Below are 57,248 nucleotides of genomic sequence, written 5' to 3'. Positions count from 1 at the left end.
TGGAGGGTGGCGGTCGGGCAGGCCTGCACGCAGGCGCCGCAGGAGACGCACTCGGAGTCCATGAAGAGTTCGCCGGCGCCAGCGCTCACCTTGGAGCCGAACCCGCGCCCCTCGATGGTCAGCGCGAAGGTTCCCTGGATCTCGCCGCAGGCGCGTACGCAGCGGGAGCAGGCGATGCACTTGGAGGACTCGAAGTCGAAGTACGGGTTGCTGGTGTCCTTGGGCGCGTCGAGGTGGTTGGCGCCCTCGTAGCCGTAGCGGACCTGGCGCAGCCCGACCGCCCCGGACATGTCCTGCAACTCGCAGTCGCCGTTCGCGGAGCAGGTGAGGCAGTCCAGCGGGTGGTCGGAGATGTACAGCTCCATCACGCCCTGGCGGAGCTTCTCCAGCTTCGGGGTCTGGGTGCGTACCTTCATCCCGGGGGCGACCGGGGTGGTGCAGGAGGCGGGGGTGCCGCGCCGACCGTCGATCTCCACCAGACAGAGCCGACAGGAGCCGAACGCCTCCAGACTGTCGGTGGCGCAGAGCTTCGGGATGTCGACCCCGCTCATGGCCGCCGCGCGCATCACCGACGTGCCCTCGGCCACCGTGACCGGCATGCCGTCCACCTCGATCGACACCGTCGCCGGCCCGGGCTTGGCCGGGGTGCCGAGGTCGTGTTCCTTCAACAGGCTCATGGTCGTTTGGCCTCCTCGTAGCGGGCGGTGAAGTCGTCGGGGAAGTGCAGCAGCGCGCTGCGTACGGGATTCGGCGTCAGCCCACCCATGGCGCACAGGGATCCCTCGGTCATCAGCTCGCAGAGGTCACCCAGCAGGGCCAGGTTCCCGTCCGGGTCCTCACCCGCCACGATCCGGTCGATCACTTCCACGCCGCGTACGGCACCGACCCGGCAGGGGGTGCACTTGCCGCAGGACTCCTCGGCGCAGAACTCCATCGCGAAGCGAGCCATCGACGCCATGTCCACGGTCTCGTCGAAGACCACGATGCCGCCGTGGCCGAGCATCGCGTCCGCCGCGGCGAACGCCTCGTAGTCCATCGGCAGGTCCAGGTTGGACGCGGGTAGGTACTGCCCGAGCGGGCCGCCGACCTGGACCGCGCGGACCGGGCGTCCGGAGCGGGTGCCACCGCCGTACTGGTAGATCAGGTCACTCAGGGTGATGCCGAAGGCGGTCTCGAAGACCCCGCCCCGGGCGATGTTGCCGGCGAGCTGGAATACCTGGGTGCCGCGGGAGCGCTCGACGCCGAGGTCCCGGTACGCGGCGGCTCCGTCGGCCAGGATGGCCGGGACCGAGCCGAGCGTGAGGACGTTGTTCACCACCGTCGGCTTGCCGAAGAGCCCGGTGATCGCCGGGATCGGGGGTTTGGCGCGGACCATGCCGCGCTTGCCCTCCAGGCTTTCCAGCATCGCGGTTTCCTCACCGCAGATGTACGCGCCCGCACCGACCCGTACGAAGAGGTCGAAGCGGAGTTCCGAGCCGAGCACGTGCTCGCCCAGCCAACCCTCGGTACGGGCGACCTCGATCGCCTGCCGCAACGTGCGTACGGCGTCGGGGTATTCGGAGCGGACGTAGATGTAGCCCTCGCTGGCCCCGACCGCGTGTGCGGCGATGGTCATGCCCTCGATCAGGGTGAACGGGTCGCCCTCCATCAGCATCCGGTCGGCGAACGTTCCGCTGTCGCCCTCGTCGGCGTTGCAGCAGATGAACTTGAGCGGCCCGGGGGTGTCGAGCACGGTCTTCCACTTGATGCCGGCGGGGAAGCCAGCGCCCCCGCGTCCGCGCAGCCCGGATTCGGTGACCTCGGCGACCACCTCGGCCGGGGACAGGCTCAGGGCCCGTCGGAGTCCGGCCAGGCCGCCGTGCGCGACGTAGTCCTGCGGGGAGAGGGGGTCGGTGATTCCGACGCGGGCGAAGCAGAGCCGGGTCTGGTCCCGTAGCCACGGCAGGTCCTCGACCACGCCCTGGCAGAGGTCGTGGTCGGCGCCGTCGAGCAGTCCCTCGGCGACGAGTCCGGGGACGTCGTCCGGTCCGACCGGCCCGTAGCCGATTCGGCCGCGTTCGGTTTCGACCTCGACCAGGGTCTCCAGCCAGAGCATGCCCCGTGATCCGTTGCGGACCAGTCGGACCGGTCGGCCGGCGACCGCCGCCTCGTGTTCGATCGTGGCGGCGACCAGGTCGGCGCCGACGGAGAGGGCCGCCGAGTCGCGGGGTACGTAGATCGTGACCGGGGTCGTCATGAGTTCACCGTTTCCGTGACCAGGATGGCGTCCAGCCGAGTCGCGTCGACCCGTCCGAGGACCCGGCCGTTGACCTGGGCGGCCGGGCCGAGGGCGCAGTTGCCCAGGCAGAACACCTGTTCCAGGGTGACCGATCCGTCTGATGTGGTCTGTCCGACCTTGATGCCGAGCACCTGTTCGGCGTGCGCGACGACCTGTTCGGCGCCGACCGACTGGCAGGCTTCGGCGCGACAGAGCTTGATGGTGGTGCGGCCGGCGGGCTCGGAGCGGAAGTCCGAGTAGAAGGTGATCACGCCGTGGACGTCGGCGCGGGAGAGGTTCAGCTCCGCCGCCAGCACCGGCACGACCTCCTGGTCGACCCAGCCGAACTCCTCCTGGATGCGGTGCAGGATCGGCAATAGTGCCCCTCGATCGCCTCGGTGTGCGGCGACCAGCGCACGCACCCGGTCCCTGACCGAGGTATCAGGACTGTCCACTGCCATCCCACCTCCACATCGCCCACCGCTACCGTGTTTACAATACTGTAGCCTGAATATCGTATGCAATACTGGCTCGTTTTGCCCGCCGCGCGAGCCGGCACCGGCCGGCTGGCCTGGGGTCCCTGCCGCACACCGAAACAATGTCCGGATGTGCCGTGGGCATTCGTTCCCCCCGAGGCGGTCGGGGTCGTGCCGACGAGGCGGCGTCCTCCGTCCATCATGCTTCACCGGACGCCCCCATGGCAGGTTGATCTTTGTCGAGATCTGTGCGACGTTGCGCCGATGGGAATTCGGCAGCGGGCACTCGTCACCGGCGGATCACGCGGCGTCGGGGCCGCCGTCGCCACCACACTCGCACGAGCCGGCTACACCGTCGCCGTGCACTGCCGGGCGGAGACCACGTCGACCCGGTCCGTCCTCGAATCGCTCCCCGGCGACGGGCACGCCATCGTCACCGGTGACCTGGCCGACCCGGCCGAGGCGCAGTCGGTGGTCGCCGCCGCGGTCGAGGCGCTCGGCGGAGTGGACCTGCTGGTCAACAACGCCGGCCGGTACGTCGAACTCCCCGTCACCACCACCTCGTACGCCGACTGGCAGGCGAACTGGCGGGAGATCCTCGACGTCAACCTGCACGGCGCCGCGAACGTCACCTGGTGCCTGGTGCACCACCTGCTCGGCCGCCCCGAAGGTCCGGCGGGCGGACGGATCGTCAACATCGGCTCCCGGGGCGCGTTCCGGGGCGAGCCACACGCGCCCGCGTACGGCGCCAGCAAGGCCGCGCTGCACTCGTTGACCCAGTCCCTCGCCGTCGACCTCGCCCCGCACGGCATCGCCGTCGCGGCGGTCGCGCCGGGTTTCGTCCGTACCGAAATGGTCACGCCCATGCTCGACGGCCCGGACGGCGACGCCATCCGGGCGCAGAGCCCGTTCAACCGGGTCGCCGAGCCGGCCGAGGTCGCCGCCGCGGTCGCCTGGCTCGCCGCACCGGAGGCGGTCTGGGCCAGCGGCGCGATCCTCGACCTCAACGGCGCCTCACACCTTCGCTGACCGGCGCCTCGGGCAGGGCCGGGACCGGGTCGTCAGGTCATGGCCTGGACGGACGCCTCCGAACCGGCGGCCTCGACGTTCCACTGCTTGCCGAGAGCGGTAAGGCCGTCCAGGGCGATCCGCCCGTACTCGATCGGCACCTGCGGGTCGGCGACGAGTTGGCCGTCGCGCACGTCGAGGCCGAGCATCGTACGGAGGAAGAGCATCGGCGCCGCCGCCGACCACGCCTGAGGGCTGCACGCCGTCGGGTACGGCACCGGCAGGCGGCCGTACGAGCGGTCGTAGCCGGAGAACGCCTCGGGTAGCCGGTAGTCGGAGTACTTGGCCGCCTCGATCATGGCCATGATGACGCGGTTCGCCTCCTGTCGGAAACCGTAACGGGCCAGGCCGGCGGCGATCAGCGAGTTGTCGTGGGGCCAGACCGTGCCCGAGTGGTAGCCGATCGGGTTGAACCCATGGTCCTGACTGGAGGTGGTACGGATGCCCCAGCCCGAGAACATCGCTTCCGACATCAACTGGTTCGCCAGGGTGATCGCCCGCTCGGGCGTGACGATCCCGCTCCAGAGCAGCTGACCCATGTTCGACGTCATGGCGTCGATCTTGCGTTTGTCGCCGTCGAGTCCGACCGCGTAGTACCCGCCGCGTTCGTCGATCCAGAAGTCCCGGTTGAACCGCTCGTACAGCTCGGCCGCCTGGGCGCGTTGCCGCTGGGCCAGCTCCGGGTTGCGTAGTGGCCCGTCGGCCAACTCCGCCACGCGACTCCTCGCGTCGTAGGTGTAGCCCTGGATCTCGCAGGTGGCGATCGGCAGTACCGGGGTCGACCCGTCGGCGAATTTGATTCCGTCCCAGGAGTCACGCCAGCACTGGTTGCCGAGTCCCTGGCTGGAGCGGGTGGCGTACTCGATGTAGCCGTCACCGTCCGGATCGCCGTAGTGGTCCATCCAGTACAGCGCGGAGTCGACGTTCTCCCGGAAGCCGAGGACGAACTCGTCGTCGCGGGTCCACCGCCAGTACTCGGAGAGCAGGATGAGCCAGAGCTGGGTGGCATCGGCGGTGCCGTAGTACGGGTTGTGCGGCTTCTGCTTCAACTGGGTCAGTTCACCGCTGCGGATCTCGTGCAGGATCTTCCCCGGCTCTTCGTCCCGGAAGTCGTCGAACTGACGACCCTGGGCGGCTGCGAGCGCGAGCAGCGTGCCCCTGGCCAGGGTCGGCCCGGAGACCATCGTCTGATAGGCGCTGATCAGGGAGTCGCGGCCGAAGATGGTGAGGAACCAGGGCAGTCCGGCGGCGGGGAGGATGATCGGTACCCCACCCGCGGACTTCTCGATCCGGAGTGCGCCCAGATCCGACTTCGACTTCTCCATCACGTCGCGGAGCAGTTCCGACTCAAGCCGCCAGTCGGGGCACTGCCTGCTCCAGATACTGATCGCGTCGTCTCTCTCATCGTCGAAGGCCTCACCGAAATGCCGATGTTTCGGTGCCACCTGCAGCGGGCCGAATTCGAGCGGGATCGTGAATTCGCACCGCCAGGCGTGATCCGGTTCGAGGTGCACCCGCCAGATCAGTTCGTCACCCTCGGTCCGGTCGGCCGGTGGTACCGCCTGCACCCTGGTGCTGGCACGGAACTCGCCGTTCGTGTATGAGAAGTCCAGATACGTGCCGTCGGATCCGTGCAGGCGGGTGATCGTCTCCGAACGGTCCGAGATGCACTCCTTGATCTCGAACAGGTCGGCGAAGTCGGTGCCCGCGGACAGGCTCAGGTCGAACGAGATCGGTGCGTTCGTGAAGTTCTCCAGTTCGACGCGCTCGTGCAGACCGTCACTGATGAAGCGTTGCCGCCGTACGCCGACGCTGTTCGACGGTATGCCGTCGATCTCGGCGTTGGTGAGGAAGAAGGCCGCCGAGTAGTCCTCCACCGTTCCGGAACCCAGGAGTAGTAGCGGTTTGTCCGCGATACGGAGTTCCCACCGGCTGAGGAACCGGGTGTCGTCGTGGACCAGCCCGCCGATGGAACCCTGCGGAATGTCGCCCGTCGCGTCCGAGATCATGAACGATCTGCCCTCGACCACCGCGACCGCGTCCGGGCCCAGCTCCGGCGGCAGATCGCGGACCACCGCGCTCGGTACCTTGGTCCCCGAATCCGCCCCGGGCATCGGGTCGGCCGGCGTCGGCCTGCGCGCTCGGTCTGTCACGTACGCCTCCAGGGAAGAGGAACGGTGACGTCCATCGGCGTGGTCCAGCCTAGTTCCCGTCGTAGCGGCCAGCCGGACAATCCGATAGCCGGGCAGCGCGGACAGGGCTGTCGAGGGGGATCACCGCACCGGGCGGGGCTCGGGAAACCGGACGATCAGGCCCTCGTCGCCGCTCGCGGTAACCAGCTCTCGTCGGTCGCGGCAATCAGCCCTTGCCGCTCGCGGTAATCAGCTCTCGCCGCTCGCGGTAACCAGCTCTCGCTGGTCGCGGTAATCAGCTCTCGTCGGTCGCGGCGAGCAGAGCGCGGGCGTCGGTCACGAAGCGGGCACCGGCGCCGGAGAGTTCCCGACGGTCCCCGATCTGGTGCAGCACCAGCGCCTCGGCGACCAGCGGGTGGTGCGGGTGTCGGGAGAGGTACCAGCGGCCGGCCTCGACCTTGGCGCAGAGGCTGCCGTCGGCGGCGAACCGCAGGGCCCGACACGCGTTGAGTACGGCCTCACCCTGCCTGCCCTGGGCCAGTGCCCAGTCGAGCTGCCGACAGATGGCCCAGCGCAGCCGTTGTGCCGCAACCGGGGCGAAGACCCGGTCCGGCGGTGGGCCGGTCACCGCGAGGCCGTACCGGCGGCAGATCTCGACCTGGAGCACCAGTTCGGGGTTGCCCGGATGGCCGGTGCCGGGGATGACGTGTGCGCTGCCGTCGGTGGCGCCGGTCACCCGTACCTCGAACGGGCAGGTGCCCAGCGATCGGGCGGTGGCGGTGGTGACGACGGTCAGGTCCAGTCCCCGCCCCGGGCAGCGGTCGATCGTCCGGCCGAGCGCCGTCCCGACCCGGAACTGGTGTGTCGCGCTGCCGGCGCGGGCCACCACGGCCAGTACCTCGACGTCGCTGAGTGGGGGAGAGAATCCTCCCAGCACCGCCGAGCCGTGCAGATAGAGACCGATCAGGTCGGCACCGGACAGGGTGTGCATGACCGTGGCGAGCTGCCGCGCGTACCCGACCACCCGGTGGGGTGCGCGTGCAGCGACGGTCATGAGTACAGATGGTAGTGGGCCATCGATTCCCGGCCGACCCACCAACGGCCAGACCGATCTGCCGATAGCCTGGTCTGCGCCGCCAGCCCCATGCCGCCGCGTTAGGAAGGGCCCCTTCCTATACCGAAAGCGATAACAAGGGGCCCTTCCTTACATCCGGTCGCAGGGCGAGGTGCCACATGCTCGACACACGCCTCTTCCACCATCTGGTGAGTTTGCTGGGGCAGTGGCCCACGCGACGGCCGTTGCAGGTGGTGGGCTCGGAGCGGCGCATCCTTCCGGCGTGGGACGGTCAGGTCCGGCCGGCACTCGCGGTCGCCGCCCCGGGCGGTGCGGTGTTGTCGGTGCCGCCCGACCGGGTGGGTGCCGTACGTGAGCTGACCGGCCGCCCCTTCGACGACCTGCTCGGCGCGCTGCCGGCGGCGGTCGGCTACAGCGGTTGGCGGACATACCCGGCGGTGTTCCGGTATTCGTTGGCGCCGACACCGTTGCCGGACGCGGGGCAGTGGGTCTCCGCGGACGACCCGACGCTGCCCGCGTGGCTGCGCCCCTTCGGTGACGTACTGGTGGCCCGGGACAGCGACGGTGAGTACCTCGCCGGGGTGGGGATCAAGCGGCACGACCGGTACGGCCACGAGTTGTCGGTCGGCACGTCGCCGGCCGCCCGGGGGCGCGGCCTGGCCCGGCGTCTGGTGGCGCAGGCTGCCCGCCGGGTGTTGGACGAGGGTGCGGTCCCGACCTACCTGCACGCGCCGGAGAACGCCGCCTCGGCCCGGGTCGCCGAGGCCGCCGGGTTCCCGTCGCGCGGTTGGACGTCGTACGGGGTCTTCAAGGCGGAGTAGCGCCGACGCGGATCCGCTGACCGGTCCCCTGGTGGGTCGCCGGTTTTCTTTGGTTGGGCTGGGGTGGGTTGACAACGTATCGACCAAGATGGTCGTATCGACGGCAGTTAACACTCCTTACAGTTTGATGTCGGCCGATCCCGACCAGGAGGACCTGATGTCCCAGCCATTCCGACGCGGGAGGTGGGCATTCGCGGTCACCGCCGCGACCACCCTGCTGTTGACGATCGCCCCGGCCGCCTCCGCGCGTGAGACCGGCACGGCTGACGGCTCGGCCCGGTCCGGCGACGTGGTGGCCGCGGCACCCGCCACCTTCACCCACCCGGGGGTGCTGGTCAGCCGCTCGCAGCTCGACTTCATCCGGTCCCGGGTCAACGCCAACGCCCAGCCGTGGAAGGCCGCCTACGACCAGATGATGGCGAGCCGGTACGCCTCGCTGACCCGTACCGCCCGGCCGCGTGCCGTGGTCGAGTGCGGGTCGTACTCGAACCCGAACAACGGCTGCACCGACGAGCGTGAGGACGCGCTGGCCGCGTACACGCTCGCGCTCGCCTGGTACATCACCCAGGACAGCCGGTACGCCACCAAGGCCATCCAGATCATGGACGCCTGGTCGGCGACCATCCAGGACCACACCAACAGCAACGCCCCGCTCCAGACCGCCTGGGCCGGATCGTCCTGGCCGCGCGCCGCCGAGATCATCCGCTACACCTACAGCGGTTGGTCGGCGGCGAACGTCGCCCGCTTCGGCACCATGCTCCGCAACGTCTACCTGCCCGAGATCATCAACGGGAACACGTACAGCAACGGCAACTGGGAACTGAGCATGATGGAGGCGTCCATCGGCATCTCGGTCTTCCTGGAGGACCGGTCGGTCTACGACCGCGCACTGGCCAAGTTCCGCGCCCGGGTGCCCGCCTTCATCTACCTGACCAGCGACGGTGCCTTCCCGCGCGGGCCCGCCGGCAGCACCATCGACACCCGGGCCGAGGTCGCGAGCTACTGGCAGGGGCAGAACACCTTCGTGGACGGTCTGTCCCAGGAGACCTGCCGCGACTTCACCCACACCGGGTACGGCATCTCGGCCATCGCGCACGTCGCCGAGACCACGCGCCACCAGGGCCAGGACCTCTACCCCGAACTCCAGGACCGGCTGCGGCACGCACTCGGCTTCCACGCCAAGTACCAGCTCGGCGAGGCGATTCCGAGTTGGCTCTGTGGCGGCAGCCTGACCAGGGGCCTCGGCCCGGTCACCGAGGTCGGTTTCAACGCGCTGAACAACCGGATGGGCATCGCGATGACCAACACCCAACGGCTCACCGAGCAGCAGCGCCCGGCCGGCACCAACAACCTCTTTGTCGCCTGGGAGACCCTGACCCACGCGGGCAACCCCAACTAGACCGTACGGCGCCACGGAAAGTCGCCGGCACACCCGCGCCCACGGGTGTGCCGGCGCATCCGTACCGGTGTGGCGTCCCCGGTTCAGGGTTGGCCGTCGGGCAGCGTCCAGGCCAGCAGACCGGCACCGACCAGCAGCAGGCTGACCAGACTGGCGACGGCGCGTAACGTGTTCCAGCCGGTCCAGTGGGAGGCGTACTCCGCCCAGCGTCGCGCCGCCTCCGCCGGGAGCGGATGCCGAACCGGCTGGCGGTCGGGTCCGGGACGGAGTCGTCCCGGACCCGACCGGGCCGCGGTGGGCGGCGGCTCAGAGGCCGATCCTGCCCACGCCCACACCGGCCGAGACGGTCGCCGGCACCGTTGCCGGATCGTCCACGGTGTACGGGTAGTAGGTCCGGGGCTCGACCACCGTGCCGGCGGTCTGTGGCGCACCGGAGTTGACGTAGCGGTTGTTCCGTTCGACCACGCGTCCCGGTCCGCTCTTGTCGTAACCGACGTAGATCGGGTGAGCCACGTTCTCGAAGTAGTTGCCCTCCACCATCAGGCCGGCGTTCTCGGTTGACGCGATGCCGTAGAGGGCGTTGTTCCGGTAGTAGTTGTTGAACACGTGCACCGGGTCGGCGAAGCGCACCCGGGGGTGTCGCTGGTCGGTGCCGTCGAAGAAGTTGTGGTGGTACGTGACCCGCAGCTTGCCGATGTCGGCCGGGTAGTTGTCCGAGTGCCCGACCAGGCTCGACTTGCTGTGGTGGTGGAAGTGGTTCCACGACACGGTGACGTAGTCCGACTCGCGTTTGATGTCGAGCAGACCGTCGTACCCGTCGGAGAGGTCGTTGTGGTCGATCCAGACGTGGTGGGCCTTGTTGGTGACGCTGATCGAGTCGTCCTCGGCGTCGGTGAACCTGATGTTGCGGATGATGACGTTGTTGCCCGGCCGGGTGGTGGAGCCGAGTTGAAGGCCGCCGCCGGTGATCTCGGCGGTGTTGCCCACGCCGAGGATGCTCTTGTTGGCGACCACGGTGACCATGTCGGAGATCTGGATCCGGCCCGAGACCCGGATGACGTACGGCCCGGCGCGCCCGACGTAGTCCTCCAGGGCGGCGCCGGTGGTGACGGTGACGGTGGGTCCGCCCGCGCCGCCGGTGGTGCCGTTGAAGCCGAGAGCGTTCACCGAGGCGAATCCGATCGGGGCGTCGGCAAGCGCGTTCGTGGCTCCGGCGGCGCGGTGCGAGGAGCCCTCGGCGGTGGTGTACGGGCGGGCCTGGGCCGGGCCGCCCGCGCCGATCAGCGTGCCGACCAGCACCGTGACGAGGCCGGCGACCAGGGTGACTCGACGGGGGCGGGAAGAGGGGCGGGTGATGGTGGTGGATGAGTTCATTCCAGCGCTGCTTTCTCGGTCCGGGGCTGCTGTCGGGCGGCGGACCGGAGGCCGGGGCGGGTGTCGCCCGGACCGGGACGGGTCCGGGCACCAAAGGAAAGCGCTTTCCCTGCGTTTCACCATACGGGCGCGAAGTGAAGCTCGTCAATGAGATGGTGGTCGCCGGCCGGCTCCCGGTGCCCCGAGTGCCAGGGGTGGGGTCATCTCGGAGTGGGGCCGGGTTCGCCCCGGACCTGGTGGTGAATCGAGGGGTACGTGGCGCGGACCGTGGACCCCGACGGGCCCACGGTCCGCATCCTTCCCCAGGCCGAAGTTCCGGGCGTACGGGCAAGGCGTGGCGGGCGGTCCGTCGACGGTGTGACCGTCCCGCCGCTCGGCGCCACCCGTGCCCTGGCGGGTCCCGCCCCCTCGGTGGTTGCGAGACGGACGGTGTGACCAGCGATAACGCTACGAATCCGGCCGGATGCTTTCAAGCCCGCGGGAGAGTCGTCCAAAATGTCCGTTCGGAGGACTTGACGAGCAGATGCGTACCCGGGGTTCTACCGGGTCCGCTCCGGCGGCGGTGCGGTGGTCAGACGCAGCGCGTGGAGCAGTCGCGCGGTCGGGCGGAGCGCGACGGCCACCGAGGCGACGACCAGCACCGCGCCGAGCGTCAGCCCGGCCACCACGTCATGTGGATAGTGGACGCCGGCCACCACCCGCAGCAGCGCGGTCACCCCGGCGAGCGGCAGGGTGAACAGCGCCAGTTTGGGTGCGACCATGGCCAGTCCGACCGCGAGCGCCCCGGCGATGGTCGCGTGGTTGCTCGGGAACGACCAGTCCCCGATCTCGGGACAGGTGGTGATCGACTCCACGCCGGGCACCGCCCGGCAGGGCCGCTCCTGGTCCACCACCAGCTTCAGCCCCTCGCTCAGCGCGTACGCGCCGGCAGTGGCGGCGAGGATCAGCACCGCGCCGGCCAGCAGTAGCGGGTCGCGGGTGCGACCGAGCCAGCCGATTCCGCCGAGCAGTCCGAGCAGGATCAGCATCGCGCCGTCGGTGGCGAGTTCGACCACCTGGTGAGTCCAGCCGGGGGCGCCGGCCAGCACCTCGGCGATCGAGCGGTAGCCGCCGGTGGAGAGGCCGTCGGTGATCCGGATCGGACCGGGGTGGCCCAACCCACCTGGCGAGAGCCAACCGACCAGCCCGGCTCCCGCCACGGTCAGGGTCGCCGCCGCCCCCAACCGAAGTGCGCCAGTGCCGGCACGACGGGCGGGTGTGGCGCCCGCCGTGCCGTTCGAGTCCACTGACCGTGCCGTCGACCGTGCCCGCTCCGTCATGGTGAACACTGTATGAACAGGGAGTGGCCAAAGTCTTCCGCTGATGGTGGGTGTCGCGATCTGACCAAGGTCAGTGGGTGCTGGCCAAGGTCAGTGGGGCCGGTACGCCTCAGCCCGCCAGACCGAGGGTCTCGGCGGCGGCCCACCCGTTGGCGTGGCTGGCGCCGTACGTGGTGACGAAGGCGCGTACGCCCACCGGCCGCCAGGTCGACGGCCACCCCATCTCGACCACCGTCACCGGATGCCGGGCGGCGAGCGTCTCGACCAGTTCGGCCGCGCCCGCCAGCCGGTGCACGTGCCGACCGACCAGCACGATCGGCCGTCCACCGGCCAGTTCGACCAGGGCGGCCGGTTCGGTCTCGGTGGCCACCACCGGCAGGCTCTCGGTGCCATCGAGGTGCGGTCCGAGTCCCCACGGCACACGCCCCTCGGCGATCGTGGAGGCGGAGACGAGTTGCAGCACGAGCGGACTCGCCAGGTCGGAGAGGACGCCCTCGACCCGTACCGCGCGTTTCGCCGCGGCGTACCCCAGGTTGGAGGCGGTGATCTCGGCGGTCGTGCCGGCCCGGGTCCAGGCGGCGAGCGCGTCGGCGCGGCCGGCCGCCTCCTCGACCCGTGCGACCGCGAGTCGGCCGTCACCGACCGCGGCGACGATCGCCTCGGCCACCTCCTCGACCAGGGTGGCGTCCACCTGCGCGCCGATGCAGAGCAGGTCGGCCCCGGCGTCCAGGGCGCGTACGGCGGCCGGCCCGATCCCGCCCGCGGCCTGCGCGGCGCCCTTCATCTCCAACGCGTCGGTGATCACCGCACCGGCGAAGCCGTACTCCCGGCGGAGTAGGTCGACCAGGACGGCCTTGCTGAAGGTCGCCGGCCCCTCGCCGGTCAGCGCCGGGACCCGGATGTGCGCGGTCATGATCGCTTTGGTGTCGGCCGCGACCACCGCGGCGAACGGCGGCAGGTCGCGGACCCGGAGCAGGTCCAGGGGTACGTCGACGGTGGGCAGTTCGTAGTGCGAGTCGGAGATGGTGGCGCCGTGGCCGGGGAAGTGTTTCGCGCAGGCCGCCACGCCGGCCGACTGGAGGCCGGCGACGGCGGCGGCGGAGTGCGCGGCGACGCGGACCGGGTCGGCGCCGAACGAGCGGGTGCCGATGATCGGGTTCTCGTCGGCGCTGTTCACGTCCACGGTGGGGGCCAGGTTGACGTTGATCCCGAGGGCGGCCAGTTCGGCGCCGATCGCCTGGTAGACCCGACGGGTCAGGCCGACGTCGTTGACCGCGCCGAGGGCCGCGTTGCCCGGGTAGGGGCTGCCGGTGGCGTGGGCCAGGCGAGTGACGTCGCCGCCCTCCTCGTCGATCGCGATCAGGACGTCAGGGCGGATCGCGCGCAGCGCGGCGGTGCTCGCCGCGACCTGGGCAGGGTCGGTGACGTTGCGGCCGAACAGGGTGTGGCCGGCGAGCCCGTCGGCGGTCAGGCGCAGTGCCCAGTCCGGAGGCGCGCTGCCCGGGAAGGCGGCGAGCAACGTACGCAGTGCCAACCGGCGGAGTCCAGGATCAGTCCCCACGTTGTCTCCTCTTCGCGGCCCCCCTGGTCCGAGTGTCGCACCAGGCAGGGCCATCTCGTGACCAAGCGGTGCCCTGTCGGGTTACCGACGGGGTACCGACGGGCCGTTACGCTACGGCTACTCGGTAAAGGCTAGACCATCTAATAACAAACTTTACTAATAACTAGGGGACCTGATGGCCACCACCCGACTACCCGGTACGCCCCGGCTGTTGCGCGCCCTCAACGACCGCGCCGCACTCGAACTGCTGCTCGCGCAGGGGCCGCTCACCCGGGCGCAGCTCGGGGAGTTGACCGGGCTCTCCAAGGTGACCGCCTCACAACTGGTGGAACGGCTGGAGGAACGCGGGCTGGTCGTCCGAGTCGGCGAGCAGGCCGGCGGTCGCGGACCGAACGCCCAGCTCTACGCGGTGGAACCGGGCAGCGCGCACGTGGTCGGCGTTGACGTCGGCCCGGACCGGGTGGTCGCCGCCTGCGCGGACATCACCGGCAAGGTGATCGGCCGGGTCGAACAGTCCACCCGGGACACCGACGACCCGGTCGGTGTCGTCCACAACGCGGTGGTCCGTACGGTCAGCAACGCTGGAGCGTCACTGGACAGCGTCCGACGGGTGGTGCTCGGCACCCCCGGCCTGGTCGACCCGGCCACCGGCGACATCACCTTCGCGTTCAACCTGCCGCGCTGGCACCGGGGACTGCTCGCCGCCCTCCGCGAGGACCTGCACACCCCGGTCGTCTTCGAGAACGACGTCAACCTCGCCGCGCTCGCCGAGGCGCAGTCCGGTGCGGCCCGTGGCGTGGACGACTTCGTCCTCGTCTGGGTCGGCGTCGGCGTCGGGCTGGCGATCGTGCTGGGCGGTCGGCTGCACCACGGCAGCACCGGCGCGGCGGGCGAGATCGGATACCTGCCGGTCCCGGGCGCGACCATCCCGCGTGACGTCTCGCGTCGGGCCAAGCCCGCGTTCCAGCAGCTCGCCGCCGCCGACGCGGTCCGGGTGATCGCCCGCGAGCACGGCTTCCGGGCGCCGACGGCCGGCGACGCGGTACGGGCCGCGATCGCCGCCGGGACAGAGGGCGGACCGGTCCTGGACGAGCTGGCCCGCCGGCTGGCGCTCGGGGTGGCCAGCACCTGTGTCGTACTCGACCCACCGCTGGTGGTGCTGGCCGGCGAGGTGGGGCAGGCCGGCGGCAGTGCGCTCGCCGAACGGGTGCAGCACGAAGTCGCTGCGATCACCCTGGTCACGCCGCGGGTGGTGGTGACCGAACTGACCGAGGAGCCGGTGCTGCGTGGCGCCCTGCGTACCGCCCTCGACGCGGTCCGGGACGAGGTGTTCGGCTCAACCGTCGGCTGAGGTGTAAGGAAGGGGCCCTTGTTAACGCTATGCGTTAACAAGGGCCCCTTCCTTAGATGCGGGTGTGGCTAGACGAGGTCGCGTTTGCGGAAGGAGGTGAACGAGGCGGCGACGAAGGTGGCCACCACGAGTGAGAGCACCAGCAGCCCGGTCGGCCAGTTGACCGCGTAGAACACCGGCGGGCAGTACATCTCCTGGCAGGTCGCCGCGGTGGTGGTGAGCTGGACCTGGCCGAGCAGCCAGGCGCCGATGTAGGTGGAGAGCATCCACAGGTCCGGCCGCGGCGCGTCGACGATCTCCATCACGATCCGGCCGCCGCCCTCCCAGAGCACCCCGTACGCGGCGAGCACGCCGAGCGCCGCGGCGGTGTGCCGACCCAGTACGGCGATGGTGAAGCCGATCGCGGTCACCATCAAAGTCAGCACCCAGCCTCGGACGATGGTCGGCAGGAGGAAGCTCCAGAAGTCCACGTCCAACGTGCCGGTGATCCCGCGTACCTCGGCGACCAGCCAGAACGCGCCGACGAAGAGCGGCGACGCCAGGGCCGACACCCCGAGCACGGCACCGAGCAGTGTGCCGAGCTTGGTGCCGAGCACGGTGAGCCGCTGTGGCCGCCAGAGCAGCAGGTTCGTCATGCCGCCGGAGGTCAGGTCGGCGCCGATGTAGGAGGCGCCGACCAGGAAGCCGAAGAGCGCCAGGAACGTGATCAGGAAGTAGATCAGTCCCCGGATCTGCCGCTCGAAGACGAAGACCCCGTTCAGGAAGTCCTCGATCTGGGGCCGGTCGAGCGGGATGGTGTCGCAGTCGCGCGGGTACCTGGCCCGTTCGTCCTCCGAGGCCCCCGGATGGTTGGCCAGCCGGCACGCCGCCAGCCGGCGTTCGTCCTCGTCCAGTTCGCGCTGCACCTGCGCCTGGGCGTGGGAAAGTTCCGACGCGGTGGGCTGGTGCGAGCCGGCGACGGTGGTGGCGACGGTGATCGTGAACGCCGCGATCAGCAGTGCCAGCATGAGTTGGACGAAGCGGCGCGAGGCCAGCCGTTCGAACTCGGCCTGGACCAGGTTCACGCCTTCGTCTCCTCATCGCTGGTTGCCGCCGGTCCGGTTCCGGTGAGCGCCGGTGCCGTCGCGCCGGTGGCAACCGGGTGGACGGTCGCGAGGCCGAGTTCGATCTCCGCTTCCGGACCGTCGTGGTCCAGGTCGGCCCGGCGGGGGCGTACGGAGTCGTCGAGCTGGTGCGGGATGCCGGGGCGCGGGGTGGTGCCGGTCAGTTCGAGGAAGACGCTCTCCAGGTCCGGGGTGAGCGGGGTCAGCTCGCGTACCCAGAGGTCCTGTTCGCCGAGGGCCCGGGTGAGCGCGGCCGGGTCGGTCACACCGCCGACCACCAGGTGTTCGGGGTGGATCACCAGGGGGTGTCCGGCCGCCTCGATCACTTCGGCGGCGCGGGTCTGGTCGTCCACCCGTACCCGGTATTCGCCCTGGTCGAAGCCGGCGAGCACCTCGGTCACCGGTCCGGCGGTGACCCGACGTCCCCGCGAAATGATCGTGACGTGGTCGCAGATCAGTTCGATCTCGGCGAGGATGTGGCTGGAGAGGAGCACGGTTACCCCGGCCAGGGTGAGATCGCGCATCAGATCACGCATCTCCCGGATGCCGGCCGGGTCCAGGCCGTTCGCCGGCTCGTCGAGGATCAGCAGCTCGGGGTTCTTGAGCAGGGCCGAGGCGACGGCGAGCCGCTGCTTCATGCCGAGTGAGTAGCCCTTGACCCGCTCGTTGCCCCGGTCCCGGAGACCGACCCGTTCGAGTACCTCGTCCACACGGGTCGGTGGTATGTCGCCCGCGGTGGCGAGCAGACGGAGGGTACGCCGGCCGGTGAAGTTGCCGAAGAACTGTGGGCTTTCGACGATCGCACCGAATCGGGGTGCCACCACCGGCAGTCGCTCGGGCGACGGTTCGCCGAACACCCGCATCTGCCCGGCGTCGGGGCGTACCAGGCCGAGGAGGGTACGCAGGGTGGTGGTCTTGCCGGACCCGTTCGGCCCGAGGAAGCCGTGCACCTGACCGGTCTCGACCAGCATGTCGAAGCCGTCCAAGGCGACCCATGGCTGGTCGCGCCGGTGCCGGAAGGTCTTGCGCAACCCCTGTATCTCGATGACCGCGCTCACGCGGGCGCCTCGCCGCGTCGGTTCATGTGGCTCTCCGAGTCCTCGGCGTGATCAATGACACGGCGCCTCACCTTACGGGCAGGGAGGCGTCCGTGGGGGCCTGCCACGCCTGCGTGGTTGGATGGTCGGGTGCCTACTGAGCTGGTCCACGACATCGCCGGTGCGGCTGCCCCCGGCACGCCCGGAAACCCGGCCGACGACGACCTGGTGGTCGACCTCGCCGGGGTGAACGTGGTGCGTACCGGCACCCACCTGTTGCGCGATCTGAGCTGGCGGGTGGAGCTGGACGAGCGCTGGGTGGTGCTCGGCCCGAACGGCGCCGGCAAGACGACGTTGCTGAACCTGGCTGGTGGGCGAACGCATCCGACCAGTGGGTCGGTACGGGTGCTCGGCGAGCGGATCGGCCGGACCGACATGGCGGAGCTCCGGACCCGGATCGGCCTGACCACGGCCGGTCTCGCCGAGCGCATCCCCTCCGACGAGCCGGTACGCGACGTGGTGCTGACCGCCGCCTGGTCGGTGGTGGGCCGCTGGCGGGAGAGCTACGACGCGATGGACGAGGCACGGGCGCGTGCACTGCTGGAGCAGTTCGGGGTGGCCGGTCTGGCCGACCGGCGTTACGGCACCCTCTCCGAGGGGGAGCGTAAGCGGGTGCAGATCGCCCGTGCCCTGATGACCGATCCGGAGTTGCTGCTGCTGGACGAGCCGGCGGCCGGGCTGGACCTGGGCGGGCGTGAGGACCTGGTCACCCGGCTGGCGGACCTGGCCCGTGACCCGGACGCACCGGCGCTGGTGTTGATCACCCACCATGTCGAGGAGATCCCGCCGGGCTTCACCCACGCGTTGTTGCTGCGCGAGGGCGGGGTCGTCGCGCAGGGCCTGCTCGGCGAGACGATCACCGGCGAGAACCTGACCCGTACGTTCGGGGTGGCGCTCACCGTCGAGCGGGTCGGCGAACGGTTCGCCGCACGCGCCGCCTGATCTCTCCTCCTCGCCCTCGACAAAGCCGGTCAACAAGCCGGTCAACGTCCGGTCGGCAATCCGGACAAGTGTCGATTTGTTGACTCAACTGTTAACTGAATTTACTGTTCCTTCATCGACGTGCGTCGAGGTATCGACCGAACCGTCAGGGGAGCAGGATGAACAGACTCCGTCGGCTGGTGACACTGGTGTCCGCCACCGCGCTGGCCGCAGCGTCCGCCGTACTGCTGGCGCCGAGCGCGTACGCGGCGACCGCCAGCTTCGCCAAGACCCAGGACTGGGGCAGCGGGTACGAGGCCCTCTTCACTGTCCGCAACGACACGAGCAGCACGATCACGAGCTGGCGGGTCGAGTTCGACCTGCCCGGCGGCTCCACCATCGGCAGCTCCTGGGATGCGGTCCGGACCAGCTCCGGTAACCACCACAGCTTCGCCAACCAGTCCTGGAACGGCACCCTCGGCGCCGGCGCGAGCACCACCTTCGGCTTCACCGTCTCCGGCACCGGCACCCCGACCAACTGCACCGTCAACGGCGGTTCGTGCTCCGGCGGTGGCGGCGGCGACACCCAGGCACCCACCACACCGGGCAACCTGCGCAGCACCTCGGTCACGTCGAACAGCGTCTCGCTGGCCTGGAACGCCTCGACCGACAACGTCGGCGTGACCGGCTACAACATCTACCGGGGCGGGACGCTCGCGACCACGGTCACCGGCACCAGCGGCACCGTCGGCGGGTTGACCGCCGCGACCGCGTACACCTTCACGGTCCGGGCGCGGGACGCGGCCGGCAACCTCTCGGCGGTCAGCAACCAGGTCAGCGCGACCACCGCACCCGGCGGCGGTGGCGGCAGCACCCCGGCGGCCATCAACGGCCAGCTCCGGGTCTGCGGCACCAAGCTCTGCAACCGGTACAACCAGCCGATCCAGTTGCGCGGCATGAGCACACACGGCATCCAGTGGTACGCCCAGTGCGTCAACAACAACTCGCTCGACGCGCTCGCCACCGACTGGCGGGCCGACGTGCTGCGGATCTCGATGTACATCCAGGAGGACGGGTACGAGACCGACCCGCGCGGCTTCACCGACCGGGTGCACGACTACATCGAGCGCGCCACTGCCCGGGGCATGTACGCCATCGTGGACTGGCACATGCTCACCCCCGGGGATCCGAACTACAACCTGAGCCGCGCCCGTACCTTCTTCACCGAGATCGCCAGCCGACACAGGGACAAGACCAACATCCTGTACGAGGTGGCGAACGAGCCGAACGGCGTCGGTTGGTCCAGCATCAAGTCGTACGCGGAGCAGATCATCCCGGTGATCCGTGCCCAGGACCCGGACGGTGTGGTGCTGGTCGGCACCCGCGCGTGGTCCTCGCTCGGCCTCTCCGACGGTGCCAGCGAGACCGAGGTGATCAACAACCCGGTCAACGCCACCAACATCATGTACACCTTCCACTTCTACGCCGCCTCGCACGGCTCGTCGTACCTGAACGCGTTGTCGCGGGCCGCCGACCGGATCCCGATGTTCGTCACCGAGTTCGGCACCCAGACCGCCTCCGGTGACGGGGCGAACAACTTCACCCAGGCGCAGGCGTACATCGATCTGATGGCGACGAAGAAGATCAGTTGGGTGAACTGGAACTTCTCCGACGACTTCCGCTCCGGAGCCGTCTTCAACACCGGCACGTGCAACGGCACCTCGTACGCCGGCACCGGGGTCCTCAAGCCCGCCGGTGTCTGGGTACGCGACCGGATCCGTACCGCCGACGACTTCCCCACCGGCTGAGCGGGGACCTTCCCGGCCTCCGCGCGATCCTGGTGCAGCACGGGATCGCGCGGAGGCTAGTCGGAGGGCGGCGCGTTGTCCCGGGGCTGTGACTCGATCCGTACGTACACGAAGAATCATGTACGTACACTGTACGTACATCGAATTCCATGTACAGCCTTGTCGAGTCACGCGCCCCGAAGGGGCTGGGTCAACAGGGGGCGGGGTCAGCGGAGCAGGGGGAGGAGTTCCGTCGCGGCGAGGGTGATCTGGGTGACGGCGAGTGGTGGATCGTTCGGGGGAACGAAGACGACCGAGTCGGCGCCCGCGTCGATCAGCCGCTTCGCCGACGCCGCGCTCTGTGTTGCCGTACCGGCAACGGTGAAGCGGTCGAGGTAGCTCTCGGGAAGCGCCCCGGCGAGGTCCTCCACCTTCGGGTGGGCGGCGACCAGGGCGGCGATCTCCTCGGCCAGGTCGTCGTCGCCGGGTGGCAGTTTCGGGCCGCCGACGAGCCGCCCGGCGATCGCCTGACGAGCCCACTCCCGCTTCTCGTCGAAGTCGAGCCAGGCGTAGAGGGTGAGCCGGTGCGGGTCGGTACGCCCGGCGTCGGCCCGGCCCGCGTCGATTCGCTCCCGCGACCAACGTACGGAAGGTGCGCTCGTGCACTCGGTCAGGATCGTGCCGTCGGAGACCTGCCCGGAGAGCCGCAGCGATCTCGGGCCGCGTACGCCGGTCGAGATCCGGGGCGCCTCGGCCGGCGGGAACGCCAGCTTCACCCCGTCCAGCTTCGCGTACTGGCCGTCGACGGTGACCGTCTCGCTGGCGAGCAGGGCGCGTACCGCGCTGACCGTCTCACCGAGCACCGCCAGCGGCGACGGATGGTCGGCGCCGACCTGGCGGACCCAGTCGGGCATGCCGTGCCCGAAGCCCGGCAGGATCCGCCCGGGGAAGACCCGTTCCAGGTTGGTCAACTCCATCGCGGCCAGGGCGGGGTTGCGGAACGCGGCGGGCAGGATGCCGATGCCGATCTTCAACGTCTCGGTGACCGAGGCGGCGATCGCGGCAGCGGAGACCGCGCCCGTGAAGAAGCAGTCCTCGACCACCCAGAGTTCGTCGTAGCCGAGCCGTTCCACCAGCCGGGCGTAGGCCGGAAGCTGTTCCGGTGGGCTGTCGCAGCGGTACATGACCCCGAATGCCGTGTCTCCCATCCTCGGCAGCCTGCCAGAAAACCGAACAGGCCGCCGCCTCTAGAATCATGGCTCGGGTCGAACCACCAGGAGGAGCCCATGAGCCGACCCCGGGTCGTTGTCGTGGGCAGCGCCAACATGGATCTGGTCGCCATGACGCCGGTGCTGCCGGCCGCCGGTCAGACCGTGCTTGGCACCGATTTTGTGATGGTTCCCGGCGGCAAGGGAGCCAACCAGGCCATCGCCGCCACCCGGGCCGGCGCCTCTGGCGTCTTCCTCGGCGCGATCGGCTCCGACTCGTTCGGCGTGACACTCAAGGCCCGGATCGCCGCCTCCGGCGTCGACACCAGTCAACTGCGCGTCGTGTACGGCGCCTCCGGTGTCGCCGTCGTCACGGTCGACGCGGCCGGCGAGAACACGGTGGTGGTCGCGCCGGGCGCTAACGCCGCGTTCACCGTCCTGACCGAGGCGGAGCTTTCCGCCGTACGCCGGGCGGACGTGCTGGTCGCCCAGTTGGAGATCCCGCTCGACACGGTCCTCGAAGCGGCCCGCGCGGCACGGGCCGCCGGCACCCGGGTGGTGCTGAACGCCGCCCCGGCCCGGGAACTCCCGACCGAACTGCTCGACCTGGTCGACCTGCTCGTGGTCAACGAGGGCGAGGCGCGGGCGGTCAGCGGCACCGGCCGGAACGAACCAGAGGCGCTGCTGCGTGCCGTACCCCGGGCGGTTCTGACCCTCGGCGCCGACGGCGCCTGGTACGGCGACCGCGACGGCACCGCCGTGCACGTCCCGGCCTTCCCGATCGACGCGGTCGACTCGACCGGTGCCGGTGACGCCTTCACCGGCGCGCTCGCGGTCGCCTGGGGCGAGGGGCGTGCACTGGTCGACGCGGTGCGCTGGGCCTGCGCGGCCGGTGCCGCCTGCGCCCGCCACGTCGGTGCCTCCGCCTCGCTGCCCCGCCGGGAGGAGATCGACTCCCTGTACGCCACCGCCGACGCCACGGGGAACTGACCCCACCGCTTGCCGACGGTGGCCACGATAGGGGACATGGTGCGGTTCATTCTCAATCTGCTCTGGCTCATCTTCGGCAGCGGCATCGTGCTCGCCATCGGGTACGGCATCGCGGCGTTGATCTGTTTCGTCCTCGTCGTCACGATCCCGTTCGGGGTCGCGTCGCTGCGGTTGGCCTACTACTCGCTCTGGCCGTTCGGTCGCACGCTCGCCCCGAAGCCCGGCGCCGGCATCGGATCGGGGCTCGCGAACGTGCTCTGGGTCGTGCTCGCCGGTTGGTGGCTGGCACTGATGCACGTGGTGGCCGGTGTCGCGCTCTGCGTGACGATCATCGGCATCCCGTTCGGGATCGCCAACTTCAAGCTGGTGCCCGCCGCGTTCTGGCCGCTCGGGCGCGAGGTGGTCGAGATCGACGACCTGCGCCGTCCGGCACCGTCGGCCGGCTGACTACTCCTCGACCACCCGACCCTCACCCCGGCGGCGCAGCATCTGCAAACCCGGGATGCCGGCGATGGCGAGCTTGAGGTCGCGGGTCACGTTGAGCTTCGATCGTCTTCTCAGCCGCGTCGACCGCCTGGTCCGTTCGGTCCAGTGTGGACTCCATGCGTTCGAGCGCGGTTTCCACGCGGTCGAGCACGACGGCGATCCGGCGTACCAGGGTTCGGTGGCGTCGAGCAGGTCGAAGGCGCGGCTCGGCAGGGCGGCCCGGGTGGTCGCGGTGCCGGCGGCCTGACCCACGGCGGTACGGGTGAGGTCGAGCAGGACCGAGGGGCGGGGGAGGGGGAGCGGCATGGCCGCAATTGTGCGTCGCGGCAGGCGCCTCCGCCCGGCGGCTGATCATCGGCAGCGGCCCGTCCGCTCCGTTGCCGGCTCGCTCCGGCCGGCAACGGTTTGCTGATTTCCGGACCCCGCAGCGGTGGAAATCAGAGAATGAGCTGACGGCGTCGGGCGGAATGTCGGTATTTTCCTCGGCCCGACCGGGAGGCGACGGCCTGGTGACGGGAGCGGCACGATGAGCGGGGCGATCCGACCATGACCACCGTGGGTGAGTTGCTGCTGAGCCGGCTCCACGACCTCGGCATACGGCACATTTTCGGCCTGCCGGGCGACTACAACATGGAGTTCCTCGACCAGATCGAGGCGTTCCCCGGCATCGAGTGGGTGGGTAGCTGTAACGAGCTGAACGCGTCGTACAGCGCCGACGGCTACGCCCGGCTGGCCGGGATCGCGGCGATCGTCACCACCTTCGGCCCCGGCGAACTCTCCGCGGTCAACGGCCTGGCCGGGGCGATGGCGGAGTCGGTGCCGATCGTGTCGATCGTCGGCGGACCACCGGTCCGGATCATGGAGAAGCACACCGCGATGCACCACTCGATCGGCGACGGTGACTTCGACCGGTGGATCCGGGTCGCCCGCGAGGTGACCGTCGCCCAGACCAGCCTGACCGTCGACAACGCCAGCACCGAGATCGACCGGGTGCTCCGCGAAGGCTGGCTCGCCCAGCGACCGGTCTACATCCGCCTGCCCGGGGACGTCGCCCAGCAGGAGGTGGCGGCTCCCCGGTCACCGCTCACCCGACCCGAGCCGGTGGTCGACCAGGAACAGCTCGACGCGTTCGTCGGCATCGCCCGGCGGTTACTCGCCAAGGCGAGCCGTCCGGCGCTGCTGGTGGGCAACCTGGCGATCCGGTTCGACCTGCACGACCTCGTGAACTCGCTGCTGGTGGACCGGAACTGGCCGGTCGCGACACAGAGCGTGGGCCGCGGCTTCATCGACGAGTCGAGCCCGCACTACGTCGGCATCTACAACGGCGGGGACAGCCTCCAACCGACCTGCGAGGCGATCCACGGAGCGGACGCCCTCGTCTGCGTCGGCACCACGTTCTTCGACTGGGACGGCCTGTTCACCGCCGACCTGGACCTGTCGCTGATCATCGGACTCAACACCACCGCCGCCACCGTCGGGGACACCGTGTTCCCGTCCGTACCCCCGGAGGCTGCGCTGCGCGCCCTGTACGAGATCGCACCGGTACGCGAGGTCCCGTGGGACGTGACCATCGTGCCGCCGCCCGCGCCCCTGGACCCGGCCAGCACCGCACCGCTCCAGCAGGCGCGACTCTGGCCGGTGGTGGGGTCGATGCTCCGCCCCGGTGACGTACTCGTGCCAGAGACCGGCACCCCGTCGTTCGGCGTGGTGGAGTTCCACCTCAAACCGCAGACGGACGTGCTGATGGCACCGCTCTGGGGCTCGATCGGGTACGCGACACCGGCCGCGTTCGGCGCGGGGATCGCGGACCCGGACCGCCGGGTCGTCCTCATCACCGGCGACGGATCACTCCAGTTGACCGTCCAGGAGATCAGCCGGATGCTCGCCACCGGCCAACGCCCGATCATCATGGTCCTGAACAACGGTGGCTACACCGTGGAACGGGCGGTCGACGGCCGGCACCAGCCGTACAACGACATCGACAACTGGCGGTACGCCGACCTGCCGTCGGTGTTCGCCCGCGACGCGTCGATCGACTCGTACGTGGTCGCCACCGAGGGAGAGCTGGCCCGGGTCTTCGCCGGCCTCTCGGGCAAACCGGAACGGCTGACGATCATCGAGGTGAAGCTCGGCCTGGTGGACATGCCGCTCGGCATGCCCAGGTGGGGCAGCGAGACGACCGCCCTCGACTACCAGATCCGGGCGGCAGCGGAACCTCCCCGGTTGCCCTGGGGCGGACTGCCGGGGCAGACCGCCACCTGACCTGGGGCGTGCCGGGCGCCCCGCTGTCGCCCTGTCCGGCGCCAGGCTGGTCCCGGTCGGCCGGTTCAACGGCCGTCGCCGCCGTGTTGCTCGACGGCGCGCTGCACGGCACGGTAGATCTGGCCGAACCGCATGGCGTCGGCGATCTGGAGCAGCATCAGCTCCTGCCCCGCACGCTGCACCCACAGTTCGTACACCCCGGAGCCCCGGTCGTAGGAACGGTCCAGCCAACTCAGTGGCAGTTCCAGGAACGGAATCAGGGCCAGCGCGCCGACGGCGCAGACTCCGAGGATGGTCGCGGCGAGCCGCCAGTCCCCGCGATCCTGCGCCGCGTACGCGAGGGAGAGCACGCAGACCATCGCGACCAGGGGCGGGATCGAGAGCAGGAAGATCAGTACGCCGCGTCCGACCAACCGGGAACGGGAGCGCGCCGAGCCGCGCCCCCGCACGTGCCAGACGTACGTCAACTCGGCGACCGGCACCCGCTGACCTCCCGCGTGCACCGAATCGGAGGTGACCCGCACCGTGTCGTCCTGGTAATAGACCGTCACCATTCCAGCAAAGCCTGCCTGTCAACAGGGCGGGTGCCCGTCGAGGCAGTTGCGCTGCTCGATCGATCAGATGGTCGGAGTCGTCAGCGGGGGCGGGGCATTCTCTGACGTTGTTCCACGGCCCGTTGCAGCGCCCGGTAGATCTGACCGAACCGGAGCGCGTCGGTGGTCTGGAGCAGGCGGACGGGTTCGCCGTGCCAACGTACCCAGATTTCCAGCCGGTGCGAGCCCCGGGTGTACGAGCGGTCCAGGAATTCGAGCAGCAGATCGGCGACCGGGCCGACCGCGAAGCCGACCAGGCACGAGGCGCCGATGATGGCGAGCGTCACGGTGATCGAGGAGTGGAAGCGGATGGCGAGGGCGATGCCGATCAGGGCGGCGACCACCGGTCCGATCAGTCCGATCCCGAGCGCGCCCCGGTTGGCCAGTACGCGCCACGAGCGGGTGCCCCGTTGGTGCCAGATCTCGGCCAACTCCATCAACGGGTAGGCCCGGTCGGCGACCCGGATCGCCTCGGAGGTGACCCGTACGGATCGGTCGTCGTAATAGGTGATCATTCTTCACGTCCTGGTCACGGTGGCACCAGACAACATACCCAACGAGCAGCGCCGTAGGGTGGGTACGCGAACTTCGATGTGGAGGTGGAGTGTGGGCGACTTCGTCCGGCTGGAGATCGGCGACGGTATCGGCACCATTCGGCTGGAACGGCCGCCGATGAACGCGTTGAACACCCAGGTGCAGGAGGAGTTGCGGGCCGCCGCCTCTGCCGCCACGACGGACTCCGACGTCCGTGCGGTCATAGTCTACGGCGGCGAGAAGGTCTTTGCCGCCGGCGCGGACATCAAAGAGATGGCCGACATGTCGTACGTCGACATGGCGGCGCGAGCGGTCGAACTCTCCGCCGCCCTCGGTGGCCTCGCCCGGATTCCCAAGCCGGTGGTCGCCGCGATCACCGGGTACGCCCTCGGCGGCGGTTGTGAACTGGCGCTCGCCTGTGACTGGCGGGTCGCCGCCGAGGACGCGAAGCTCGGTCAGCCGGAGATCAAGCTCGGCATCATCCCGGGTGCGGGTGGCACCCAGCGGCTGGCCCGGCTGGTCGGACCGGCACGGGCCAAGGATCTGATCATGTCGGGTCGGATGGTCGACGCGCAGGAGGCGCTGCGGATCGGGCTCGTCGACCGGGTGGTCCCGGCTGACCAGGTGTACGCCGAGGCGGTCGCCATGGTGCGGCCGTACCTCTCCGGTCCGGCGCAGGCGTTGCGGGCGGCGAAGCTGGCGGTCGACGGTGGCCTGGAGATGGACCTGAACTCCGGCCTGGCCTGGGAGAGTCAGCTCTTCGCGGCGCTCTTCGCCACCGACGACCGTCGGGAGGGGATGGCCGCTTTCGTGGCGAAGCGTAAACCGGACTTCACCGGGCGCTGACACCGAGGTTGGGTGGAACGGTGCTGTCGGCACCTCTCGGAAATAGGCGAGTCTCTTTCATCTTTTCCGTGTGGGCCGATAACCTGGGCACCCACCACGAGGCAGAGGGAGTGGCGATGACGGAGCGGATCGAAGGTCACGGCGGCGACTTGGCGGTGGCGGCGCTGCGGGCGTACGGCATCACCGAGATGTTCACCCTCTCCGGTGGCCATGTCTTTCCGCTCTACGACGCCGCCCACCGCAGCGAGGCCGACTCCGCCGGTCGGCCCTCGATGCGCATCGTCGACGTACGACACGAACAGTCGGCGGTCTTCGCCGCCGAGGCGGTGGCGAAACTGCGGCGGCGCCCCGGGCTCGCCGTACTCACCGCCGGGCCGGGCGTCACCAACGGCATCTCCGGACTGACCAGCGCCCACTTCAACGGCTCCCCGATCCTGGTGATCGGCGGCAGGGCACCCGCGTTCCGTTGGGGATCGGGCAGCCTCCAGGAGATCGACCACCTGCCCCTGGTCGCCCCGGTGACCAAGTACGCCGCCACGGTGACCAGCACCGACGAGATCCCCTCGGCGATCGAGACCGCGCTGACCGCCGCGCTCAGCCCGCACCGCGGACCGGCCTTCCTCGACCTGCCGCTGGAGGTGGTCTTCTCCTCCGGAGAGGCGACCACACCGGACGCCGCCCCGATCGCCCCGCTCGAACCCGACCCGGACGAGGTGACCCGGGCCGCCCGGCTGCTCGCCGGAGCCCAGCGGCCGGTGATCATCGCGGGTTCCGACGTCTACGCCGGTGACGCCACCGCCGCGCTGCGCGAGGCCGCGGAGGCGCTCCAGGTGCCGGTCTTCACCAACGGCATGGGGCGAGGCTCGCTCCCGCCCGAGCACCCGCTCGCCTTCGCCAAGGCCCGGCGTACGGCACTCAACAGCGCGGACGTGGTCGCGGTGGTCGGCACTCCGCTCGACTTCCGGCTGGGTTTCGGCGACTTCGGCGACGCCCAGGTGGTGCACATCGTGGACGCTCCCACCCAGCGGCCCACCCACATCCAGCCCGCCGCCAACCCCGTCGGCGACCTGCGTCTGATCCTCTCCCAACTCGCCGACCACCAGGGCGACCGGGAAGACCATGCCGGCTGGGTCGCCGACCTGCGTTCGGTCGAGAACGCGTCACGCAAGCGCGACGCGGACGAGATGGCGGCCGAGTCCGACCCGATCCGCCCGGCCAGGATCTACGGCGAGCTGCGCAGGGTCCTCGACCCGGACGCGGTGACCATCGGCGACGGTGGCGACTTCGTCTCGTACGCCGGTCGTTACCTGGAGCCGTCGATCCCCGGTACCTGGCTCGACCCGGGCCCGTACGGTTGCCTCGGCACCGGCATGGGTTACGCGATGGGGGCGAGGGTCACCTACCCGGACCGTCAGGTCTGCGTGCTGATGGGCGACGGGGCGGCCGGTTTCTCGCTGATGGACGTCGAGTCGCTCGCCCGGCAGAAGCTGCCGGTGGTGATCGTGGTCGGCAACAACGGCATCTGGGGTCTGGAGAAGCACCCGATGAACGCCATGTACGGCTACGACGTCGCCGCCGACCTCCAGCCCGAACTCCGCTACGACGACGTGGTGACCGCGCTCGGTGGTGCGGGCGAAACCGTGGCCAAGGCAGGTGACCTGCGTCCGGCGCTCAAGCGGGCCTTCGACTCGGGGGTGCCGTACCTGGTCAACGTGCTGACCGACCCGGCGGACGCGTACCCGCGTTCATCCAACCTGGCCTGATCCCGTCGACGCCGGGCTGCCCGATTCGGTCGGGTGGTCCGGCGTCGTGCTCTCCACTGTGGCGGTCTCCGCCGGAGCCGGGGTGGCCGCCGCAGTCGTGGTGGCCGGAGGGCGGGCGGTCAGCAGCAGCGGCAACAGAACGACACCCAGCACGTACGGGACGAACATGTAGCGCGCCCCCTGCATGTTGTTGATCGCCAGCACCGAGAGCTGGTTGCCGGCGGAGAGTCCGGCCAGGGCGAGCACGGTCCGGTCCCGGCGGCGCCAGGCCACCAGACCGACGACCAGGTACGCGAGGTACGCCCAGCTCGCTCCCCGCCACCAGAGCCACTCCGGGGTGACCGTACGGGCGTTGAGCTGGACCGCGAGGTCGCCAATGCGCTGGCTCAGTGGCGCGGAGTACGCCGCGCGCCGGGCCGGGCTGGCACGGAACAGCGGGTCGCGTTGGACGTAGGTGCGCACCGACCACGGGTTCGGGTTGCGGGCGACGTTTCCGGTCGACGCCGGCTGCCAGGCGATCGAGCTGCGGCAGAACCGGGCCCCGAGCACCGTTCCGGGCGACCGCTGTGCGAGCCGTACCCAGATCGACACCAACTCCGACTTGTGCGCGGCGGTGGCCGTGCGGTTGAAGTCGGGGTGCCAGACGGTCGGGTCGACCGAGTAGCAGTCGGCCGACGAGCGCCAGTGTGACAGCGGGGCGACCTGCGCCATCACCGCCGTGTCGGTGACGGAGAAAGCGGCCGGGTCGTCGGCGTAGCCGACCGCGATGTCACCGAAGAGGGTTTCCCACGCGACCAGCGAGCCGGTGTTGCGTACGCCGAGCACCGGCAGCAGCAGCCAGTTGGTCAGTAGCGCGATGGTGACGGCGGTGACCGCGGCGACGATCATCCGCAGGGCCATCCCCCGGAGCACCAGCACGCAGATCACGATGAGGACCGCGGTCACGATGAACCCGTTCTGCCGGAACAGGCAGAGCAGGGTCAATTCCGCCATCAGGGCCACGAACAGGCTCCGTGGCAGCCTCGGCCGATCCGGCCCGGGGGTCCGGCGCCGCAACACGACCAGGCGCGCGACCGTACCGAGCAGGAAGACGTGACAGATGACGAACGGGACGTCCTTCCAGACCGCCAGCGTGAACGAGCCGACCGGCGGAAGGGCGACCAGGATGGCGGCGGCGGCCGTCCAGAGCCAGGCGGGGCCGCCGAGCCGGCGCAGCCCGGTCACCGCGTAGGCCAGACCGGCGGCGAGTGCCACCGTCTGGAGCAGAGTGAGCGCGCCGACTCCGTTGGTGAGCTGGAGCGACAGCCACACCAGGGCGGTGTACGTCACCGGGTGGTGGGTGTTCCAGTTCCCGGTCGTCGACTGCCACATGTAGTTGAGCGAGTCGGGGCTGAACAGGCCGGGGTAGAAGGCGACCCACCAGAAGAGCAGCACGAGTTGGGTGACGGCGTACGTGACCAGCGCCAGCACCGGGAGCCGGGCCGGGCGGGTGAACCTCCGCCAGCCGCTGACGGACGGTTCGGCGGGGGAGCCGGGGCCGGTCTCGACCGGTGCGTCGTCGTCCATCTCCGCCGTCTCTCGAGGGTTCCGCGCGGGCATGCGGGCCCGGTCCGGCGGGGCGCCGGGCGTGGGCCAGCCGTCATGGTACGGGCGGCGGCCCGCGCGCCGGAATCGGAGCGGTCGATCCGGAACCGTCGTGCGGTTACACCTCGGGTCGCTTCTCTTCCACCGGCGGATCGTCGGTCTCCCGGCGGCGGATCTCGCCCTCCCGGCGGCGCAGATCCTCCTCCCAGCGTTCGAAGAGTTCCCGGTCCTTCTTCGCCTGTTCGGCGGCGAGCGAGTTGAGGAATTCGGGGTTGTCGTCCGGTGCGACCGGCCGGCCTCGGTCCGCTCCGCGTATCGGGCCCGCTCCGGGTGCACCGGTGGTGGTGGCGCCGGCCGGGCGGCCGACGAAGAACCAGGCGATCGAACCGAGCAGTGGGAAGAAGAGGATGAGCAGCACCCAGGCGAATCGGGGCAGGGCGCGGATGTCGCTCGCGTCCGCGGAGAGACAGCTGATCAATGCGCATGCGGCGAGGATGATCTGCGCGACAAAGACGAACATCATCAGGCGGGCCATGTGGCAATGATGACCCACCGGAGTCGGCTCAACCTAACGTTCCGAGCACCAACAGCACGCCGAGTCCGGCGTATCCCACGGCGACCAGTGCCAGCACCGGCATGGTCCGTCCACCGGCGACCCGCGAACCGGCCCGGCTCGCGCGACGGATGACGGTGGCGCCGACGGCGAGCAGCCCGACCGCCACCGCGCCGCCGAGGACCAGCGGCATCAGGGCGTCGTACGACAGCGCCAACCGTACGGCGAGGATCGCGACGGTGGCGATCGCGAGTCCCGTACGCCGTCGGGCCAGCCGGGTCCGTTCGGGTTGCAGGCCCGGGTCGGGGGTGCTGCCGGTGTCCCTGCCCGGGCCGGGGTTCACCCGTTGCCGCCGAGCCGGAGCAGTGTCGCCGCGATCAGCACCAGCGCACCGACGGCGACCACCAGGGCGAGCAGGGCGGGGAAGCGGGACGGGGGCAGTTCGGTGCCGAGCCGGATGGCGCGTTCGGTGCGTACCCACCGGTCGACGGCGTGCAGTGCGACCGCGCCGCCGAGTAGGAGCAGGGTGACCGCGATCGCCTCGCGCAGGTGGGTCAGGGGCAGCGGGGGCAGGAACTGGGCGATGGCCAGTCCACCGGCGATCAGCGCCAGCCCGGTCCGGAGCCAGGCGAGGAAGGTGCGCTCGTTGGCGAGGGAGAACCGGTAGTCCGGACGGGTGCCGACCTCCTGCAACCGGTCCGGGTTCCACCATTGCCTGATTCTTTCGCGCACGACCCGAATTATCCGGTCGACGTCGCCCGTAGCCTGGGTGGGTGACTGATCTGGATGTTTCGACACTGCGGAGCGCGTACGACGCCCAGCTTCGGGACCGTGCGCCGGACCCGGTGCCGGACGGGGTGACGGTGGAGCGGGACGGTCCGCTGGTGCGGATCATCGGGCTCGACCACGGCGGGTTCGTCGGTTACCGGAGCCTCGGCGGCGTGACCGGCGCGGCGTTGGACGAGTTGATCGCCCGGCAGCGGGACATCTTCGCCGCCCGGGGTGAGCAGGTGGAGTGGAAGCTGCACGGTCATGACGAGCCGGCCGACCTGTCGGACCGGTTGCGGGCGGCCGGGTTCGTCCCGGAGGAGGAGGAGACCGTCCTGGTCGGGCCGGTCGCGGCCCTGGCGGCGACGCTGCCGGTGCCACCGCCGGGCGTACGGCTGCGTGAGGTGACCGCCCGCGCGGACCTGGACCGGATCGCGGAGCTGGAGTCGATCGTCTGGGACTCGCCCCGGGGCTGGCTGGCCGACGGGCTGGAGCGGGAGCTGGCGGCGGATCCGGGGGTGTCGCACGCCGGTGCCGGTGCGGCGGGCTCGGAGGTCTGGCCGCAGGCGCTGACCGTGCTGGTGGCCGAGGAGGTCGAGTCCGGCCAGGTGGTGAGCGCCGGTTGGGTGCGGTACGTCGCCGGCACCGGCTTCGCCACCCTCTGGGGCGGTTCGACGCTGCCGCAGTGGCGGGGGCGGGGCATCTACCGTTCGTTGGTCACCCACCGGGCCCGGCTCGCCGACGCCCGGGGTTTCACCCTGTTGCAGGTCGACGCGTCGCCTGCGAGTCGGCCGATCCTGGAGCGACTCGGGTTTGTCGCGGTCACCACGACCACTCCCTACGTCTACACTCCTTAACCGTGTCTGAGCCGCTCACCGATGAGGAGAGGATGACCCTCAAGAGCGCGGCGTTCGGCGCGGTCTTCCTGGTCTCGAACGCCGAACCCGGTGTCCTTTCCATGGTCAGGGAGAGCTTCGCCGCCTCCAACGCGATCGCCGGTAGCACCGGCCTGGTGCGGGAGGTGCTGACCACCGGTGGCCTGCCCCGGTTGTCGGGCGACTCGCCGGGTGAGTTGCGGCCGGCGGAGGTGGAGGCGGTGGCGTTGCCGGCGCTGCGGCGGGCGGTGCAGATCCTGTCGGCCAAGGCGCCGGGGGAGTTGGAGCACTATCGGCACACGGTGCTCCGCGCCGGGGACGAGGTGGCTCGCGCCTCGGACGGGGTGAGCGAGGCTGAGGCGGCGATGCTCGACAAGATCCGGGACGCGTTGAGCACCTCCTGACGTGGCGGCGGTCGATCCGTTCCGACTCCGGCCGCCCGGTGAGTTGCGTCACTCTGAGTGCCCGGGAAAGCGAAGCTACTGATAGGTAACATAGCCGGGTGGGCAACCCCACAGCGTGCCGCGGTTGACCGATCGTTAAGGGACGCGGGACGCTGCGCCACGGAACCGGGCGATGCCGGCAACACCAACAGGAGGGTCGTCGAAGCGCGATGAACATCGTCGTACTCGTCAAGCAGGTGCCCGACTCGGGCGCGGACCGTAACCTGCGCAGTGACGACAACACCACCGACCGGGGGTCGGCAAACAACGTCATCAACGAGATGGACGAGTACGCCATCGAAGAGGCGTTGCGGATCAAGGAAGCGCACGGTGGCGAGGTCACCGTACTGACCATGGGTCCGGACCGGGCCACCGAGTCGATCCGCAAGGCACTGTCGATGGGGCCGGACAAGGCCGTACACGTGCTCGACGACGCGCTGCACGGCTCCTGCGCCGTCACCACCTCCCGGGTCCTCGCGACCGCCCTCGGCACGCTCGACGCGGACCTGGTGATCTGCGGCGCGGAGTCGACCGACGGCCGGGTCCAGGTGCTGCCGCACATGCTCGCCGAGCGGCTCGGCATCGCCGCGCTGACCGGCGCCCGCACGCTCACCGTCGAGCCCGGGGCCGACGGCACCGTGCTCACCGCCGAGCGGCAGACCGAGGAGGGGTACGAGGTGCTCAGCGCCACCACCCCGGCGATCGTCTCGGTCTGGGACACCATCAACGAGCCCCGTTACCCCTCCTTCAAGGGGATCATGGCGGCCAAGAAGAAGCCCGTGCAGACCCTCTCGCTGGCCGACCTCGGGGTGCCCGCGGCCGAGGTGGGCAGCGCCGGTGCGACCAGCGTGGTGGTCGAGCACAGCAAGCGCCCGCCGCGCTCCGGTGGCGCGAAGGTCACCGACGAGGGCTCCGGCGGCGTCGCGCTGGTCGAGTACCTCGCCACCGAGAAGTTCGTCTGAGCAGGTTCGAGAGAGAAGAGACGGTCATGGCTGAAGTGCTTGTCGTGGTCGAGGCCACCCAGACGTTCGGTGTCAAGAAGGTCACCCTCGAACTGCTCACCGTTGCCCGGGAACTGGGCACCCCCGCAGCCGTCGTGCTCGGTGGCCCCGGTGCCGCCGACGCGCTGCGCGAGAAGCTGGGCGAGTACGGCGCGGCCAAGATCTACGCCGCCGAGAGCGACGAGGTCGACGGTCACCTGGTGGCGCCGAAGGCCACCGTCCTGGCCGATCTGGTCCGCCGGGTGCAGCCGGCCGCCGTCCTGCTCCCCTCCACCCAGGAGGGGAAGGAGATCGCCGGACGGCTGGCGGTCAAGCTGGACAACGGCATCCTCACCGACGTGGTCGAACTGGCCGCCGACGGCACCGCGACCCAGGTCGCCTTCGCCGGCTCCACCATCGTGAAGTCGAAGGTGACCCGCGGTCTGCCGCTGGTCACCCTGCGGCCGAACTCGGTCACCCCCAGCCCGGCCCCGGCCACCCCCGAGGTGGAGCGGGTCGAGGTCCAGCTCGGCGCGGCCGACAAGCTGACCAGGGTGGTGCGGCGGGTGGCCGAACAGAAGGGCTCCCGCCCGGAGCTGACCGAGGCGTCGGTCGTCGTCTCCGGCGGTCGCGGCGTCGGCAACGCCGACAACTTCAAGCTGGTCGAGGAGCTGGCCGACCTGCTCGGCGGCGCGGTCGGCGCGTCCCGCGCGGCGGTCGACTCCGGCTTCTACCCGCACCAGTTCCAGGTCGGACAGACCGGCAAGACGGTCTCGCCGCAGCTCTACGTGGCGCTCGGCATCTCCGGGGCCATCCAGCACCGGGCCGGTATGCAGACCTCGAAGACCATCGTCGCGGTGAACAAGGACGGCGAGGCGCCGATCTTCGAGCTGGCCGACTTCGGGGTGGTCGGAGACCTGCTCAAGGTGGTCCCGCAGGCCGCCGAGGAGATCCGCAAGCGCAAGTAGTCACGCCGTTGCACCGCTACCGGTAAGGAGCGGTACGTGAAACGCCAGGGTGGCCGTCCGGATGCGGGCGGCCACTTTTGGCGTACTGCCCAGCCGGCGGGACCGATGGGATATCCGACGCCCCGCCCTAACTAGTTGCGAACCGGGCGAGCGGTGATTCTTTCCCACCGCGACCGGGATTACCAGGCCGCCAGTCGGTGCACCCCTTACGGCTGCGGATAGGCTTGTCGCGATGACTTACCTGGATCACGCTGCGACCACCCCGATGCTTGAGGCGGCACTGGAGGCGTACGTCGCCACCGCCCGCGAGGTCGGCAACGCCTCGTCGCTGCACGCCGCCGGTCGGTCGGCCCGGCGTCACGTCGAGGAGGCCCGGGAACGGGTCGCGGGTGTGCTCGGTGCCCGCCCCTCCGAGGTGATCTTCACCGGCGGCGGTACGGAAAGCGACAACCTCGCCCTCAAGGGCATCTACTGGGCCCGTCGCGACGCGGATCCGGCTCGCAACCGGGTGGTGGTCAGCGCGGTCGAGCACCACGCCGTACTCGACCCGGTGTACTGGCTGGAGCAGCACGAGTCGGCCGTGGCCGGGCTGCTGCCGGTCGCCGCCACCGGTCGGGTCGACCCGGGCACGCTCGCCGCCGAACTCGACGCGTACGGCGAGCAGACCGCCCTGGTCAGCGTGATGTGGGCGAACAACGAGGTCGGTACGGTGCAGCCGATCGCCGAACTGGCGAAGCTCGCCACCGAACGGGGCATCCCGCTGCACACCGACGCGGTCCAGGCGGTCGGCCAGGTGCCGGTCGACTTCGCCGCCAGCGGCGTCTCCGCGCTCACCCTCACCGGACACAAGATTGGCGGCCCGGCCGGCGTCGGCGCGCTCCTGCTCGGCCGGGACGTACCCTGCGCGCCGCTGCTGCACGGCGGTGGCCAGGAACGGGACGTCCGCTCCGGCACCCTCGACGTGGCCGGCATCGTCGCCTTCGCGGTGGCGGTCGAGGTCGCTGTCGGCGGCCAGCGCGAGTACGCCGCCCGCGTCGCCGCGCTCCGCGACGACCTGGCCGAGCGCCTGGTCGAGGTGGTGCCGGGCGTGGTGTGCAACGGCGACCTGGTGGACCGGCTCCCCGGCAACGCCCACTTCTCCTTCCCCGGCTGCGAGGGCGACGCGCTGCTGATGCTGCTCGACGCCCAGGGCATCGCCTGCTCGACCGGCTCGGCCTGTTCCGCCGGAGTGGCCCAGCCCTCACACGTGCTGCTCGCCATGGGGGCGGATCACGACCGGGCCCGTTCGTCGCTGCGCCTGTCGCTCGGGCACACCTCCACCCGGCGAGACGTCGACGCGCTGATCGAGGCGCTGCCCGCCGCGGTCGAGCGGGCGCGTCGGGCTGGCGCGACCAGGTCCGCCCGGCGCTGACCGTGCCGGCGGCAGAGCTACCCTCGACAGGGTTGAAGGGGGTTTCCCGGTGAGGGTACTGGCAGCAATGTCCGGCGGGGTCGACTCGGCGGTCGCCGCCGCACGGGCGGTGGAGGCGGGACACGATGTGACCGGGGTGCACCTGGCACTGTCGCGCAACCCGCAGACGTACCGGACCGGGGCGCGCGGCTGTTGCACCCTGGAGGACTCGCGGGACGCCCGACGGGCCGCCGACGTGATCGGCATCCCGTTCTACGTCTGGGACATGGCCGACCGCTTCCACGAGGACGTGGTGGACGACTTCGTGGCCGAGTACGCCGCCGGTCGTACCCCGAATCCCTGCCTCCGCTGCAACGAGAAGATCAAGTTTGCCGCGGTGCTGGACCGCGCGATCGCCCTCGGGTTCGACGCCGTGGTCACCGGCCACCACGCCCGGCGCGGTGACGACGGACTGCTGCGGCGCAGCGTCGACCTGGCCAAGGACCAGTCGTACGTGCTCGCCGTGCTCACCCGTGAGCAGCTCGACCGGTCGGTCTTCCCACTCGGCGACTCGACCAAGGCGCAGGTCCGGGTCGAGGCGGCCGAACGCGGGCTCTCGGTCGCCGACAAGCCCGACTCGCACGACATCTGCTTCATCGCCGACGGTGACACCCGCAAGTTCCTCGCCGACCGGCTCGGCGAGGCCCCCGGCGACATCGTCGACTCCCGCACCGGCGAGGTGGTCGGCGCCCACGCCGGTGCGTACGCCTACACGGTCGGCCAGCGCAAGGGGCTCTCCCTGGGCGTGCCCGCGCCCGACGGCAAGCCCCGGTACGTGCTCTCCATCACCCCGACCACCAACACCGTGACGGTCGGACCGGTCGAGGCGCTGGAGGCCAGCACGGTCGCCGCCCGACGTCCGGTGTGGACCGGCGGTGCCCTGCCGACCGACGCCACCGAGTGCCAGGTCCAGCTCCGCGCCCACGGCGAGGTGGTGCCCGCCACCATCCAGGTCAGCGGCGACACCCTGCACGCCGAACTGCACCGCCCGGTACGCGGCGTCGCGGCGGGTCAGGCGATCGTGGCGTACCGGCCGGACCCGGCCGGGGACGTGGTGCTCGGCTCCGCCACCATCACCGGCTGACCGGTCTGCTCGGCGTTGCCGGTCTGCTCGGCGTTGCCGGTCTGTTCGGCGTTGCCGGTCTGCTCGGCGTTGCCGGCGCGACGGCCGGCGTCGCCGCCGGTGCACTAGCCTTCGGCCTGTGAGCGATCAGTCATGGCCCTGGCCCGCCGGCGCGGCCACCGGTATCGGTTCGTTGCCCGGCACGGACATCGCGGAGGCGCAGCGGATCGTCCTCGGCGAGCTGCCCGCACTGCCGCACCTGCCGGAACTGCCCGCCCGGGGACCCGGAGCCGACCTGATCGGGCGCACCGCCGGCTTCCTGGTCGACCTGCCGGTCGAGCTGTACACCGGTCGGTGGCGGGTGGCCGCCCGGCCGGGAAAGGACCTGCGCCGGGCGAACGACCTGATGGAACGCGACCTGGACCAGCTCACCGAACAGGCCGACGGGTTCACCGGGCCGGTCAAGGTCCAGGCGGCCGGGCCGCTGACCATGGCGGCCGGGGTCGACAAGGCCATCGGCGGCCGGCTGCTCCGCGACCCCGGAGCGGTCCGCGACCTCACCGACTCGCTCGCCGAAGGGCTGCGCGGCCACGTCGCCGACGTACGTCGCCGGCTGCCCGGAGCGAACGTACTGCTGCAACTCGACGAGCCGTCGCTGCCGGCGGTGCTCGCTGGGCACATACCCACGGAGAGCGGCTTCGGGGCGTACCGGCGGGTCGAGACGGCCACCGCGCGGGATCTGCTCCGGGCCGTGGTGGACGTGGTCGGCGCACCGGTGCTGGTGCACTGCTGCGCGCCGGACGTACCGCTGGAGTTGTTCCGTACCGCCGGTGCGACCGGGGTCGCGTTCGACCTCGACCTGATCACGCAGCTCGACCCGCTCGGCGAGGCGATCGAGGCCGGTCTCGGCATGTTGGTCGGCGCGATCCCGGCCACGCCGTCCGCGACGGGTCGCGGACCCTCGGGGGAGACCGCCGCCGACCGGGTACGTCAGCTCTGGGACCGCCTCGGCTTCCCCCGGCCCCGGCTGGCCCGGCAGGTAGTGGTCACCCCCGCCTGTGGCCTGGCCGGGGCGACCCCCGAGTACGCCCGCGCCGCCCTCACCGCCGCCCGTGAAGCCGGCCAGCGGCTCTACGAGGTCTGACCGACGCTGGTTTCCGCCCCCCGGGTCCGCGGTTGTCCGGTGGAACCGGGGTGGACCTGCCACCCGTCGGCGTTGCCCCCACCGGTCATGATCGTCGGATGGGTGTGACGGAAGCAGCAGCACCGCCGCTCGCCGCAACGGGTTCGTTGTTCGGGTTGGCGTACGGCGACGCGCTGGGAAAACCGACCGAGTTCATGACGGTCCCGGAAATCGAGGCGCGCTACGGGCCTGCTGGTCCGCGTGACCTCGTCGGCGACCCGGCACAGGTCACCGACGACACGCAGATGGCGCTCGCCGTCGGCTGGGCGTTGTACGACGCCACCGCCGCCACCCCGAAGGTCCTGGAGCCGCTGCTGCGTGCCCGGTTCCTGGACTGGGCGCACAGCCCGGAGAACAACCGGGCCCCCGGCATGACCTGCCTGCGGGCCTGCGGCGAGCTGGCCAGGGGCGGGCCGTGGCAGGCGGCGACCGTGGTCGGCTCGAAGGGCTGCGGTGCCAACATGCGGGTCACCCCGGTCGGACTGGTGCCCGGGTACGACCTGGAGACACTTGCCGGAGTCGCCCAGCTTCAGGCCGGGCTCACCCACGGGCACCCGACCGCGCTCGCGGCGAGTGAATTGACCGCGTACGCGGTTCGGGTCCTGCGCGACGGCGCCGACCTGGGCGACCTGCCCGAGGCGCTGCGGCGCCGGGCGATCAGCCAACGCGGCGTCTACCGGCACGACTGGCTGGGTGACCTGTGGCGGCGCTCGGGCGTCGGTGATCCGGAGAGTTTCATCGCCCGGGGCTGGGACGAGTGCCTGGCCGTGCTCGACCGGCTCGACGCCGCGCTGTCCGGGCCGGACGACGGTGGCGACCCGTGTCGGGCCACCGGTGAGGGCTGGATCGCCGAGGAGGCACTCGCCACCGCGCTGCTCTGCGTGCTGCGGCACCCGGACGACCCGGTGTCCGCCCTGGCCCGGGCCGCCACCACCGCCGGTGACTCGGACTCGATCGCCGCCCTGGCCGGTGCCTTCCTGGGGGCCGCCGGTGGGGTGGAGATCTTCCCTACGGAGTGGGTCGACCGGATCGAGTACGCCGACCAACTTGCCGCGCTCGGCGCCGCCTGGGACTGACCAGACGAATACGGGGCCGTCGGCCGGACCTTCGGCGCCCCGGCCGCCCGCTGTCGGTCCGGACCGATACGGTGCGGGGGTAACGCGAGCACGGAGGTCAACTGGTGTCAGAGGAAGCGATCCCGCAGCAGGTCAGCGCCGCTCAGGAGGCGGCGGCCGGCGCTGAGCCGAGCGCGGCCGACCGGGAGCGGCACGCCGCGCTGGCCACCGAGATCGGTGAACACCAGTACCGCTACTACGTGCTCGACACGCCGAGCATCCCGGATGCCGACTTCGACCGGATGCTGCGTGAGCTGGAGGGGCTGGAGGAGCGGTTTCCGTCGCTGCGTACCCCCGAGTCGCCCACCCAGCGGGTCGGCGGCACCTTCTCCACCCAGTTCACCCCGGTCACCCATGCCGAGCGGATGATGTCGCTCGACAACGCCTTCGACCCGGACGAGTTGGCTGCCTGGGCCGAGCGGGTGGAACGGGACGCCGGGGGCGCGGTCAGTTACCTCTGCGAGTTGAAGGTCGACGGGTTGGCGATCAACCTGACGTACGAGAACGGTCGGCTGGTCCGGGCCGCGACCAGGGGCGACGGCCGCACCGGCGAGGACGTTACCCCGAACGTACGGACCATTCGGGGCGTCCCGGAGCGGCTGGCCGACGGGGCGGACATCCCGGAACTGCTGGAGGTCCGGGGTGAGATCTACTTCCCGGTCGCGGCCTTCGCCGACGTTAACGCGGCCCAGGTCGAGCAGGGGCGACCGCCCTTCGCCAACCCGCGCAACGCGGCTGCGGGCAGCCTGCGCCAGAAGGATCCGAAGATCACCGCCTCGCGCCCGCTGCGGATGGTGGTGCACGGCATCGGCGCCCGGCGTGGGTTCGAACCGGTGGCCCAGTCGGAGTCGTACGCGGCGCTGCGCGCCTGGGGACTGCCGACCAGCGACCGGTGGCGGGTGGTGCCGGACCTGGCCGGGGTGCGCGCGTACATCGACTACTACAACGAGCACCGGCACGACGTCGAGCACGAGATCGACGGCGTGGTGGTGAAGGTCGACCCGGTCGCCCTCCAGGGCCGGCTCGGCTCCACCAGTCGGGCGCCACGCTGGGCGATCGCCTTCAAATACCCGCCCGAGGAGGTCACCACCAAGCTGCTCGACATCGAGGTCAACGTCGGGCGTACCGGTCGGGTGACCCCGTTCGCGGTGCTGGAGCCGGTGCGGGTGGCCGGTTCCACGGTCGCGCTCGCGACCCTGCACAACGCCCGTGAGGTGGTTCGCAAGGGGGTGCTGATCGGCGACACGGTGGTGGTACGCAAGGCCGGTGACGTCATTCCGGAGGTGCTCGGACCGGTGGTCGACCTGCGTCCGGCCGACGCCCGCCCGTTCGAGATGCCGACCCACTGCCCGTCCTGCGGCACCCCCTTGGCGCCGGCCAAGGAGGGCGACGTCGACATCCGTTGTCCCAACGCCCGGTCCTGCCCGTCCCAGTTGCGGGAGCGGGTCTTCCACCTGGCCGGCCGGGGCGCGTTCGACATCGAGGTGCTGGGGGAGAAGGCCGCCGCCGCCCTGCTCGACGCGGGTGTGATCGTGGACGAGGGTGACCTTTTCTCGCTGGACGCGGAGCGGCTCGCCCGGGTGCCGCTCTTCGTGAACAAGGACGGCACCCTCGGCGGCAACGCGACCAAGCTGCTGGAGAACCTGACCGAGGCGCGGCAGCGCCCGCTCTGGCGGGTGCTGGTGGCGCTCTCGATCCGGCACGTCGGTCCGACCGCCGCGCAGGCGCTGGCCCGCCACTTCGGGTCGGTATCCCGGATCGAGGTGGCGACCGAGGAGGAACTCTCCTCGGTGGACGGCGTCGGCCCGACCATCGCCACCAGCCTGCGCGAGTGGTTCACCGTGGACTGGCATCGGGAGGTCGTCCGCAAGTGGACCGAGGCCGGCGTACGGATGGCGGAGGAGCAGGCCGAACAGGGACCCCGGCCACTGGAGGGGATCACGGTGGTGGTCACCGGCACGCTTTCCACCTATTCTCGGGACCGGGCCGCCGAGGCGGTGCAGGCGCGTGGTGGCAAGGTCAGTGGATCCGTTTCGAAGAAGACGCACTTCGTGGTGGTGGGCGACAACCCGGGCAGCAAGGCGGAGAAGGCGATGTCGCTGAAAGTGCCGATCCTCGACGAGGCCGGATTCGAGACACTGCTGACGGAAGGGCCCGAGGCGGCGGCGGAAGCGGCGGCCCGTACGGCGGATAATAACGAAGAGTGAGCACCTGATTAGCTCTGAGTTATAGTCATCCCCTGGCGAGATGCCGCGTATTTCAAGTTAGTCACGACTACAACCGATTCGCGTCTGTCGCCCCCCACATCCGTGCACCGAGGGCGTTTGATGTGTGCACAGCGCGGCAGATGGCCGCGCCCCGGGACCACGGGTCGGGAGGTTGTATGGAGGCCGCAGCGTTGCGGAACTCCGTTCCTCCTGGACGGGCAACCGCGTTCTTCGGATTTGTCTGGGCGGTCGTCGCGTTGGCCGTCGGGCTCTCCGTCGTACCGCTGACCAGGTTGCCCGACCAGATTCCCCAATTGCCGCCGGCATTCTGGGTCATGGCCGCGCTCGCCGCCGTCAGCGACGCGCGCCCCTTCACACCGCCCGGACGCCGCCAGAGTTCGGCGGTGTTCCCCTCCATCTGCTTCACCTTCGCCATCCTGCTCGGCTGGGGGCTCGCCCCCGCGATCGCCGTACAGGCGGTCGCGGTGCTGATCTCCGGCTTCCGGATGCGCCACGCCGTCTGGCGGACGGTCTTCAACATCGCCCAGTACGCCTGCGCCCTCGCCGCCGCCCACGCCGTCGCCCGACTCGGCCCCGAAGCCGCCTTCGGCTCCCGACCACATCCGAACTGGACCGACGTCGCCATCGTCGCCGGTGCGGCAGCCGCGTGGTTCGCGGTCAAGTACGGCTCCGTCACACTCGCCGTACGGTTGCGCTTCGCCAGCCCGTGGTGGCCGGCGTTCCAACACGGACTCGGTTTCGAACTCCTCTCCACCGGCTCGTTGCTGCTGCTCAGCCCCGTGGTGGTGACCGCAGCCCGGGTCAGCCCGGCGCTGATTCCGCTGGTCCTGGTGCCGCTCTACGCCGTCTACCGGATGGCCCGGATCTCCACCGAACAGGAACAGCTCGCCCGCCTCGACCCGCTCACCGGTCTGGCCAACCGCAAGGCCCTGCTCGCCGAGGTCGCCGACCAGGTTGCCATCCACGCGGAACTGGCGGCCAAGGGGACACACGGCCGGCACCTGGCCCTGCTCCTGCTCGACCTCGACCGGTTCAAGAATGTCAACGACGCTCTCGGCCACGCGGTCGGAGACCGCCTGCTGGTGCGGGTCGGCGAGCGGCTCACCGCCACCGTCCGCCCCGAAGACCTGGTGGCCCGGCTCGGCGGCGACGAGTTCGCCGTCCTCGCGATCGGGCTGCGCGACGCCGCCGAGGCCCGCGCCCTCGCCGAACGGGTGGTCGAAGCGCTCGCCGAACCGGTCGCCCTCGACGGGCTGCCGCTCGACGTCAGTGGCTCCGTCGGCATCGCGTTCTACCCCGACCACGGAGCGGACTTCGCCACCCTGATGCGCCACGCCGAGGTGGCGATGTACGACGCCAAGCACCGGGGAGACACGGTCGCCCTCTACGCCCCCGAGTCTGACCACAACTCGCCCGAGCGGCTGAACCTCCTCGCCGACCTGCGCCGGGTCCTCGACCGGGGTGGTGCCGGTGGCGCCGATGTCGGCGAGATCACCATGTACTACCAGCCCCAGATCGCGATCGCCACCGGCGAGGTCGTCGGGGTGGAGGCGCTGCTGCGCTGGCGACACCCGAAACGGGGAATGGTCGACCCGGAGGAGCTGATCCGGGTGGCCGAGCAGAGCGCGGTGATGCGCCTGCTCACCCGACGGGTGATCGACGACGTGGTGGAACAGCTCGCGAAGTGGACGGCAGCCGGCATCGGCCTCCGGGCAGCGGTCAACGTCAGCGTCCGTGACCTGCACACCGGCGAGATCGCCGACCAACTCGCCGACCGGCTCACCCGGTACGGCGTACCGCCGTCCCGGATTCAGTTGGAGATCACCGAGGGTGCGTTGATGGCCGACCCGCACCGGGTGCTTGCCACCATCGCCCGGCTCGACAAGATCGGTGTCGCGATCGCCCTGGACGACTTCGGCACCGGCTACTCCTCCATGCAACACCTGCGCCGGCTGCCGCTGGCCGAGGTGAAGGTCGACCGCTCCTTCGTACTCGGGATGGCGGTCGACGCCGACGACGCCGCCATCGTCCGGTCGGTGATCGAACTGGCCGGCGCGCTCGGCCTGCGGGTGGTCGCCGAGGGGGTCGAGGACGAGCGGACCTGGCGACTGCTGCACGCGGCCGGCTGCGACGTCGCCCAGGGCTGGTTCTACGCCCGGCCGATGCCGGCCGAGGAACTCTCCGCCTGGCTGGCCCGTTACCGCCCCCTGGTCCCCGGCCCGGTGCAGGACACCACCGGCCGGCACCGTTCCCGGGCCCCGCTGGCGGCCGAGGGCGGGCAACTGCCGGCGCCGGCGGCGTGCGACGCCGCACCGACGGCACCGGACGGGCCGTACCCGGCCGAGGAGAACCTGCCGTACGCCGTCGAGCCGTTCGAGGACGACGGCTCGTTCCTGCCGGAGCCGGGCAGTGGTGAGCCCTCGGAGGCCGGCTCCGCGGTCGAACTCAGCGGAGCGGGGGGAGTCGGAGACGCCGCGTCTTCGGCTGACAAATAGACTCGCTCGGGTCACGGCGCGCGTGTCACGCTGCGCCGGTAACACGCCTAGGCACGAAGGGGGCACCGATGGCCGCCATCTCCCGCGAGGAGGTCGCGCACCTGGCGCGGCTGTCGCGGCTCGCCGTCACCGAGGAGGAGCTGGAGACCTTCGCCGGCCAGCTCGACGTGATCCTCCAGTCGGTGGCCCGGGTCGGTGAGGTGACCGCCGCCGACATCCCGCCCACCTCGCACTCCGTGCCGCTGACCAACGTGCTCCGCGAGGACGTCGTGGTGCCCTGCCTGACCCCGGCCGAGGCACTCTCCGGTGCACCGGACGTTGAGGAACAACGCTTCCGCGTACCGCGGATCCTGGACGAGGAGGCCTGACCGGCATGAGTGACGTGACCAGGATGACCGCGACGGAGGTCGCGGCCCTTGTCGCCGGTGGCGAGGCGTCCGCGGTCGAGGTGACCCAGGCGCACCTCGACCGGATCGCGGCGGTCGACGACCGGGTGCACGCGTTCCTGCACGTCGACACCGAGGGGGCGCTCGCCGCCGCCCGCGACGTCGACGCCCGCCGGGCCGCCGGTGAGCCGCTCGGCCCGCTCGCCGGGGTGCCGGTCGCGGTCAAGGACGTGCTCACCACCAAGGGTGTGCCGACCACCGCCGGCTCGAAGATCCTCGAAAACTGGCGCCCGCCGTACGACTCGACCATCGTGTCGCGGTTGCGCGCCGCCGGCACGGTGCCGATCGGCAAGACCAACATGGACGAGTTCGCGATGGGCTCCTCCACCGAATACTCCGCGTACGGTCCGACCAGCAACCCGTGGGACCTGACCCGGATCCCCGGCGGCTCCGGTGGTGGCAGTGCCGCCGCGATCGCCGCGTACGAGGCACCGCTCGCCATCGGCTCCGACACCGGCGGCTCGATCCGCCAGCCCGGCGCGGTCACCGGCACCGTCGGGGCGAAGCCGACCTACGGCGGCACCTCCCGCTACGGGCTGATCGCCTTCTCCTCGTCGCTGGACACCCCCGGACCCTGCGCCCGTACGGTCGAGGACGCGGCGCTGCTGCACGCGGTCATCGGCGGACACGACCCGCGCGACTCCACCTCCATCCCGCAGCCGGTGCCGGACGTCGTCGCCGCTGCCCGGCTCGGTGCCACCGGCGACCTGACCGGGGTGCGGCTCGGCATCGTCACCGAGTTCTCCGGCGAGGGCGCCGAGCCCGGTGTGCTGGCCGCGTTCCGCGACTCGGTCGAGACCCTGACCAAGCTCGGTGCCGAGGTCGTCGAGGTCTCCTGCCCGAACTTCCAGTACGCGCTTCCGGCGTACTACCTGATCGCGCCGAGCGAGTGCTCCTCCAACCTGGCCCGCTTCGACGGGGTCCGGTTCGGGCTGCGGGTCGGCGACGACGGTGTGAAGTCGCTCGAAGAGGTCATGTCGCTCACCCGCGACCAGGGCTTCGGCCCCGAGGTGAAGCGTCGGATCATGCTCGGCACCTACGCCCTCTCGTCCGGCTACTACGACGCCTACTACGGGCAGGCGCAGAAGGTCCGGACCCTGATCACCCGCGACTTCACCGCCGCGTTCGAGCAGGTCGACGTGCTGATCTCGCCGACCACCCCGTTCGTGGCGTTCCCCTTCGGGTCGCGCACCGGGGACCCGTACCAGATGTACCTCGCCGACCTCTTCACGATCCCGACCAACCTCTACGGCGGGCCGGCGATCTCGGTGCCCTGCGGGCTCTCCGAGGGGCTGCCGGTGGGTCTGCAGATCATGGCGCCGACCATGGCCGACGACCGGATGTACCGGGTCGCCGCCGCGCTGGAGTCGGCGGTCGGCACCTTCACCCCGCCGGCACTCTGAGTACGCTTGACCATGTTTTGCCCGGATACCGCTCGAGAGCTGGAGTATTGATGAGCGCGATCGTCCTGCCGTCGTACGACGATGTTGTCGAGCGGTACGAGCCGGTGATCGGCCTGGAGACCCACGTCGAGCTGGGCACGAACACCAAGATGTTCTGCGGTTGCCCGACCGACTTCGGTGGCGAGCCGAACACCCGGACCTGCCCGGTCTGCCTCGGCCTGCCGGGATCGCTCCCGGTCGCCAACAAGGCCGCGATCGAGGCGACCATCCGGATCGGCCTCGCGCTCAACTGCACCATCGCCGACTGGTGCCGGTTCGCCCGGAAGAACTACTTCTACCCGGACATGCCGAAGAACTTCCAGATCAGCCAGTACGACGAGCCGCTCTGCACCGACGGCTACCTCGACGTCGAGGTCCAGGGCAAGACGGTCCGGATCGGCATCGAGCGGGTGCACATGGAGGAGGACACCGGTAAGTCGCTGCACGTCGGCGGTGCCACCGGTCGCATCCACGGCGCCACCGAGTCACTGGTCGACTACAACCGGGCCGGCATCCCGCTGGTCGAGATCGTGACCAAGCCTATCCCCGGCATCGGCGCGCTCGCCCCGGAAACCGCCCGCGCGTACGTCACCGAACTGCGCGACGTACTCCGCTCCCTCGGCGTGTCGGACGTACGGATGGAGGAGGGGTCGCTGCGCTGCGACGTCAACACCTCGCTCAACCGTCCCGGCGAGGAGTGGGGCACCCGTACCGAGACCAAGAACGTCAACTCGTTGCGTTCGGTCGAGCGGGCGGTCCGCTCCGAGATGCTGCGCCAGGCGGCCCTGCTCGACGCCGGCACGAAGATCATCCAGGAGACCCGGCACTTCCAGGAGGACACCGGCGACACCCGGCCCGGACGCTCCAAGGAAACCGCCACCGACTACCGCTACTTCCCCGAGCCGGACCTGGTGCCGATCGCGCCGGACCCGGCCTGGGTCGCCGAGCTGAAGGCCGCCCTGCCCGAGCTGCCCCGGATCCACCGGCAGCGGCTCCAGGAACAGTGGGGCCTCTCCGACCTCGACATGCAGTCCGTACTCAACGCGGGCGCGGTCGAGCTGATCGAGCAGACCGTTGCCGCGGGCACCACCCCGGCCGGCGCCCGGAAGTGGTGGCTCGGCGAACTCTCCCGCCGCGCCAACGAGTCCGGTGTCGACCTGGCCCAGGCCGGCGCCACCCCCGCCCAGGTCGCCGAACTCCAGCGCCTCGTCGACGAGGGCAAGCTCAACGACAAGCTCGCCCGTACCGTGCTGGAAGGCGTGGTCGCCGGTGAAGGCGACCCGGCCGAGATCATGGCCGCCCGCGGACTCGGCGTCGTCTCCGACACCGGTGCGCTCACCGCAGCCGTGGACGAGGCGATCGCCGCCAACCCCGACATCGCCGCCAAGGTCCGCGAGGGCAAGCTCGCCGCCGCCGGTGCCCTGGTCGGCGCCGTCATGAAGACCACCCGGGGCCAGGCCGACGCGAAGACCGTCCGCGAACTCATCCTGGAGCGACTGAGCTAGTGCTGGTTGGCGCCGGCTTCGCCGGCGCGGCTCGCTCCGCTTCGCGCCGCCCCATGCGGCGTCTTCGCCTGCGGGCGACGAAGGCTTCGCCTCGTCGTCCTCGGCTCCAGACGCCGCGGCGGCGCTCGGTCGACTCGCGGTGCTGGTTGGCGCCGAGGAGTGGTAATTCACGAGAAGGGGTGGCTGCCCCGCTGACGGCAGCCACCCCTTTCCCGTACCCCCGCGCCCCACACCTCCGCGCCGCCCGCCCCACACCCTCGCCGATCTAGGGCAAGTAGTCGTTTGTTGATCTCTGGCGAGAGCGACTTGCCCTGATCGACGGTGGAGGTTAGCGGGTGGGAGTGGGGGGTGGGAGTGGGGTCGGGGGGATGACCGGGGGGCGGGTGCCGGGGAGGGAGGGGCCCGGGATGGTGGCGCCGGGGGTCGGGGTGGCGCTGGTGGTGGGGGTCGGCTGCGGCGGCTGCACCAGGTGGCGTTCCAGACTGACCTGAGCCTGACCCGTACCGCCGACCTGGATGTCGTCGTACGCCTGGAGCATCCGCTGCTGGTCGAAGTAGAGCACCGAGAGGGCCAGGGGGAGCGGCTTTTCGCCCTCCAGCCCGCGTAGTCCGGCACCTCCGGTCGAGCCCTGCACCAGCATCAGGGTCGGGGGCTGACCGGCCAGTGGGGGGAGCGGGTCGATCTCGCGGTGGTGTACGTGACCGGCGAGCACGAGCGGGCAGGCGCCGTTGAGTGCCTGCCCGGACGCGGGGTCGTGGACGAGTGCGATGTCGACCGGCGGCTTGGCCGCTCGTACGGTGTTGGCCAGCTTCTCGCCGGCGCCGGTGACCTGCGCCATCACCTGCGGGGTACCCCCGGAGCCGTTGGGTGAGGTCTCCTTGTCGGGGGTGAACCGGGGGTCGCCGATCCCGGCGATGGTCAGCCCGGCCACGGTTGCGACGGTGTTGTCCAAGACGATCGCGTTCGGTTGCCGGGCCACGGCAGCGGCGGTGGCGGCGGAGTCGTGGTTGCCACGGATGAAGACGTACGGCACCTTGAGCACGCCGATCGAGCCGAGGAAGGACGCCTCCGGCTCGCTGCCCCAGTCGGTGATGTCCCCGGTGTCGATCACCACGTCGATGTCGAACTGCTCGACCACGGTACGGATCACCTGCCACCCGGTCGGGTTCAGGTGGATGTCGGAGACGTGCAGTACCCGGGTGGTGCCCTGCGCGGGTTCGAAGACGGGTAGGGCGGAGACGGTGGTGTAGAGCTTGCTGACGTTGCCGACCAGCCGTTGCACCTGGTCGGCGTACTTGCCGTAGTCGGAGGCGATGCGCCGGGCGTCGCCGACCACCGCCGGCGCGTTGACCAGCAGCCCTTCGTAGCGGGGTTCCTCGACCGCCTCCGGTCGCAGGCTCAACGCGGCGATGCCGAGACTGCCGCCGGAGATCAGCAGCGCCAGCCCACCCGCCCAGGCGACCCGCCGGGTGTTGCGGAACACCAGGATGGCGAGGATCAGCGCGCCGAGTACGGCCACGGCGACCGTACGCAGCCCGACCCGGACCACTCCGCTGGTCACGTCGGAGACGGCGGTCTGGCTGGCGCGGGCGATGCCGGCCGGGTCGTCGATGAGTTGTTCGGTCCGGCGCAGGTCCAGGGAGCCGAGCTGGATGGAGAGGTGCGCTGGTCCGGCGTGGCTGTCGATCTGCAGCGAGCCCAGTGGCGGGATGTCGACGCTGGTGCCACCACTGACCGTCGGGGTGATCGCCATTTCGGCGCGGAAGGGCCCGATGTCGACGTGCATCCGGCCGGCGATCAGCACACCGCCGACCACGCCCGCGAGGGCGACCAGGACGATGCTCAGGGCGAGCCCGGTGCGGCGGACCACGACGGAGGTCAGCGCGCGTCGGCAGCCGTGGAGGACCGGTCGTGGTGCCCGGCCGATGAGACGCAGCACCGACGCTGCCCCGGTGCGGGCGGTTCGCCACCCCGGGCCCGGCGCACGTCGGGCCGCCGGAACCTGTCCGGTGCCGGCTGCCTGCTCCTCGTCGTTTCCGTGCCTGTCCATGTGCAAATCATGACCTGCCCGGCAAGAGATCTCGGGAAACCTGGTCAGGCTGACCGGTTCGCACCTGGTTTGGGGGCGCTACGACGGTCCGGGGCGGCGTGGCGTCGTCAGCTTCGTCCGGCGCCGCCGCCGGAGAAGACCAGGCGGAGGAGACGGTCGTCGTCGGTGGCGGGTCTGCCGCGCCCGTCGTGATTGGAGGTGGAGATCCAGAGTGAGCCGTCGGGCGCGGCGACGGCGGTGCGGAGCCGGCCGTACTCGCCGTTGAGGATGGCCCGTGGTTGGCCGAGGACGCCACCGGCGGCGGTCAGTTCGAGCAGCCAGATCCGCTGACCGCGTAGACAGGCCGCCGCGAGCAGGTTCTCCACCACGGCGACCCCGGAGCAGGAGGCGTCCCCGGTGCCCCAGACCGCCAGCGGTTTGCTGAACTTCGGGTCGGTCTCGGCGTCGCCCTGTCCCTCGACGACGGGCCAGCCGTAGTTCTTGCCGGGCTCGATGAGGTTGATCTCGTCCCAGGTGTTCTGGCCGAACTCGCTGGCGTAGAGCCGCTTGTTCGCGTCCCAGGCGATGCCCTGCACGTTGCGGTGTCCCAGGGACCAGACCAGGGAGTCGGGGAACGGGTTGCCGGCGGCGGGTTTGCCCTCCGGTGTCATCCGGAGGATCTTGCCGCCGAGGCTTTTCGGGTCCTGGGAGAGGCCACGAACGGATGCGTCGCCGGTGGTGGCGTAGAGGAAACCGTCCGGGCCGAAGGCGAGTCGGCCGCCGTTGTGGATGCCGGAGAGCGGGATGCCGGTCACGATCGGTGTGGGTTCGGCGCCGAGGACCAGCTTGGCGATCCGGTTGTCCTCGCGGGTCGAGTAGTAGACGAAGACGGTCTTGTCCTTGTCGTAACCGGGTGAGACGGCGATCCCGAGCAGTCCGCCCTCACCCGCCGCGTCCACCTCGTCGAGGGTCGCCAGAGTGGTGACCTTCAGTCCGTCCGGGCCGGATTCCGGCCCGACCTTGAGGATCTTCGCGGTGTCCCGTTCGGTCACCAGTGCGCCGCCGTCGGGCAGGAACGAGATTCCCCACGGCACCCGCAGGCCGGTGGCGAGCACGGTCGTCGCCACCTGTTGGTCAATGCCGCCGGCCCGTGGGGTGGCGGTCAGCGAGGGGGTGGGGAAGCGCGGCGGCTCGCCGGCCGGGTCCGGCTCCGGCTCGCCGAAGGCACATCCGCTGGTCGCGAGGATGGCCGCCGCACAGAGCGCGACCGCCGCGCGGGTCCGGGCGCGGCGCGGGTACGAGGGGCGAACGCTCACCCGGCCCAGCCTAGCCGGATCGCCGGCACAACCTTTGCCACGCTCGATCACCGGGGCACTCTCCTTCGGGGATCCGGCTTCCTGCCTGGGGATCCGGGCGGTCCGTTCGAGTCGTGAACGTGGGCGCCGGTTCCCCCTGTCGGGCGTTGTCCCGGCGGCGGCTTGGCGAGTCGGTTCATGCAGCGGGTGAGTCATACCGGGCAGTTGCGGATATACCCGTGCGACACTGCCGGCCATGGCGACCGAAGCGGCGACACGACCCGCCCGGCCGGTGGTGGCCGAGGACCGGCGGCTCCCAGTACGGGTCGCGGTGGCGTTCGGCCTGCTCGGTCTGGTCTACCGGTTGGTGCTGCTGCTGGTCGAGGTGCCGCCGACGAACAGCGACGAGGCGACGAGTGGCCTGGTGGCGATGCACCTGGCGCAGGGCCGTCACTTCCCGCTCTTCTTCTACGGCCAGTACTACATGGGGGCGTTGGAGTCGTACCTGGCGACACCGTTGTTCGTCCTCCTCGGTCCCTCCACGCTCGTCCTACGGTTGCCGAACCTGCTGCTCTACGCCGCGTTCCTGGCCCTCGTCTGGCAGCTCGCCCGGCGGCTCTACAGCCCGTGGCTGGCCACCGCCACGGTGGGCCTGCTGGCGCTCGGCTCCGACCGGGTCCTGAAGAACCAGCTCATCGCCGCCGGGGGCTACCCGGAGATGAACCCGGCCGGCGCGCTGCTGGTGCTGCTCGCGGTGAACCTCGGCGTCGGGTTCCGGCCAGGGCGGCGTCGGCTGGCCGCGTACGCGGTGTTCGGGCTGGTCGCGGGCCTGACCCTGTGGGACGACTGGCTGGTGCTGCCGTACGTCGGCGCCGCCGGCCTGCTGCTGCTCCTGGTGAACTGGCGGGAGCTGCGTGGTCGGGCGGGACTGGTGCTCGGCGGTGGTCTGCTGGTCGGGCTGGTGCCGATCGTGGCGCACAACCTGACCGCCGCGCCGGAACACCGGTCGCTGGCCGTGTACGCCACCCTGGGCGGTGACGATGTCGCCTCCTGGGCCGACCGCCTCTACGGCGGGGTCCTGTTCGGCCTGCCGATGGGGACCGGGTTCTGCGCGCCGGGCCGGTGCGCCTCGTGGCAGCTCTGGTGGGGCGTCGCCTATCCGGTGCTGCTGGTGGTCGCGGGGGTGCTCGCGGTCCGGGCGGTACGGGCCGCGACCGGCGCCGAGCGGGTACGCCAGGGTGGCCGGCTGGTGCTGCTCGCCGGTGCCGGACTGAGCCTGGTCGCGTACGCCGTCAGCAGTGCCGCCGGTGCGACCCCGGTGGAGAGTTCCCGTTACCTCTCCTGCCTGTTGATCTCGACCCCGGCACTGCTCTGGCCGCTCTGGTCGGCGGCGACCGCCGGGCCCCGCCCCGGTGTGCGCGGGGACGCGCCGGTCCGCTGGGCGGCGTCGGGGCTGCTCGCCGCGGTGGTGTCGACGATGGGACTGGCGAGTGTGGCTCTGGTCGCCGCGGTGCCGAAGCTGAGCCAGGAGGCGGACCGGCGACGGGAGCTGGTGGCAACGCTTCACCGCCTCGGCGTCGACCGGTTCTACAGCGAGTACTGGACCTGCAACAACATCACCTTCATGACACGGGAGCGACTGGTCTGCGCGGTGATCGGGGACGACCTGCGCGCCGGTTGGGACCGCTACGAGCCGTACCGGGAGTTGGTCGGGCGGGCCGGGAGTCCGGCGTACGTCCTGCCGGCCGGCTCGCCGTCGAGCGCCGCGGTCGCCGACCACCTGGCCGCGACCGGGGTTGTCGTCCGCACCACGAGCGTCGTCGGCTACGACGTCTACCAGCCGGCCGGCCGGGTCGACCTGCCGCTGCGCTGACGGTGCGCGGCGGCTAGGGTCGGCGCCTGTGAAGGCATGGATCCCGCACGAGCACGGCCGGTCGATGCTCGGCGACATTCCCGACGGGGTGACGGTGCAGTGCGCGCCCGGTCCGGACCAGTTGCCGTCCGAGCCGGCCGGGGTGCGGTTCTGGGTGCCGCCGTTCCTCGCCCCGGCCGAGGTGGTGGGGCTCGCGGCCGAGCTGCCGGACCTGCGGGTGGTGCAGTTGCTCACCGCCGGGGCGGAGGTCTGGGCCGATCGGCTGCCGGACGGGGTGCTGCTCTGCGACGCGCGGGGAGTGCACGACTCGCCGACGGCCGAGTGGGTCGTCGCGGCGATCCTCGCCCAGTTGCGGGCCTTCCCACTCTTCGCCCGGGTGCAGCCCCGCCACGAGTGGGCGTACGCGGAGGCGACGCCGACCGACGAACTCTTCGGCAAGCGGGTGCTGATCGTCGGTGCCGGGTCGGTCGGGGCGGCGCTGGTGGCCCGCCTGCTGCCGTTCGAGGTCGAGCTGACCCTGGTCGCCCGGACCGCGCGGCCCGCCGAGGGCGTACACGGGGTGGCGGAGCTGCCGGGCCTGCTGCCCTCGGCTGACATCGTCGTCCTGCTGGTGCCGCTCACCGACCTGACCCGGGGGTTGGTCGACGCGCGGTTCCTCGCCGCCATGCGCGACGGAGCGCTGCTGGTCAACGCGGCCCGGGGCCCGGTCGCTGACACCGACGCGCTGGTGGCCGAGCTGACGACGGGCCGGTTGGTCGCGGCGCTGGACGTGACCGATCCGGAGCCGTTGCCCGCCGGCCATCCGCTCTGGGACCTGCCGAACGTGCTGATCACCCCGCACGTGGGCGGTTCGGTACGGGGGCTGTTGCCGCGCGCCTACCGGCTCGCCGGTGAGCAGTTGCGCCGCCTGGTGGCGGGCGAGCCGTTGATCAACGAAGTGGTCGACGGCTACTGAGCCGACAGGACCCGCCACTAGGCGGAGGGCGCCTGGTCCTCGGTGCCGAGGATGTGCTGACCACTCGCCGCGACCAGCCGGGGCAGGCTGGCGGCGGGCACTGCGGGGAGCAGGACGCTCCGGTCTCCGGTGAGCGCGGCGACCACCCGGCGGCGGTCGTCGACGCCGAGTTCGACCACCTCGTGCCAGGGGATGAGACGCTGCCCGAACAGTGCCCGGATCTTCATCCCGGCGCGGTCCGCGTCGGTCCCGGCCCGCCAGGCCCAGATCCCGACCAGCAGTGGGACGAGCAGTACCGGGGTGAAATACCAGGCCGCGCTGGCCAGCGGCAGGGCGCCGATGAACGCGATTGCGGCGGCCACCCAGATCGCCTGGCTGTATCGGAAATGAACCGAGTCGGTGCTGCTCACCTCCCTAGTTTCGCACCCGACCCTGATCTCCGTACGGGTGGGCGGCGGCAGGCCCCGACGACCGACGACCGTACGGGTAGTCGGGGCATTACAAAAAGTGAGAGCGGTTACGCGAATATCGCTACCGGGGCGTAACCCCACCCCGCCTCGATCGTTGACGGTTGATAGGTGTGCCTCCACCGTCTGCCGGGCGCACCCGCGCTACCCGCCCCACCGCACCAGCTGTCCCATGCCCCCTGCAGAAGGCGACATCGCCGTGTCCGTGGCGCTTCCCCTGCGCGCCGGAAGTCACCGGCGCACCACACAGGTGCCGGAAATCGTCGCCGGTTCGGTGGCGTCGGTCACCCTGATCGGCGGCTCGACCGGTCTCCTCTCCACCTACCTCGCCCTGGCTGTCGCCGTGGCCGTCGTCTCCGTGCTCGCCGCCACCCGGCTGATCCGGCTGGCGCTCGTCATCCACGTCGCCCGACGCAGCTTCGGCCCCTGCCGGGGCGTCGGCTTCCTCGGCGCCGGTGTGGTGGCGAGCGGGTCCACCGTGCTCGCCCTGGCGCTGGTGTCGGCCACCGTCCGCCCGTTTCTGCTCCTCCTCGGGCTCCTCGTGGCCCTCCCGCTCTACCTGTTCGGTGTGCTGCTGCTGCCGGGTGCCGCGAGCACCGTGCCGATGCGGTTGCGGCGTGGCTTCGACGGGCTGAGCCTCGGGGTCAGCCTCGCCTTCGTCGGTTGGCTGATGCCGCCCGCGGGTGGGATGCCGCCGGTCGCCCTCGCGGTGGCGCTGCTCGCCGCCGGCGGCCTGTCGATCATCGCGGTCACCGCGTTGCGCTCCGTCGGCTACCGCCGCGCGGCGGGGCTCTGTGGCGCGGGCTCCGGCGCCTCGGTGCTCGGGCTCGCCGTGCTCGGCGTCCTGCTCGCCTACGACGCGCCCGGCTGGGCGCCGCTGGGCGCGGCCGTCCCCCTGGTCGTCGGGCCGATTCTTGCCGCCGCCGGCACCCGGTACGCCAACCCGGGCGCACAACCGCCGCCGCCAGGCGAGCCGGAGACGCACCTCTCGGCGTACCCGTTGCTCACCGTGCCGGCCGTGGTCGCCACCCTGGCGGCCGTCTACCACCTGGTGGTGGTCGGCGAGTTCGACCACACCTCGATCGTGCTCGGGCTCGCGGTGATCCCGACGCTGGTGGTCCGCGAGGTCTTCGCGGTGCTCGACATCCGCTCGTACGCCCGACGGCTGGTCAGCCAGGAGGCGCATTTCCGTGCCCTGGTCACCGGCGCCAACGACCTCACCCTGGTGGTCGGTGCCGACCTGCTGGTCCGGTGGCAGTCGCCGGCCGCCGCGCGGCTCTTCGGTCTGGCCGACGCCGACGTGGTGGGGCGGGCGTTCGCCGACCTGATGCACCCGGACGACGCCGCCTCGGTGACCGAACTGCTCACCGGAGTGCTCACCGGACCGGCCTCGGCCACCGGACGGTCGCCGCTGGTCACCGCGCGGTTGCGCGACGGGCACGGGATGTGGCGGGACACCGAGTCGACGGTGAGTGACCAGCGTGGTGTGCCGGAGGTGGACGCGCTGGTGGTGCACGTACGCGACGTGGGTGAACGCCGGAAGCTGGAGCACCAGGTGCACCGGCTCTCCTTCACCGACCAGCTCACCGGGTTGGCGAACCGGCGCGACCTGATGCGCGCCATCGTCACCCAGCGTTCGCTGGCCGGGCACACCGGCTCGCTGCTCGTGGTCGACCTGCACGGCATGTCGTCGATCAACGAGAGCCGGGGACGCGAGGTCGGCGACGCGGTGCTGGTCGAGGTCGGCCGCCGGCTGCGTACCGGCGCCGGCGGCGACGACGTGGTCGCCCGGCTGGGCGGCGACGAGTTCGCCGTGGTCACCGTCGACGGCCCGATGCTCGCGTACGCGCTCGGCATCCGGCTGATCGGCGCGCTGACCGAGCCGTACCAGTTGCCCGGGGCGATCGTGAGCCTGCAGGCCAGCATCGGTCTGGCCGAACTCTGCGGCGGCAGCGACGTGGACGACGTGTTGCGGCGGGCCGAGATGGCGCGGCGCCGGGCCCAGCAGCTTGGACGTAACCGGATCGAGTGGTACGACAGCGACCTGGAGGAGCAACTCGTCCGCCGGATGGACCTGGAACGGGAGCTGCCCGGTGCCGCCGTGCGGGGCGAGTTCGACCTGGTCTACCAACCTGTGCTGGGCCTGCACGACAAGCGCCCGGTGGGTACGGAGGCGCTGGTCCGCTGGCGCAGCCCGTCGCTCGGTACGGTGCTTCCGGCCGAGTTGGTGCCGGTTGCCGAGGATCTCGGGTTGATCGACGAGTTGGGCCAGTGGGTGCTGCACAAGGCGTGCCGGCAGCTCGCCGAGTGGTCCCGGGGCGGACGCGATCTGTGGATGTCGGTCAACGTCTCGGTGACCGAGCTGACCGGCTCGGAGTTCGTCGGACGGGTGGCCGCGGCGCTCACCATCCACCAGGTCGAGCCGGACCGGCTGTTGATCGAGATCTCCGAACCGAGCGGGGAGGTGGACATCATGGGGGTGGTCGGGCAGCTCGGCAGGTTGCGGTCGCTGGGGGTGCGTACGGCGTTGGACGACTTCGGTCTGGGGCCGGCGTCCCTGGCCCACCTGCGGCGGATGCCGGTCGACATCCTCAAGATCAATCGTTCGCTGGTCTCCGACCCGAGCGGCTGGCAGGGACAGGGCAAGCCGGTGATCGACGTGGTGGTGAGCCTGGGCCGGCGGCTCGGCATGGAGATCGTCGCCGAAGGACTGGAGTCCGCCGATCAGGTGGAGCAGGCCCGGTTGGCCGGCTGCCGGTTCGGTCAGGGCTTCGTGCTCGCCCGGCCCGCCACCGCAGAGCGGGTCGAGGCGTACCTGGAGGAGTTTCCCTCGCCGTCCAGATGAGACTCAACCGATGCGGTGGGCGGCGTGCTCCTCCCGCCACCGGGGCCGGCGGTGCTGTCAGGTGAGGCGCCGCGGCAGACCGGACCACGGACGCTTCGGCACCGCCGTGAGGTTGTCGCGGCATCGCGCAGGGCGCGTTGGACGAGTTCCACCGGGTGCTGGCGCGGGTTATGGGGGGGGGGGGGGGGGGGGGGCAACACCGAGCCACCGGGCGCCACGGCGGCCCCCCCCCCCGGCGCCCGCGGGGCCCGCCCCGCGAGCGC

At 70.9% G+C, this 57,248-nt stretch carries 49 protein-coding genes (1 of these 49 only partly in view); 27 read left to right on the top strand and 22 right to left on the bottom strand.

The annotated features are described in order from the left end of the window. The 3 genes in view from fdhF to ACIBF5_RS16735 are tightly spaced (each overlapping or abutting the next) and all read right to left on the bottom strand, a layout consistent with a single transcriptional unit that may run on beyond the window. Positions 1-677, bottom strand: partial view of a formate dehydrogenase subunit alpha gene (gene fdhF, locus ACIBF5_RS16745; protein ID WP_396812428.1) — the 5' end (the start) only. The gene continues 2,140 nt to the left of window position 1, outside the view; the window shows 677 of its 2,817 coding nt (coding positions 1-677); the start codon lies at positions 675-677; its stop codon lies off the left edge, out of view. Continuing rightward, a complete protein-coding gene (locus tag ACIBF5_RS16740) occupies positions 674-2,236 on the bottom strand; it encodes a formate dehydrogenase beta subunit (RefSeq protein WP_396812427.1) in 1,563 nt (520 codons plus the stop codon). Before ACIBF5_RS16740 ends, fdhF begins: the two co-directional genes overlap by 4 nt. Continuing rightward, positions 2,233-2,712, bottom strand: a complete 480-nt coding sequence (locus tag ACIBF5_RS16735) for a formate dehydrogenase subunit gamma (protein WP_396812425.1) — start codon at positions 2,710-2,712, stop codon at positions 2,233-2,235. Before ACIBF5_RS16735 ends, ACIBF5_RS16740 begins: the two co-directional genes overlap by 4 nt. A 285-nt stretch (positions 2,713-2,997) precedes the next feature. Here ACIBF5_RS16735 and ACIBF5_RS16730 point away from each other — a divergent pair, with 285 nt between their 5' ends. Then, positions 2,998-3,762, top strand: a complete 765-nt coding sequence (locus ACIBF5_RS16730) for an SDR family NAD(P)-dependent oxidoreductase (RefSeq protein ID WP_396812423.1) — start codon at positions 2,998-3,000, stop codon at positions 3,760-3,762. A gap of 32 nt (positions 3,763-3,794) precedes the next feature. Here ACIBF5_RS16730 and ACIBF5_RS16725 read toward each other — a convergent pair whose 3' ends face one another. Together ACIBF5_RS16725 and ACIBF5_RS16720 are read right to left on the bottom strand one after the other, a co-directional pair. Beyond that, positions 3,795-5,954: a glycogen debranching N-terminal domain-containing protein gene (locus tag ACIBF5_RS16725; protein ID WP_396812422.1), complete on the bottom strand. Its 2,160-nt coding sequence runs from the start codon at positions 5,952-5,954 to the stop codon at positions 3,795-3,797. Positions 5,955-6,228: 274 nt separating this feature from the next. After that, positions 6,229-6,987 carry an aminoglycoside adenylyltransferase domain-containing protein gene (locus tag ACIBF5_RS16720; RefSeq protein WP_396812421.1) on the bottom strand — a complete coding sequence of 253 codons (759 nt, stop codon included), beginning with the start codon at positions 6,985-6,987 and terminating at the stop codon, positions 6,229-6,231. A gap of 179 nt (positions 6,988-7,166) precedes the next feature. Here ACIBF5_RS16720 and ACIBF5_RS16715 point away from each other — a divergent pair, with 179 nt between their 5' ends. Both ACIBF5_RS16715 and ACIBF5_RS16710 read left to right on the top strand, forming a co-directional pair. Further along, positions 7,167-7,829 carry a GNAT family N-acetyltransferase gene (locus ACIBF5_RS16715; RefSeq protein ID WP_396812419.1) on the top strand — a complete coding sequence of 221 codons (663 nt, stop codon included), beginning with the start codon at positions 7,167-7,169 and terminating at the stop codon, positions 7,827-7,829. A 157-nt stretch (positions 7,830-7,986) separates the two neighbouring features. Then, positions 7,987-9,228 carry an alginate lyase family protein gene (locus ACIBF5_RS16710; RefSeq protein ID WP_396812418.1) on the top strand — a complete coding sequence of 414 codons (1,242 nt, stop codon included), beginning with the start codon at positions 7,987-7,989 and terminating at the stop codon, positions 9,226-9,228. An 83-nt stretch (positions 9,229-9,311) separates the two neighbouring features. On the opposite strand, the gene ACIBF5_RS16705 is transcribed toward ACIBF5_RS16710, so the two are convergent. The 4 genes from ACIBF5_RS16705 to ACIBF5_RS16690 all read right to left on the bottom strand — a co-directional run bounded on the left by ACIBF5_RS16705 (position 9,312) and on the right by ACIBF5_RS16690 (position 13,482). Then, positions 9,312-9,563, bottom strand: coding sequence for a hypothetical protein (locus tag ACIBF5_RS16705; RefSeq protein ID WP_396812416.1), 252 nt, complete (start codon positions 9,561-9,563; stop codon positions 9,312-9,314). Then, a complete protein-coding gene (locus tag ACIBF5_RS16700) occupies positions 9,535-10,602 on the bottom strand; it encodes a polysaccharide lyase family 1 protein (RefSeq protein WP_396812414.1) in 1,068 nt (355 codons plus the stop codon). Before ACIBF5_RS16700 ends, ACIBF5_RS16705 begins: the two co-directional genes overlap by 29 nt. Before the next feature lie 539 nt (positions 10,603-11,141). Next, positions 11,142-11,921 (bottom strand): phosphatase PAP2 family protein, encoded by a 780-nt coding sequence (locus tag ACIBF5_RS16695; RefSeq protein WP_396812412.1) that lies wholly within the window; start codon positions 11,919-11,921, stop codon positions 11,142-11,144. A gap of 109 nt (positions 11,922-12,030) precedes the next feature. Continuing rightward, a complete protein-coding gene (locus ACIBF5_RS16690; RefSeq protein ID WP_396812410.1) occupies positions 12,031-13,482 on the bottom strand; it encodes a glycoside hydrolase family 3 N-terminal domain-containing protein in 1,452 nt (483 codons plus the stop codon). 175 nt (positions 13,483-13,657) lie between these two features. Here ACIBF5_RS16690 and ACIBF5_RS16685 point away from each other — a divergent pair, with 175 nt between their 5' ends. After that, complete coding sequence (locus ACIBF5_RS16685) at positions 13,658-14,833, top strand: ROK family protein (RefSeq protein WP_396812408.1); 1,176 nt, start codon at positions 13,658-13,660, stop codon at positions 14,831-14,833. A 68-nt stretch (positions 14,834-14,901) separates the two neighbouring features. Here the strand turns inward: ACIBF5_RS16685 and ACIBF5_RS16680 are convergent, their stop codons facing one another. Both ACIBF5_RS16680 and ACIBF5_RS16675 read right to left on the bottom strand, forming a co-directional pair. Next, positions 14,902-15,897 carry an ABC transporter permease subunit gene (locus ACIBF5_RS16680; protein ID WP_396812406.1) on the bottom strand — a complete coding sequence of 332 codons (996 nt, stop codon included), beginning with the start codon at positions 15,895-15,897 and terminating at the stop codon, positions 14,902-14,904. Further along, positions 15,894-16,994, bottom strand: coding sequence for an ATP-binding cassette domain-containing protein (locus ACIBF5_RS16675; protein ID WP_396812405.1), 1,101 nt, complete (start codon positions 16,992-16,994; stop codon positions 15,894-15,896). Before ACIBF5_RS16675 ends, ACIBF5_RS16680 begins: the two co-directional genes overlap by 4 nt. A gap of 54 nt (positions 16,995-17,048) precedes the next feature. On the opposite strand from ACIBF5_RS16675, the gene ACIBF5_RS16670 reads away from it, so the two are divergent. Next, a complete protein-coding gene (locus ACIBF5_RS16670) occupies positions 17,049-17,975 on the top strand; it encodes an ABC transporter ATP-binding protein (RefSeq protein ID WP_396812403.1) in 927 nt (308 codons plus the stop codon). Positions 17,976-18,133: 158 nt separating this feature from the next. Further along, positions 18,134-19,762, top strand: a complete 1,629-nt coding sequence (locus ACIBF5_RS16665) for a cellulase family glycosylhydrolase (RefSeq protein ID WP_396812402.1) — start codon at positions 18,134-18,136, stop codon at positions 19,760-19,762. 206 nt (positions 19,763-19,968) lie between these two features. On the opposite strand, the gene ACIBF5_RS16660 is transcribed toward ACIBF5_RS16665, so the two are convergent. Next, a complete protein-coding gene (locus ACIBF5_RS16660; RefSeq protein WP_396812400.1) occupies positions 19,969-20,949 on the bottom strand; it encodes an LLM class flavin-dependent oxidoreductase in 981 nt (326 codons plus the stop codon). A gap of 78 nt (positions 20,950-21,027) precedes the next feature. Between ACIBF5_RS16660 and ACIBF5_RS16655 the strand changes: the two genes are divergently transcribed. Next, positions 21,028-21,939 (top strand): ribokinase, encoded by a 912-nt coding sequence (locus ACIBF5_RS16655; RefSeq protein ID WP_396812398.1) that lies wholly within the window; start codon positions 21,028-21,030, stop codon positions 21,937-21,939. A gap of 36 nt (positions 21,940-21,975) precedes the next feature. Further along, a complete protein-coding gene (locus tag ACIBF5_RS16650; RefSeq protein WP_396812396.1) occupies positions 21,976-22,386 on the top strand; it encodes a YccF domain-containing protein in 411 nt (136 codons plus the stop codon). Here ACIBF5_RS16650 and ACIBF5_RS16645 read toward each other — a convergent pair whose 3' ends face one another. Continuing rightward, positions 22,387-22,731, bottom strand: a complete 345-nt coding sequence (locus ACIBF5_RS16645) for a hypothetical protein (RefSeq protein ID WP_396812395.1) — start codon at positions 22,729-22,731, stop codon at positions 22,387-22,389. A gap of 240 nt (positions 22,732-22,971) precedes the next feature. Between ACIBF5_RS16645 and ACIBF5_RS16640 the strand changes: the two genes are divergently transcribed. Further along, positions 22,972-24,687 (top strand): alpha-keto acid decarboxylase family protein, encoded by a 1,716-nt coding sequence (locus ACIBF5_RS16640; protein ID WP_396812393.1) that lies wholly within the window; start codon positions 22,972-22,974, stop codon positions 24,685-24,687. A 65-nt stretch (positions 24,688-24,752) separates the two neighbouring features. Here ACIBF5_RS16640 and ACIBF5_RS16635 read toward each other — a convergent pair whose 3' ends face one another. Beyond that, the gene (locus ACIBF5_RS16635; RefSeq protein ID WP_396812391.1) at positions 24,753-25,241 is read right to left on the bottom strand and encodes a DUF6232 family protein; all 489 of its coding nucleotides are present in this window, start codon (positions 25,239-25,241) and stop codon (positions 24,753-24,755) included. Between the two features lie 80 nt (positions 25,242-25,321). Next, positions 25,322-25,795: a DUF6232 family protein gene (locus ACIBF5_RS16630; RefSeq protein ID WP_396812390.1), complete on the bottom strand. Its 474-nt coding sequence runs from the start codon at positions 25,793-25,795 to the stop codon at positions 25,322-25,324. 91 nt (positions 25,796-25,886) lie between these two features. On the opposite strand from ACIBF5_RS16630, the gene ACIBF5_RS16625 reads away from it, so the two are divergent. Beyond that, positions 25,887-26,660 carry an enoyl-CoA hydratase/isomerase family protein gene (locus ACIBF5_RS16625; protein WP_396812388.1) on the top strand — a complete coding sequence of 258 codons (774 nt, stop codon included), beginning with the start codon at positions 25,887-25,889 and terminating at the stop codon, positions 26,658-26,660. 116 nt (positions 26,661-26,776) lie between these two features. Beyond that, entirely contained in the window at positions 26,777-28,423 is a 1,647-nt protein-coding gene (locus ACIBF5_RS16620; RefSeq protein WP_396812386.1) for an acetolactate synthase, read from the top strand. On the opposite strand, the gene ACIBF5_RS16615 is transcribed toward ACIBF5_RS16620, so the two are convergent. From ACIBF5_RS16615 to ACIBF5_RS16600, 4 genes are all read right to left on the bottom strand, one after another. Next, positions 28,406-29,989 carry a hypothetical protein gene (locus ACIBF5_RS16615; RefSeq protein WP_396812384.1) on the bottom strand — a complete coding sequence of 528 codons (1,584 nt, stop codon included), beginning with the start codon at positions 29,987-29,989 and terminating at the stop codon, positions 28,406-28,408. The two genes, ACIBF5_RS16620 and ACIBF5_RS16615, sit on opposite strands and share 18 nt — an antisense overlap. Positions 29,990-30,125: 136 nt before the next feature. Continuing rightward, positions 30,126-30,542, bottom strand: a complete 417-nt coding sequence (locus ACIBF5_RS16610) for a PLD nuclease N-terminal domain-containing protein (protein ID WP_396812382.1) — start codon at positions 30,540-30,542, stop codon at positions 30,126-30,128. A 28-nt stretch (positions 30,543-30,570) separates the two neighbouring features. Continuing rightward, positions 30,571-30,903 carry a DUF202 domain-containing protein gene (locus tag ACIBF5_RS16605; protein ID WP_396812380.1) on the bottom strand — a complete coding sequence of 111 codons (333 nt, stop codon included), beginning with the start codon at positions 30,901-30,903 and terminating at the stop codon, positions 30,571-30,573. Continuing rightward, positions 30,900-31,292, bottom strand: coding sequence for a YidH family protein (locus ACIBF5_RS16600; protein ID WP_396812378.1), 393 nt, complete (start codon positions 31,290-31,292; stop codon positions 30,900-30,902). Before ACIBF5_RS16600 ends, ACIBF5_RS16605 begins: the two co-directional genes overlap by 4 nt. Positions 31,293-31,333: 41 nt before the next feature. On the opposite strand from ACIBF5_RS16600, the gene ACIBF5_RS16595 reads away from it, so the two are divergent. The 13 genes from ACIBF5_RS16595 (at position 31,334) to gatB (ending at position 47,521) form a co-directional block, all read left to right on the top strand. After that, entirely contained in the window at positions 31,334-32,185 is an 852-nt protein-coding gene (locus ACIBF5_RS16595) for a GNAT family N-acetyltransferase (protein ID WP_396812375.1), read from the top strand. Between the two features lie 32 nt (positions 32,186-32,217). Next, positions 32,218-32,607 carry a hypothetical protein gene (locus ACIBF5_RS16590; RefSeq protein WP_396812486.1) on the top strand — a complete coding sequence of 130 codons (390 nt, stop codon included), beginning with the start codon at positions 32,218-32,220 and terminating at the stop codon, positions 32,605-32,607. A gap of 209 nt (positions 32,608-32,816) precedes the next feature. Then, positions 32,817-33,608 carry an electron transfer flavoprotein subunit beta/FixA family protein gene (locus ACIBF5_RS16585; RefSeq protein WP_396812373.1) on the top strand — a complete coding sequence of 264 codons (792 nt, stop codon included), beginning with the start codon at positions 32,817-32,819 and terminating at the stop codon, positions 33,606-33,608. A gap of 26 nt (positions 33,609-33,634) precedes the next feature. Next, complete coding sequence (locus ACIBF5_RS16580; protein ID WP_396812370.1) at positions 33,635-34,594, top strand: electron transfer flavoprotein subunit alpha/FixB family protein; 960 nt, start codon at positions 33,635-33,637, stop codon at positions 34,592-34,594. 232 nt (positions 34,595-34,826) lie between these two features. Beyond that, complete coding sequence (locus ACIBF5_RS16575; protein WP_396812368.1) at positions 34,827-36,005, top strand: cysteine desulfurase family protein; 1,179 nt, start codon at positions 34,827-34,829, stop codon at positions 36,003-36,005. Positions 36,006-36,054: 49 nt separating this feature from the next. Further along, positions 36,055-37,128: a tRNA 2-thiouridine(34) synthase MnmA gene (mnmA, locus tag ACIBF5_RS16570; protein ID WP_396812366.1), complete on the top strand. Its 1,074-nt coding sequence runs from the start codon at positions 36,055-36,057 to the stop codon at positions 37,126-37,128. A gap of 118 nt (positions 37,129-37,246) precedes the next feature. After that, positions 37,247-38,251, top strand: a complete 1,005-nt coding sequence (locus ACIBF5_RS16565) for a methionine synthase (RefSeq protein WP_396812364.1) — start codon at positions 37,247-37,249, stop codon at positions 38,249-38,251. A gap of 98 nt (positions 38,252-38,349) precedes the next feature. Beyond that, positions 38,350-39,366 carry an ADP-ribosylglycohydrolase family protein gene (locus ACIBF5_RS16560; protein ID WP_396812362.1) on the top strand — a complete coding sequence of 339 codons (1,017 nt, stop codon included), beginning with the start codon at positions 38,350-38,352 and terminating at the stop codon, positions 39,364-39,366. A 104-nt stretch (positions 39,367-39,470) separates the two neighbouring features. Then, entirely contained in the window at positions 39,471-41,612 is a 2,142-nt protein-coding gene (gene ligA / locus ACIBF5_RS16555) for an NAD-dependent DNA ligase LigA (protein ID WP_396812360.1), read from the top strand. Between the two features lie 176 nt (positions 41,613-41,788). Beyond that, positions 41,789-44,128 (top strand): putative bifunctional diguanylate cyclase/phosphodiesterase, encoded by a 2,340-nt coding sequence (locus ACIBF5_RS16550; RefSeq protein ID WP_396812358.1) that lies wholly within the window; start codon positions 41,789-41,791, stop codon positions 44,126-44,128. A gap of 68 nt (positions 44,129-44,196) precedes the next feature. Further along, positions 44,197-44,496 (top strand): Asp-tRNA(Asn)/Glu-tRNA(Gln) amidotransferase subunit GatC, encoded by a 300-nt coding sequence (gene gatC / locus ACIBF5_RS16545; protein WP_121158865.1) that lies wholly within the window; start codon positions 44,197-44,199, stop codon positions 44,494-44,496. Between the two features lie 5 nt (positions 44,497-44,501). Then, positions 44,502-45,977: an Asp-tRNA(Asn)/Glu-tRNA(Gln) amidotransferase subunit GatA gene (gatA, locus tag ACIBF5_RS16540; protein WP_396812355.1), complete on the top strand. Its 1,476-nt coding sequence runs from the start codon at positions 44,502-44,504 to the stop codon at positions 45,975-45,977. A 50-nt stretch (positions 45,978-46,027) separates the two neighbouring features. Further along, complete coding sequence (gene gatB, locus ACIBF5_RS16535; protein WP_396812353.1) at positions 46,028-47,521, top strand: Asp-tRNA(Asn)/Glu-tRNA(Gln) amidotransferase subunit GatB; 1,494 nt, start codon at positions 46,028-46,030, stop codon at positions 47,519-47,521. Positions 47,522-47,849: 328 nt separating this feature from the next. On the opposite strand, the gene ACIBF5_RS16530 is transcribed toward gatB, so the two are convergent. Further along, positions 47,850-49,571: a metallophosphoesterase gene (locus tag ACIBF5_RS16530; RefSeq protein ID WP_396812352.1), complete on the bottom strand. Its 1,722-nt coding sequence runs from the start codon at positions 49,569-49,571 to the stop codon at positions 47,850-47,852. 107 nt (positions 49,572-49,678) lie between these two features. Beyond that, a complete protein-coding gene (locus ACIBF5_RS16525; protein WP_396812350.1) occupies positions 49,679-50,866 on the bottom strand; it encodes a PQQ-dependent sugar dehydrogenase in 1,188 nt (395 codons plus the stop codon). Positions 50,867-51,101: 235 nt separating this feature from the next. On the opposite strand from ACIBF5_RS16525, the gene ACIBF5_RS16520 reads away from it, so the two are divergent. Together ACIBF5_RS16520 and ACIBF5_RS16515 are read left to right on the top strand one after the other, a co-directional pair. Beyond that, positions 51,102-52,718, top strand: a complete 1,617-nt coding sequence (locus ACIBF5_RS16520; protein WP_396812348.1) for a hypothetical protein — start codon at positions 51,102-51,104, stop codon at positions 52,716-52,718. 28 nt (positions 52,719-52,746) lie between these two features. Continuing rightward, positions 52,747-53,673, top strand: a complete 927-nt coding sequence (locus ACIBF5_RS16515; protein ID WP_396812345.1) for a 2-hydroxyacid dehydrogenase — start codon at positions 52,747-52,749, stop codon at positions 53,671-53,673. A 17-nt stretch (positions 53,674-53,690) separates the two neighbouring features. Here the strand turns inward: ACIBF5_RS16515 and ACIBF5_RS16510 are convergent, their stop codons facing one another. Next, entirely contained in the window at positions 53,691-54,083 is a 393-nt protein-coding gene (locus ACIBF5_RS16510) for a PH domain-containing protein (RefSeq protein WP_396812343.1), read from the bottom strand. Positions 54,084-54,312: 229 nt separating this feature from the next. Between ACIBF5_RS16510 and ACIBF5_RS16505 the strand changes: the two genes are divergently transcribed. Next, positions 54,313-56,985: a putative bifunctional diguanylate cyclase/phosphodiesterase gene (locus tag ACIBF5_RS16505; RefSeq protein ID WP_396812342.1), complete on the top strand. Its 2,673-nt coding sequence runs from the start codon at positions 54,313-54,315 to the stop codon at positions 56,983-56,985. Positions 56,986-57,248 lie beyond the last annotated feature (263 nt).

The sequence above is a fragment of the Micromonospora sp. NPDC050417 genome (assembly GCF_044458865.1).
GTDB lineage: Bacteria > Actinomycetota > Actinomycetes > Mycobacteriales > Micromonosporaceae > Micromonospora_G.
The sequence above is the reverse complement of the archived record's forward strand: the minus strand, read 5'-3'. Positions and strand labels throughout refer to the sequence as shown.

What these genes read in the sequence shown, in the direction of transcription:
- ACIBF5_RS16740 (WP_396812427.1), bottom strand. Translation starts at nt 2,236, where the DNA reads ATGACGACCCCGGTCACGATCTACGTACCCCGCGACTCGGCGGCCCTC.
- ACIBF5_RS16730 (WP_396812423.1), top strand. Translation starts at nt 2,998, where the DNA reads ATGGGAATTCGGCAGCGGGCACTCGTCACCGGCGGATCACGCGGCGTC.
- ACIBF5_RS16720 (WP_396812421.1), bottom strand. Translation starts at nt 6,987, where the DNA reads ATGACCGTCGCTGCACGCGCACCCCACCGGGTGGTCGGGTACGCGCGG.
- ACIBF5_RS16715 (WP_396812419.1), top strand. Translation starts at nt 7,167, where the DNA reads ATGCTCGACACACGCCTCTTCCACCATCTGGTGAGTTTGCTGGGGCAG.
- ACIBF5_RS16710 (WP_396812418.1), top strand. Translation starts at nt 7,987, where the DNA reads ATGTCCCAGCCATTCCGACGCGGGAGGTGGGCATTCGCGGTCACCGCC.
- ACIBF5_RS16700 (WP_396812414.1), bottom strand. Translation starts at nt 10,602, where the DNA reads ATGAACTCATCCACCACCATCACCCGCCCCTCTTCCCGCCCCCGTCGA.
- ACIBF5_RS16695 (WP_396812412.1), bottom strand. Translation starts at nt 11,921, where the DNA reads ATGACGGAGCGGGCACGGTCGACGGCACGGTCAGTGGACTCGAACGGC.
- ACIBF5_RS16685 (WP_396812408.1), top strand. Translation starts at nt 13,658, where the DNA reads ATGGCCACCACCCGACTACCCGGTACGCCCCGGCTGTTGCGCGCCCTC.
- ACIBF5_RS16670 (WP_396812403.1), top strand. Translation starts at nt 17,049, where the DNA reads ATGACACGGCGCCTCACCTTACGGGCAGGGAGGCGTCCGTGGGGGCCT.
- ACIBF5_RS16665 (WP_396812402.1), top strand. Translation starts at nt 18,134, where the DNA reads ATGAACAGACTCCGTCGGCTGGTGACACTGGTGTCCGCCACCGCGCTG.
- ACIBF5_RS16660 (WP_396812400.1), bottom strand. Translation starts at nt 20,949, where the DNA reads ATGGGAGACACGGCATTCGGGGTCATGTACCGCTGCGACAGCCCACCG.
- ACIBF5_RS16655 (WP_396812398.1), top strand. Translation starts at nt 21,028, where the DNA reads ATGAGCCGACCCCGGGTCGTTGTCGTGGGCAGCGCCAACATGGATCTG.
- ACIBF5_RS16650 (WP_396812396.1), top strand. Translation starts at nt 21,976, where the DNA reads ATGGTGCGGTTCATTCTCAATCTGCTCTGGCTCATCTTCGGCAGCGGC.
- ACIBF5_RS16645 (WP_396812395.1), bottom strand. Translation starts at nt 22,731, where the DNA reads ATGCCGCTCCCCCTCCCCCGCCCCTCGGTCCTGCTCGACCTCACCCGT.
- ACIBF5_RS16640 (WP_396812393.1), top strand. Translation starts at nt 22,972, where the DNA reads ATGACCACCGTGGGTGAGTTGCTGCTGAGCCGGCTCCACGACCTCGGC.
- ACIBF5_RS16635 (WP_396812391.1), bottom strand. Translation starts at nt 25,241, where the DNA reads ATGGTGACGGTCTATTACCAGGACGACACGGTGCGGGTCACCTCCGAT.
- ACIBF5_RS16630 (WP_396812390.1), bottom strand. Translation starts at nt 25,795, where the DNA reads ATGATCACCTATTACGACGACCGATCCGTACGGGTCACCTCCGAGGCG.
- ACIBF5_RS16620 (WP_396812386.1), top strand. Translation starts at nt 26,777, where the DNA reads ATGACGGAGCGGATCGAAGGTCACGGCGGCGACTTGGCGGTGGCGGCG.
- ACIBF5_RS16615 (WP_396812384.1), bottom strand. Translation starts at nt 29,989, where the DNA reads ATGGACGACGACGCACCGGTCGAGACCGGCCCCGGCTCCCCCGCCGAA.
- ACIBF5_RS16610 (WP_396812382.1), bottom strand. Translation starts at nt 30,542, where the DNA reads ATGGCCCGCCTGATGATGTTCGTCTTTGTCGCGCAGATCATCCTCGCC.
- ACIBF5_RS16590 (WP_396812486.1), top strand. Translation starts at nt 32,218, where the DNA reads ATGACCCTCAAGAGCGCGGCGTTCGGCGCGGTCTTCCTGGTCTCGAAC.
- ACIBF5_RS16585 (WP_396812373.1), top strand. Translation starts at nt 32,817, where the DNA reads ATGAACATCGTCGTACTCGTCAAGCAGGTGCCCGACTCGGGCGCGGAC.
- ACIBF5_RS16580 (WP_396812370.1), top strand. Translation starts at nt 33,635, where the DNA reads ATGGCTGAAGTGCTTGTCGTGGTCGAGGCCACCCAGACGTTCGGTGTC.
- ACIBF5_RS16575 (WP_396812368.1), top strand. Translation starts at nt 34,827, where the DNA reads ATGACTTACCTGGATCACGCTGCGACCACCCCGATGCTTGAGGCGGCA.
- ACIBF5_RS16560 (WP_396812362.1), top strand. Translation starts at nt 38,350, where the DNA reads ATGGGTGTGACGGAAGCAGCAGCACCGCCGCTCGCCGCAACGGGTTCG.
- ACIBF5_RS16550 (WP_396812358.1), top strand. Translation starts at nt 41,789, where the DNA reads ATGGAGGCCGCAGCGTTGCGGAACTCCGTTCCTCCTGGACGGGCAACC.
- gatC (WP_121158865.1), top strand. Translation starts at nt 44,197, where the DNA reads ATGGCCGCCATCTCCCGCGAGGAGGTCGCGCACCTGGCGCGGCTGTCG.
- gatA (WP_396812355.1), top strand. Translation starts at nt 44,502, where the DNA reads ATGAGTGACGTGACCAGGATGACCGCGACGGAGGTCGCGGCCCTTGTC.
- gatB (WP_396812353.1), top strand. Translation starts at nt 46,028, where the DNA reads ATGAGCGCGATCGTCCTGCCGTCGTACGACGATGTTGTCGAGCGGTAC.
- ACIBF5_RS16530 (WP_396812352.1), bottom strand. Translation starts at nt 49,571, where the DNA reads ATGGACAGGCACGGAAACGACGAGGAGCAGGCAGCCGGCACCGGACAG.
- ACIBF5_RS16520 (WP_396812348.1), top strand. Translation starts at nt 51,102, where the DNA reads ATGGCGACCGAAGCGGCGACACGACCCGCCCGGCCGGTGGTGGCCGAG.
- ACIBF5_RS16505 (WP_396812342.1), top strand. Translation starts at nt 54,313, where the DNA reads ATGCCCCCTGCAGAAGGCGACATCGCCGTGTCCGTGGCGCTTCCCCTG.